53 protein-coding genes and 1 tRNA gene (2 of these 54 only partly in view) are annotated in these 55,580 nt (G+C 65.9%); 34 read left to right on the top strand and 20 right to left on the bottom strand.

Features of this window, described 5'->3' with window-relative positions; translation table 11 throughout:
• The 3 genes from ACH2CY_RS15430 to ACH2CY_RS15440 all read right to left on the bottom strand — a co-directional run.
• Nucleotides 1–298: the beginning of a D-alanyl-D-alanine carboxypeptidase family protein gene (locus ACH2CY_RS15430; RefSeq protein WP_395020184.1), read on the bottom strand. Its footprint begins 905 nt before the window's first position; the window shows 298 of its 1,203 coding nt (coding positions 1–298); it begins with the start codon at nucleotides 296–298; the stop codon falls past the left edge of the window.
• A 118-nt stretch (nucleotides 299–416) separates the two neighbouring features.
• Nucleotides 417–1,391 carry a septal ring lytic transglycosylase RlpA family protein gene (locus ACH2CY_RS15435; RefSeq protein WP_395020185.1) on the bottom strand — a complete coding sequence of 325 codons (975 nt, stop codon included), beginning with the start codon at nucleotides 1,389–1,391 and terminating at the stop codon, nucleotides 417–419.
• Nucleotides 1,392–1,547: 156 nt separating this feature from the next.
• Complete coding sequence (locus tag ACH2CY_RS15440; protein WP_395020186.1) at nucleotides 1,548–1,805, bottom strand: YMGG-like glycine zipper-containing protein; 258 nt, start codon at nucleotides 1,803–1,805, stop codon at nucleotides 1,548–1,550.
• Nucleotides 1,806–1,995: 190 nt separating this feature from the next.
• Between ACH2CY_RS15440 and ACH2CY_RS15445 the strand changes: the two genes are divergently transcribed.
• The 17 genes from ACH2CY_RS15445 to ACH2CY_RS15525 all read left to right on the top strand — a co-directional run bounded on the left by ACH2CY_RS15445 (nucleotide 1,996) and on the right by ACH2CY_RS15525 (nucleotide 14,499).
• Nucleotides 1,996–2,085, top strand: a tRNA-Ser gene (locus ACH2CY_RS15445).
• A 210-nt stretch (nucleotides 2,086–2,295) separates the two neighbouring features.
• A complete protein-coding gene (locus ACH2CY_RS15450; protein ID WP_395020270.1) occupies nucleotides 2,296–3,525 on the top strand; it encodes a tyrosine-type recombinase/integrase in 1,230 nt (409 codons plus the stop codon).
• Between the two features lie 433 nt (nucleotides 3,526–3,958).
• Entirely contained in the window at nucleotides 3,959–4,168 is a 210-nt protein-coding gene (locus ACH2CY_RS15455; protein WP_395020188.1) for a hypothetical protein, read from the top strand.
• A 7-nt stretch (nucleotides 4,169–4,175) separates the two neighbouring features.
• On the top strand, nucleotides 4,176–4,592 hold the full coding sequence (locus ACH2CY_RS15460; RefSeq protein WP_395020189.1) for a hypothetical protein: 417 nt from the start codon (nucleotides 4,176–4,178) through the stop codon (nucleotides 4,590–4,592).
• Nucleotides 4,589–4,786 carry a hypothetical protein gene (locus ACH2CY_RS15465; protein WP_395020190.1) on the top strand — a complete coding sequence of 66 codons (198 nt, stop codon included), beginning with the start codon at nucleotides 4,589–4,591 and terminating at the stop codon, nucleotides 4,784–4,786. The genes ACH2CY_RS15460 and ACH2CY_RS15465 overlap by 4 nt, the downstream gene beginning before the upstream one ends.
• A 434-nt stretch (nucleotides 4,787–5,220) precedes the next feature.
• A complete protein-coding gene (locus ACH2CY_RS15470) occupies nucleotides 5,221–5,664 on the top strand; it encodes a toprim domain-containing protein (protein WP_395020191.1) in 444 nt (147 codons plus the stop codon).
• Nucleotides 5,661–6,782, top strand: coding sequence for an AAA family ATPase (locus ACH2CY_RS15475; protein ID WP_395020192.1), 1,122 nt, complete (start codon nucleotides 5,661–5,663; stop codon nucleotides 6,780–6,782). Before ACH2CY_RS15470 ends, ACH2CY_RS15475 begins: the two co-directional genes overlap by 4 nt.
• A gap of 468 nt (nucleotides 6,783–7,250) precedes the next feature.
• Nucleotides 7,251–7,583, top strand: a complete 333-nt coding sequence (locus tag ACH2CY_RS15480; RefSeq protein WP_395020193.1) for a hypothetical protein — start codon at nucleotides 7,251–7,253, stop codon at nucleotides 7,581–7,583.
• Entirely contained in the window at nucleotides 7,580–8,104 is a 525-nt protein-coding gene (locus ACH2CY_RS15485; RefSeq protein WP_395020194.1) for a hypothetical protein, read from the top strand. Before ACH2CY_RS15480 ends, ACH2CY_RS15485 begins: the two co-directional genes overlap by 4 nt.
• Nucleotides 8,046–8,555 (top strand): hypothetical protein, encoded by a 510-nt coding sequence (locus ACH2CY_RS15490; RefSeq protein ID WP_395020195.1) that lies wholly within the window; start codon nucleotides 8,046–8,048, stop codon nucleotides 8,553–8,555. Before ACH2CY_RS15485 ends, ACH2CY_RS15490 begins: the two co-directional genes overlap by 59 nt.
• A 4-nt stretch (nucleotides 8,556–8,559) precedes the next feature.
• Nucleotides 8,560–8,910: a hypothetical protein gene (locus ACH2CY_RS15495; protein WP_395020196.1), complete on the top strand. Its 351-nt coding sequence runs from the start codon at nucleotides 8,560–8,562 to the stop codon at nucleotides 8,908–8,910.
• Entirely contained in the window at nucleotides 8,911–9,657 is a 747-nt protein-coding gene (locus ACH2CY_RS15500) for an ATP-dependent Clp protease proteolytic subunit (RefSeq protein ID WP_395020198.1), read from the top strand.
• Nucleotides 9,657–9,893 (top strand): hypothetical protein, encoded by a 237-nt coding sequence (locus ACH2CY_RS15505; protein ID WP_395020199.1) that lies wholly within the window; start codon nucleotides 9,657–9,659, stop codon nucleotides 9,891–9,893. The genes ACH2CY_RS15500 and ACH2CY_RS15505 overlap by 1 nt, the downstream gene beginning before the upstream one ends.
• Nucleotides 9,894–9,896: 3 nt before the next feature.
• Nucleotides 9,897–12,101 carry a phage tail tape measure protein gene (locus tag ACH2CY_RS15510; RefSeq protein ID WP_395020201.1) on the top strand — a complete coding sequence of 735 codons (2,205 nt, stop codon included), beginning with the start codon at nucleotides 9,897–9,899 and terminating at the stop codon, nucleotides 12,099–12,101.
• Nucleotides 12,098–12,550 carry a hypothetical protein gene (locus ACH2CY_RS15515; protein WP_395020202.1) on the top strand — a complete coding sequence of 151 codons (453 nt, stop codon included), beginning with the start codon at nucleotides 12,098–12,100 and terminating at the stop codon, nucleotides 12,548–12,550. The genes ACH2CY_RS15510 and ACH2CY_RS15515 overlap by 4 nt, the downstream gene beginning before the upstream one ends.
• Nucleotides 12,547–13,272: a hypothetical protein gene (locus tag ACH2CY_RS15520; protein WP_395020204.1), complete on the top strand. Its 726-nt coding sequence runs from the start codon at nucleotides 12,547–12,549 to the stop codon at nucleotides 13,270–13,272. The genes ACH2CY_RS15515 and ACH2CY_RS15520 overlap by 4 nt, the downstream gene beginning before the upstream one ends.
• 156 nt (nucleotides 13,273–13,428) lie before the next feature.
• A complete protein-coding gene (locus ACH2CY_RS15525) occupies nucleotides 13,429–14,499 on the top strand; it encodes an SGNH/GDSL hydrolase family protein (RefSeq protein WP_395020205.1) in 1,071 nt (356 codons plus the stop codon).
• Between the two features lie 21 nt (nucleotides 14,500–14,520).
• Here the strand turns inward: ACH2CY_RS15525 and ACH2CY_RS15530 are convergent, their stop codons facing one another.
• Entirely contained in the window at nucleotides 14,521–14,778 is a 258-nt protein-coding gene (locus tag ACH2CY_RS15530) for a hypothetical protein (RefSeq protein ID WP_395020206.1), read from the bottom strand.
• A 213-nt stretch (nucleotides 14,779–14,991) separates the two neighbouring features.
• Between ACH2CY_RS15530 and ACH2CY_RS15535 the strand changes: the two genes are divergently transcribed.
• On the top strand, nucleotides 14,992–15,297 hold the full coding sequence (locus ACH2CY_RS15535; protein WP_395020208.1) for a hypothetical protein: 306 nt from the start codon (nucleotides 14,992–14,994) through the stop codon (nucleotides 15,295–15,297).
• Nucleotides 15,298–15,656: 359 nt separating this feature from the next.
• On the opposite strand, the gene ACH2CY_RS15540 is transcribed toward ACH2CY_RS15535, so the two are convergent.
• A complete protein-coding gene (locus tag ACH2CY_RS15540; protein ID WP_395020210.1) occupies nucleotides 15,657–15,881 on the bottom strand; it encodes a hypothetical protein in 225 nt (74 codons plus the stop codon).
• A 406-nt stretch (nucleotides 15,882–16,287) separates the two neighbouring features.
• On the opposite strand from ACH2CY_RS15540, the gene ACH2CY_RS15545 reads away from it, so the two are divergent.
• Nucleotides 16,288–16,575, top strand: coding sequence for a hypothetical protein (locus ACH2CY_RS15545; protein WP_395020211.1), 288 nt, complete (start codon nucleotides 16,288–16,290; stop codon nucleotides 16,573–16,575).
• A 214-nt stretch (nucleotides 16,576–16,789) separates the two neighbouring features.
• Here the strand turns inward: ACH2CY_RS15545 and ACH2CY_RS15550 are convergent, their stop codons facing one another.
• Nucleotides 16,790–17,152, bottom strand: a complete 363-nt coding sequence (locus ACH2CY_RS15550) for a hypothetical protein (RefSeq protein ID WP_395020213.1) — start codon at nucleotides 17,150–17,152, stop codon at nucleotides 16,790–16,792.
• A 221-nt stretch (nucleotides 17,153–17,373) separates the two neighbouring features.
• Here ACH2CY_RS15550 and ACH2CY_RS15555 point away from each other — a divergent pair, with 221 nt between their 5' ends.
• The gene (locus ACH2CY_RS15555) at nucleotides 17,374–17,562 is read left to right on the top strand and encodes a hypothetical protein (RefSeq protein WP_395020214.1); all 189 of its coding nucleotides are present in this window, start codon (nucleotides 17,374–17,376) and stop codon (nucleotides 17,560–17,562) included.
• Here the strand turns inward: ACH2CY_RS15555 and ACH2CY_RS15560 are convergent.
• Together ACH2CY_RS15560 and ACH2CY_RS15565 are read right to left on the bottom strand one after the other, a co-directional pair.
• Nucleotides 17,559–17,852: a DUF1902 domain-containing protein gene (locus ACH2CY_RS15560; RefSeq protein ID WP_395020216.1), complete on the bottom strand. Its 294-nt coding sequence runs from the start codon at nucleotides 17,850–17,852 to the stop codon at nucleotides 17,559–17,561. The two genes, ACH2CY_RS15555 and ACH2CY_RS15560, sit on opposite strands and share 4 nt — an antisense overlap.
• A gap of 374 nt (nucleotides 17,853–18,226) precedes the next feature.
• A complete protein-coding gene (locus ACH2CY_RS15565; protein WP_395020217.1) occupies nucleotides 18,227–18,535 on the bottom strand; it encodes a zinc ribbon domain-containing protein YjdM in 309 nt (102 codons plus the stop codon).
• 183 nt (nucleotides 18,536–18,718) lie between these two features.
• On the opposite strand from ACH2CY_RS15565, the gene ACH2CY_RS15570 reads away from it, so the two are divergent.
• The 5 genes from ACH2CY_RS15570 to ACH2CY_RS15590 all read left to right on the top strand — a co-directional run bounded on the left by ACH2CY_RS15570 (nucleotide 18,719) and on the right by ACH2CY_RS15590 (nucleotide 23,001).
• Nucleotides 18,719–19,048: a BON domain-containing protein gene (locus ACH2CY_RS15570; protein ID WP_395020218.1), complete on the top strand. Its 330-nt coding sequence runs from the start codon at nucleotides 18,719–18,721 to the stop codon at nucleotides 19,046–19,048.
• Nucleotides 19,049–19,145: 97 nt separating this feature from the next.
• Nucleotides 19,146–19,448 (top strand): hypothetical protein, encoded by a 303-nt coding sequence (locus tag ACH2CY_RS15575; RefSeq protein ID WP_395020219.1) that lies wholly within the window; start codon nucleotides 19,146–19,148, stop codon nucleotides 19,446–19,448.
• 4 nt (nucleotides 19,449–19,452) lie between these two features.
• Nucleotides 19,453–21,681, top strand: a complete 2,229-nt coding sequence (locus ACH2CY_RS15580) for a N,N-dimethylformamidase beta subunit family domain-containing protein (protein WP_395020220.1) — start codon at nucleotides 19,453–19,455, stop codon at nucleotides 21,679–21,681.
• A gap of 68 nt (nucleotides 21,682–21,749) precedes the next feature.
• The gene (locus ACH2CY_RS15585) at nucleotides 21,750–22,271 is read left to right on the top strand and encodes a PAS domain-containing protein (protein WP_395020221.1); all 522 of its coding nucleotides are present in this window, start codon (nucleotides 21,750–21,752) and stop codon (nucleotides 22,269–22,271) included.
• Nucleotides 22,272–22,356: 85 nt separating this feature from the next.
• Nucleotides 22,357–23,001 carry a DsbA family oxidoreductase gene (locus ACH2CY_RS15590; protein WP_395020222.1) on the top strand — a complete coding sequence of 215 codons (645 nt, stop codon included), beginning with the start codon at nucleotides 22,357–22,359 and terminating at the stop codon, nucleotides 22,999–23,001.
• Here ACH2CY_RS15590 and mfd read toward each other — a convergent pair.
• Complete coding sequence (gene mfd / locus ACH2CY_RS15595) at nucleotides 22,998–26,480, bottom strand: transcription-repair coupling factor (RefSeq protein WP_395020223.1); 3,483 nt, start codon at nucleotides 26,478–26,480, stop codon at nucleotides 22,998–23,000. The two genes, ACH2CY_RS15590 and mfd, sit on opposite strands and share 4 nt — an antisense overlap.
• Nucleotides 26,461–26,751, bottom strand: coding sequence for a succinate dehydrogenase assembly factor 2 (locus tag ACH2CY_RS15600; protein ID WP_395020224.1), 291 nt, complete (start codon nucleotides 26,749–26,751; stop codon nucleotides 26,461–26,463). The genes mfd and ACH2CY_RS15600 overlap by 20 nt, the downstream gene beginning before the upstream one ends.
• A gap of 46 nt (nucleotides 26,752–26,797) precedes the next feature.
• Here ACH2CY_RS15600 and recG point away from each other — a divergent pair, with 46 nt between their 5' ends.
• The gene (recG, locus tag ACH2CY_RS15605) at nucleotides 26,798–28,888 is read left to right on the top strand and encodes an ATP-dependent DNA helicase RecG (RefSeq protein WP_395020225.1); all 2,091 of its coding nucleotides are present in this window, start codon (nucleotides 26,798–26,800) and stop codon (nucleotides 28,886–28,888) included.
• Here the strand turns inward: recG and ACH2CY_RS15610 are convergent.
• Entirely contained in the window at nucleotides 28,840–29,562 is a 723-nt protein-coding gene (locus tag ACH2CY_RS15610) for a DUF502 domain-containing protein (protein ID WP_395020226.1), read from the bottom strand. The genes recG and ACH2CY_RS15610 overlap by 49 nt on opposite strands.
• Nucleotides 29,563–29,698: 136 nt before the next feature.
• Here ACH2CY_RS15610 and ACH2CY_RS15615 point away from each other — a divergent pair, with 136 nt between their 5' ends.
• Nucleotides 29,699–30,220 carry a PAS domain-containing protein gene (locus tag ACH2CY_RS15615; protein ID WP_395020227.1) on the top strand — a complete coding sequence of 174 codons (522 nt, stop codon included), beginning with the start codon at nucleotides 29,699–29,701 and terminating at the stop codon, nucleotides 30,218–30,220.
• 18 nt (nucleotides 30,221–30,238) lie between these two features.
• On the top strand, nucleotides 30,239–31,129 hold the full coding sequence (locus ACH2CY_RS15620; protein WP_395020228.1) for a tetratricopeptide repeat protein: 891 nt from the start codon (nucleotides 30,239–30,241) through the stop codon (nucleotides 31,127–31,129).
• Between the two features lie 6 nt (nucleotides 31,130–31,135).
• Here the strand turns inward: ACH2CY_RS15620 and ACH2CY_RS15625 are convergent, their stop codons facing one another.
• Entirely contained in the window at nucleotides 31,136–31,744 is a 609-nt protein-coding gene (locus ACH2CY_RS15625) for a CC0125/CC1285 family lipoprotein (protein ID WP_395020229.1), read from the bottom strand.
• A gap of 72 nt (nucleotides 31,745–31,816) precedes the next feature.
• On the bottom strand, nucleotides 31,817–33,043 hold the full coding sequence (locus tag ACH2CY_RS15630; protein WP_395020230.1) for a D-alanyl-D-alanine carboxypeptidase family protein: 1,227 nt from the start codon (nucleotides 33,041–33,043) through the stop codon (nucleotides 31,817–31,819).
• Between the two features lie 78 nt (nucleotides 33,044–33,121).
• On the opposite strand from ACH2CY_RS15630, the gene ACH2CY_RS15635 reads away from it, so the two are divergent.
• The 3 genes from ACH2CY_RS15635 to ACH2CY_RS15645 all read left to right on the top strand — a co-directional run bounded on the left by ACH2CY_RS15635 (nucleotide 33,122) and on the right by ACH2CY_RS15645 (nucleotide 38,191).
• Nucleotides 33,122–36,082, top strand: a complete 2,961-nt coding sequence (locus tag ACH2CY_RS15635; protein ID WP_395020231.1) for a hypothetical protein — start codon at nucleotides 33,122–33,124, stop codon at nucleotides 36,080–36,082.
• Nucleotides 36,083–36,182: 100 nt separating this feature from the next.
• On the top strand, nucleotides 36,183–37,589 hold the full coding sequence (locus tag ACH2CY_RS15640; RefSeq protein WP_395020232.1) for an aminotransferase: 1,407 nt from the start codon (nucleotides 36,183–36,185) through the stop codon (nucleotides 37,587–37,589).
• Nucleotides 37,590–37,615: 26 nt separating this feature from the next.
• Nucleotides 37,616–38,191 (top strand): biotin transporter BioY, encoded by a 576-nt coding sequence (locus ACH2CY_RS15645; protein WP_395020233.1) that lies wholly within the window; start codon nucleotides 37,616–37,618, stop codon nucleotides 38,189–38,191.
• A gap of 54 nt (nucleotides 38,192–38,245) precedes the next feature.
• Here ACH2CY_RS15645 and pbpC read toward each other — a convergent pair whose 3' ends face one another.
• Complete coding sequence (pbpC, locus tag ACH2CY_RS15650; RefSeq protein ID WP_395020234.1) at nucleotides 38,246–40,321, bottom strand: penicillin-binding protein 1C; 2,076 nt, start codon at nucleotides 40,319–40,321, stop codon at nucleotides 38,246–38,248.
• Nucleotides 40,318–45,546 (bottom strand): MG2 domain-containing protein, encoded by a 5,229-nt coding sequence (locus ACH2CY_RS15655; RefSeq protein ID WP_395020235.1) that lies wholly within the window; start codon nucleotides 45,544–45,546, stop codon nucleotides 40,318–40,320. Before ACH2CY_RS15655 ends, pbpC begins: the two co-directional genes overlap by 4 nt.
• Nucleotides 45,547–45,804: 258 nt before the next feature.
• On the opposite strand from ACH2CY_RS15655, the gene ACH2CY_RS15660 reads away from it, so the two are divergent.
• Both ACH2CY_RS15660 and ACH2CY_RS15665 read left to right on the top strand, forming a co-directional pair.
• Nucleotides 45,805–47,019, top strand: coding sequence for a mitochondrial fission ELM1 family protein (locus tag ACH2CY_RS15660; RefSeq protein WP_395020236.1), 1,215 nt, complete (start codon nucleotides 45,805–45,807; stop codon nucleotides 47,017–47,019).
• A gap of 3 nt (nucleotides 47,020–47,022) precedes the next feature.
• Entirely contained in the window at nucleotides 47,023–48,318 is a 1,296-nt protein-coding gene (locus ACH2CY_RS15665; protein ID WP_395020237.1) for a CDP-alcohol phosphatidyltransferase family protein, read from the top strand.
• Nucleotides 48,319–48,371: 53 nt separating this feature from the next.
• On the opposite strand, the gene ACH2CY_RS15670 is transcribed toward ACH2CY_RS15665, so the two are convergent.
• The 4 genes from ACH2CY_RS15670 to ACH2CY_RS15685 all read right to left on the bottom strand — a co-directional run bounded on the left by ACH2CY_RS15670 (nucleotide 48,372) and on the right by ACH2CY_RS15685 (nucleotide 51,946).
• Nucleotides 48,372–48,788 (bottom strand): SMI1/KNR4 family protein, encoded by a 417-nt coding sequence (locus tag ACH2CY_RS15670; protein WP_395020238.1) that lies wholly within the window; start codon nucleotides 48,786–48,788, stop codon nucleotides 48,372–48,374.
• Between the two features lie 246 nt (nucleotides 48,789–49,034).
• On the bottom strand, nucleotides 49,035–49,691 hold the full coding sequence (locus tag ACH2CY_RS15675; RefSeq protein WP_395020239.1) for a transposase: 657 nt from the start codon (nucleotides 49,689–49,691) through the stop codon (nucleotides 49,035–49,037).
• Nucleotides 49,692–50,067: 376 nt separating this feature from the next.
• A complete protein-coding gene (locus ACH2CY_RS15680) occupies nucleotides 50,068–50,946 on the bottom strand; it encodes a hypothetical protein (RefSeq protein WP_395020240.1) in 879 nt (292 codons plus the stop codon).
• A 106-nt stretch (nucleotides 50,947–51,052) separates the two neighbouring features.
• Entirely contained in the window at nucleotides 51,053–51,946 is an 894-nt protein-coding gene (locus tag ACH2CY_RS15685; protein ID WP_395020241.1) for a hypothetical protein, read from the bottom strand.
• 252 nt (nucleotides 51,947–52,198) lie between these two features.
• Here ACH2CY_RS15685 and ACH2CY_RS15690 point away from each other — a divergent pair, with 252 nt between their 5' ends.
• Entirely contained in the window at nucleotides 52,199–53,962 is a 1,764-nt protein-coding gene (locus tag ACH2CY_RS15690; protein ID WP_395020242.1) for an ABC transporter ATP-binding protein, read from the top strand.
• Here ACH2CY_RS15690 and ACH2CY_RS15695 read toward each other — a convergent pair.
• Nucleotides 53,931–55,580 carry the 3' portion of an ABC transporter ATP-binding protein gene (locus ACH2CY_RS15695; RefSeq protein WP_395020243.1) on the bottom strand. 72 nt of this gene lie beyond the right edge of the window, so the window shows 1,650 of its 1,722 coding nt (coding positions 73–1,722); the start codon falls outside the window, past its right edge — the gene reads right to left on this strand; it ends in the stop codon at nucleotides 53,931–53,933. The two genes, ACH2CY_RS15690 and ACH2CY_RS15695, sit on opposite strands and share 32 nt — an antisense overlap.

Raw genomic sequence — 55,580 nt, forward strand, 5'->3', positions numbered from 1 at the left:
GCACGAACATCTTCGAGCCCTGGGTCGACCAGGCCTTCTTGCTGACATGGAAGTTGTCGGTCAGCTTGACGTCGCCGCGCTTCAGGGCATCGAACAGCATGTAGAGCGTCATCAGCTTGCTCATCGACGCCGGATGCAGCTTCTCGGTGCCGGCCTTGTCGTAGAGGACCGAGCCGGTGTTGTAATCGACGATATAAACGTGCAGCGCCTGGACGTTCGGCGGCTCTACGGCCCCGGCGGCGGATGCCGCCAGACTGAACGCCAGAACCAGGCCTGAAGCCAGCCATCGCCGCGACATGAACGTCCCTCGCCGCCAATTCCTGTGAGTCATAAAGGACCATTGCGGCAAAGCAGCGAAGCCGTCAAGCGTCCAGCAATGAATGGAACCCGGCCCCGAAAAGCCGCGCAATCCCGGCCTATTCCACCACGATCCGGGCGTCGGGCTGGCCGGTGCCGATCACCTGCTGCAGCAACGTATCGGCATCCTCGATCTTCGAGATCGGCCCGAGTCGCACGCGATAGAAGGTCTGCGTGCCGACCCGCGCCTGGGTGACCCGGGTCTGGCCGAGCGAGGCGAGCTGCTGGGTCAGCTTCAGCGCATTGCTCTGCTGCAGGAAGGCGCCGGCCTGGATGAAGATATGGGTCGGCTTCACCGGCTGGTACGAGACTGAGCCGTTGAGCGAGGGAATGGTGGCCGCCGCCTGCTGCGCCGACGGCTTCGGCAGGCCGACCACCGAGCTTGAGGCCTGCGGCTGCACGGTCGAGGCCGAGGTCTGCGCCGGGGCCGGGGCCGGGGCCGATTGTCCCGGCGGCAGCTTCTGCGTCACCACGGTCCCGGCCGGTGCGGCCTGCGGCTTCGGCCCGCCCGCCAGCGGCTCCGGCTCGCCGGCATAGGCGAGCTGCGCGCCGCCCACCTTGTTGGCCAGCAGGATGCTGTCCTCTTTCATCACCTGCACCTTGACCCGCGCGGTGCCCTGGCCCTCGAAGCCGAGCAGCTGCGCGCCGCGGCGCGTAAGGTCGATGACCCGGTTGTTCTTGAACGGCCCGCGATCGTTGATCCGGACCTCGATCGAGCGGCCGTTTTCGAGATTGGTGACCCGCACAATGGTCGGCATCGGCAGCGTCTTATGCGCGGCGGTCAGCGCATTCTGGTCGAAGATCTCGCCGTTGGCCGTGCTCTTGCCATGGAAGTCCGGTCCATACCACGAGGCGATGCCGGTCTCGCTGTAGTCGTAGTCGACCTTCGGGTAGTACCAGGCGCCCTCGATCTGATACGGCTTGCCGAGCTTGTAGGGTGGGATGGTGTTCGAGTCTTCGGTCGCGAGCTTCGAGCCGTTGGTGACGAGGGTCGTCTCGGCGCAGCCGGCAAGGCACAGCGCGACGAGTATCATCCGACCCAAATCCAGCGATGCCCTCAGCGCACGCGTCATCCTGATGCTACTCAAATCCCCGAATCTCAAGGCCGTCGCAGGCTAACCAATAGGGTTCGCGGCATCAAACGATTCTGCCGGGCCTGTCCCTAGGACCAAGAGCCGAAGTCGAGGCGGCTACGGCTGCTTCTTCAAGGCATCGACCGCCAGGCCGGTGACGGCACCCGCGCCCGCGCCGATGATGGCGCCCGCCGGGATGCTCAAGCCGCCGGTTACTGCACCCAGACCCGCGCCGGCACCGGCACCGATTGCGGCACCGGTCAGGACGCGCTGCTCGGTGTCACCCATGCCGGCACAGCCCGTCAGCAGCAGCCCGGAAAGCGCCAGGGTGGCCAGACCGAAACGGGCCGAACCCGTGGCAACGCGCAGTGTCATCTTAATCTCCATTAACAGTCGACTCGGGTGAACAACGACTTGGTGTGCAACATAAAGGTCGTGGTTCAAGAAATTCAAGAATCCGATTGATTCAGTTGGATTCACTATGTCGTGAATCACAGGCGCCGCCCTGGGCCAAAACCGGGGTTGGCGCGGCGTGTCCGCTCCTTTAAGGAGTGCGGCGTCCTGGGGATGGGTGGCCGAGTGGTTTAAGGCACCGGTCTTGAAAACCGGCGTGGGTGCAAGCTCACCGTGAGTTCGAATCTCACCCCATCCGCCAAAACCCTATTCGCGGTCAGCCGCGGGGGTTCGCAAAGGCGGCGAGAATGGTCGATTTTCGCGGAAAATGCCATCGTGTGTGTTCGCACTTGTTCGCTACAAACCGCTGTGCGATGATGGGTACATTGTTGGGCAGCTTCTCGGACCCATCATCCGGCAGCTCCCCAAGCGTTCCCGTACCCATCAAACCAGGGCCAGGGGTGCTAATCCGGTGCCAAAGCGCGCAGCAGGGCTGACCGCCCGCAAGGTCGAGACGATCCGCAAAGCAGGCATGTTTGCCGACGGCAACGGTCTCTACCTGCAGGTTACGGCGACCGGCGCGAAGAGCTGGATCTTCCGTTATGCCCTCGCCGGCCGGCGCCGCGACATGGGCCTTGGTGCCGTCGCCGTCCTCCCGCTCGCAGAAGCGCGAGAGAAAGCGATCGAGGCGAAGAAGCAGGTCAGCGCCGGCATCGACCCGATCGATGCCAGGCGCGACGCTGCGGCAGATGCGGAGATCGCCGCGGCGAAGGCGACGACGTTTAAGCAGGCCGCGGAAGCCTATCAGGATGCGAAGCGCCCTGGCTGGAAGAACGCTAAGCACTCCGATCAGTGGTCGAGCACCCTCGAGTCGCACGTTTACCCGACCATCGGCGCGCTGCCGGTAGGCAAGATCGACACCGCGCTGGTGCTGAAGGTGCTTGAGCCGATCTGGGGCACGGTGCCGGAAACCGCGTCGAGAATCCGCGGGCGCATCGAAGCCGTGCTCGACTATGCCAAGGTCCGCGGCGCGCGCTCAGGCGAGAACCCCGCCCGCTGGCGCGGCCATCTGGCAAACGTGCTGCCGGCGCGCGGTGACGTCGCCAAGACTAAGCACCATGCCGCCCTGCCCTATCAGGCTATGCCGGCCTTCTGGCCGCGCCTACAGCTGCACGACGGCATGGCGGCCCGCGCGCTCGAGCTCGCCATCCTCACTGCTACACGCACCGTCGAGGTGATCGGCGCGACATGGTCGGAGATCAATCTAGACCGCGCGCTCTGGACGATCCCGGCAGAGCGCATGAAGGCCGGCGTCGAGCACAAGATCCCACTGAGCGATCCCGCCGTCGCCCTGCTGCGCAAGCTCAATGCGATCAAGACCGGGGACGCCGTGCTAGCTGGCGGCTCGACCGGCGGGCACTTGAGCAACCAGGCTATGCTGATGGTCACGCGGCGCATGAAAATCGATGCGGTACCGCATGGATTCCGCTCGACGTTCCGAACTTGGGCCGCCGAGCAGACCGCTTTTGCCGAAGCGGTCGCCGAGGCCTGTCTCGCTCATGCCGTGAGCGATGCGGTGATCGAGGCCTATCGGCGCAGCGATTTCTTCGAGAAGCGGCGGAAGCTCATTGCGGCCTGGGCCGGGTTCCTCGAAAGCGGCACGGCCGGCGGCAAAGTGGTGACCATGCGGCACGCCTTATAGTCGTCACTTTCTGTCATTGTTCACAAATGGTCGTCATAGGGCTTGACTGTGACTGTCAGTCGGCAGTATCAGCGACACGAAGCTGAAGTACTGCGCCCCGGGTCGAGTCGACGCGGATGCCGTTGTCATCACGCGCAGCCACCCAAGTTCTGTGATATGCCCCCCCGCTTGGCGGAACACGGCCATATCCCTTAAAGCACAATAGCCATCTAGCAAGAACAGATGCGCACTTTGCGGGCATCTGTTTCGCCGCGCCCGCACCAGAAAAAATCGACATTCGACCGTCCCCCCTCCCAACCCCAGAATCCATGCCCGAATCGGCACGATTTTGAAGTGTGGGCGGCATGGGGCGCACGTTCGTGGGCGGCTTCGCGGCTGATCCCCGCCAGCACCGAAAGAGACCCTGCAACAAAACTCTAATGGAGCCGACGCCATGCCGAAGCTGTCCCCCCGTTCGCGGCCAATAGACCCCTGCGCCTGGTCGATAAATGACTGGTGCACCTTGACTGGCCTCGGACGGACCAAGGTGTATCAACTCATCAACATGCGCTCTATTGAAAGCGTGCAGGTGGGTAAAAAGCGGCTGATTGTAACTCCACCGGCCGCGTTCCTGGCGTCGCTGAAGCCGCAGCAAGCCGCGTGAATCTGCCATGGCCGAAATAGAACACCCGCCGCGGCTAGTGCCGGCGGCGGGCGCTGACGGTGATCTATCGTGCCTGGCAGGGCTCACGAAAGATAAGCCGGTCACGGCGACCGATCAAGGGACGGATCGGTTGCTGCAGATTTGCAGCGGCCTGGCGAAGCGGAAGCGTGTTGCGGCCCTGGCAATCCACTTCAAGGTGTCGGAGCGCCTGATCTGGTCATCACTGGAGTTGCAGCGCAGCGGCCGTGAGGACCTGATACGGGCCGTCGAGCGCGGCCAGATGACTGTGCACCAGGCGCTGAAACAGGCGCGCAGCCCACGAAATGCTCGGCCGAGCAAGCCCGCTTTGCCGGCGCTCCGATCAGCTTGGGGCCGGGCCTCTGAGGCCGAGCGCGCGGCGTTCCTTCAGGAGGTTGCGCCGTGACCGGCGATGCCACCAGCCCCCGGCGCGGTGCCGGCGATGGCTCCCCAGCCACCCGGCTCCGTCGGCTGGCGGGACGGGTGCGGCGTCTTGGCGACATCTTCCGAGGCGATCCCGAGCGGCCGCGGCGAGAGCGCGAAGCCATCGAGGGCGAGCTGCTGCGCCTTGCCGCTGAGATTGATGGCGGCGGAGCATGAGCGCGGCTGAGATCGCCGAGGGCCTGAAACTGCGCCGGTCTGGTCGCCAATGGCGGGGCCCCTGTCCGCTGCACGGCGGAACCAAGGCGGCGTTCGCACTCGCTGACGGCGCTGACGGCGGGGTTGTGGTTCATTGCCATGCAGGCTGCGCCGGGCGCGAGATCCTGGTAGAGCTGCGCCGGCGTGGACTCTTGCCACAGCTTGGGGAGGCCGGGGCTGCCCGACCTGGTGACCGTTCCGACCGCGACCGTGTGGCCACAAAGCCACCGGCGCAGCCCCTGGATTGGTCATCGCGGGCGGAACATCTGTGGTGCCAAGGCGAACCGATCGCGGGGACGCCGGTAGAGACTTATCTCCGGGCCCGCTGCTGCGCGCTGCCGCGGTCTGATGAGATTCGATTTCTGCCACCAGGGCCATTCGGCCCGCATCCCTGCATGATGGCGCGCGTTACCGATGCCCTCACTGCGGCACCGATATCCCTGCACTTCACGCGGTTGCGTGGCGATGGCTCCGGCAAAGCTGAGGTCGAGAAGGCGAAACTGCTGTTGACTGGACATCGCAAGGCCGGTGGTTGCATTCGGCTCTGTGCCGATGAGCAGGTGCAGGCCGGCCTCGGTCTTGCGGAGGGCATCGAGACGGCGCTGCGCGTCATGGCGGACGGTTGGCATCCGGTATGGGCCGCGATCGATGCCGGCAACATGGCCACCTGGCCAGTTCTCCTAGGCGTGGAAAGTCTCACTCTCTTTGCAGACCACGACAAAGCCGGATTGCGGTCAGCCGATACCTGTCGCACGCGATGGCGCGATGCGGGCCGCGAATGCCGGATCGTCAGTCCGCGCGAGATAGGCGCCGATTGGGCGGACGTGGTGACGTCATGACCGAAAACGCGCTCGACGCGGCGGATGGGCGATGGTCCGACGAACCGGGCGGCCGGCACCATCGTCGCTTTCAGCTGGTGCGGCTGCGGGACCTGCCGCTGCTGACCGAACCCAGCTATCTCATCAAGGGGATATTCCCGCGCGAGGGACTGGCTGTGGTTTGGGGTAGGCCCAAGTGCGGCAAGTCGTTCTGGCTTTATGATGCATGTCTGCACATCGCCATGGGCTGGCCCTATCGGGGCCGCCGTGTGACACAGGCGCCGGTCATTTACATCGCATGTGAGGGAGCCCGCGGGCTCGGTGCGCGCAATGAGGCGTTCCGTCACCATCACGGTCTTGGAGCTACCGAAGATCCGCCGTTCTACCTACTGACGACGCGCCTTGATCTTGCTACCGACGCGGGCCTGCTGATTGCCGACATTCGCGCGCAGCTTCCGCTCGATCTCGCTCCTGGCGCAATCGCTATCGACACGCTCAACCGATCAATTGCCGGCAGCGAGAGCAGCGACGAGGATATGGGCGCCTACATCAAAGCCTGCGACGCGATCAGAGAGGCGTTCGGCTGCTCCGTCATTCTCGTCCATCATAGCGGAATCGATGGCAGTCGGCCGCGCGGGCATACCAGCCTCACGGGGGCGGCTGATGCGCAGGTTGCGGTGAAGCGCGAGGCGGGCGGGCTGATCACGGCCACAGTCGAGTGGCTGAAGGACGGCGCCGAAGGTGACGTGATCGGCAGTCGGCTGGTGGTGATGGAAGTCGGGACCGACGACGACGGCGACCCGATCACCAGCTGCGCCATTGTTCCCGCGGATGACGAAAGTCCGGAAGCGAAGTTTGCCGGGCCGAAGCTTTCGCCGGCTTGCCGGATCGCCCTCGAGGCGCTGGTACAGGCGATCGGTGAGGCAGGTGAAGTTCCGCCTTCTAGCGTTCACATCCCCGGCAACGTGAAGACGGTGAACGTCGAGCTCTGGCGCAAGATCACTTACGCGCGAGACATCAGCGGCGGACAGCAAAACGCTAAGCGCATGGCCTTCGACAGGGCGTCGAAGCAGCTGCAGGCGCGAGGTCTGGTAGGTGCCTGGAACGACCACGTCTGGCCGGTCGGAGGTGCGTCGTGACGCGCACAAGCCGCATCCTCTCTCCACAAAGGTAATGTGCGGGTCTCGCGTCCGGTTTGCACAACATGTGATGGCGCGCTGTGCGGGTGTGCTTATCGGATTATTGGCGTTCGTTCAGAGAGTTGCCGCTACCCCGCACAACTCGCACAGCCCCGCACAATCGTTAAACCTGTGCGCGGCACCCACCCCCGCACAACCTGCACACACTCTCTTAGAGAGTGTGCAGTTGTGCGGGTGCCTGTGCGCCTGGGGGGGGGTCGAAAATCTACCGCCTTCGGTCGATCCCGACCGCGCCCTAGTCATGCGCGAGATTTTTTTTCGCGCCAGAGAGATTGAATTACGCGTGTTTACGCACGCATAGGATGCGTAATCAAATGGAGTGACGCGATGGAGTCGGAAGGTCGGAAGAGATCGGCGCGAGGCGGCGCGCGGCCAGGCGCCGGGCGCAAGCCTGGCCCGCGGCACCCAATGCACCGCATCGGAAATTTTGTCGCGGTGATCACCGAAGCGGAGATCGACGGCGTCGGGCTTATCACCGCCTGCCGAAATCCGGCCGAGCGTCTAGCGACCTTCCAGGCCGCCACATGGCGGCTGCTGGTCGTCGCGCGCGCGTTCGAGTGTCCAGGAGCTGAGCAAGCCGTCGCGCTCGATCGACATCTCAGGACGACGCTCGCAGGTATCCATGTCCGAAGCGCATGGTTTCGCGCTTCGCCTGACCGCATCGCGATCGAGGCTGCAGCGTTTGCCAATCGGCACGGCTTCGCAATTTCCGAAGTCCGCACCGAAGGAGGCCTGCTGTGAGCATCCCAGCGATGCCTGACCGCTTTGCCTTTGCGCATGGCACTGTGTTCGCCTGCGTCCGGCGCGACTGGCTGCTCGAGCGTTGGCGAAAGCACCGGGATGAGGCGGCGCTCGAGCGCTTGCTGGCGTACGGCGCGCGCGATCTGACGCCGTCCCAGGTCCGGGCCGAGCGCGACGCCGAAATCCGCCGGCTTGCCGCCTGGCTGCGGGAGACGCTGGTTGGAAGCGCGCCATCGACCCGCCTTATTGCTCGGCTGCTTGGCGAGGATCCACGAGCCGTCGAGCTCTTGGACACCGCCGAGCGGCGGCAGCTCCGCCGTGAGATCGCCGCGGTTTCTGCCTGGTCGATGTGGCCGAACCTGCGACAGATCATCACCATCATCGGCGAAGAGCGTGCGCAACTTTCGCCCGTTGAGATTGCACACGGTTTGGCTCCAACGTCCGTTGCAACGGAGGAGCCAAATGACGATCATGATGAAAGCCGACCTGCCCCAGCGCGACGACGTCGCACCGTTGCTTGAGCAGCTGCAGGCACCAAAGAAGCCCGGCGCGCTCGTGCTCGCAGAGGCGGCTTGCGCAGCGGCCCGCAAGGAACGCGCGGCGATCGCAGGCGAACACCAGGTGGCCATCACCGTGGCGCATAACGCCGGCGCCACCAAGGCCAGCGACGACATGATCCGCCTTGGCGGCGATCTCGAGCTCGCCGACCAGCGTCTCGGCGCAGCGCGCGCCAAGGTGATCGAGCACCGCCCGGCTCTGCAGGAGAAGCTCGCGGCGGTCATGACGGCATCCGCCGACGACCTGGCCGAAGCCGTTTCGACCCGTCTCGAAGGCCTCGACCGTATCGCTGCCGCGCTGAAAGAACTGAAAGACTTCGCCGTCGCGAACGGCATCAGCGGCCCGAAGCAGATCAGCCAGGCCGATCGGATCCGGGCGACGCTGCGGGACCTTCGGTCAGCGTTTGGGGTCTAAGCCAATGAGCAAAATCGTGTCCCTGACGCCTAACCGTGACCGTGTTGCCGCCGCACTGGCGCAGCCGAATACGGTCGATCGCCGCACCGCCGTGAATATCAACGCGGCCGCCGGCAGCAACGTGCAACTGCACTTCCATCAGCACGGAGACACACCGACGTCGAACTTCAACGAGGACTGCGACACACGCTTCGATCTCGATGACGAGGCAGAGGGCATCGCCGATCGCATCGACCTTTTGCTCGGAGGAGACGCAACCGCGCAGCCGCTGGACCCGCTGGCTGACTTCGGCGCGCGGTATCCGAGGGCGGCCGGGAAACTGCACCCGGCCGCCCGCACTTCCAGGTTCAAGTAGATGCCGCGCGGCCCCAAATACGAGGCGCTCGTCGCCGAAGGCCTGCTCAGCGCGGCGCCGCGCAAAGATCGCGTGCTGCGCCTGATCCGTCGGTCACAGGAAGACCAGGCGCGTGTCTATGCGGAGCGCGGAGAGCACCCTCCAGCTGTCATCGCGCTGAAGGGCCAACTTACGGAGGGATACGAGCCCATCATCAGACGCAAGATCGCTGAGGCATGGAAGGCGCCGAAAGTTGTTCTGTATGTCGATTCCCCGGGCGGTTTCGCGAAGGTCGGCGAGGCAATCAGAAAGGATCTCGAAGATCTCGATCGACCGATCGAAGCGCATGGCCTCGCCTGTGTCGCCAGCGCGGCCGTGGGGATATTCGCTGCGGCGCAAGTCCGACGGGCCCGGCCCACCACTCAGTTCACGATGCATCAGGGCGCCGCGCCTGGCGATGGCCTCGATCGCTGGACCCCGAAGGCGTTGGAGACTCTCGCAAAGCGGATGCGCGACCGAGAGGCGGCAAACCTGGCGTGGTTCAAGCAGCATGGGATCAAGCTCACGGACGCCATGCTCAAGGATTTCAATAACGGGAAAGACGTGACGCTTTGCGGCCGCGTCGCAATGATGTGTGGCCTCATCCAGGATTTCGACCGTGACCCGACCTACGAGCGAGAGCTTGAGCGCCAGAAGCAGGAATGGCTTCGCTACTTCGCTCGTCGCGGCGAGGAACCAAATATTCCGCCTCCAGGATCGATCTGGTGATGGCTGATCGCAACCTGCTCGACCTCCCCTTCCTCGGCCCTGCGATGGCCAAGGTCGCTCTGTTCGGCACCGAGACCGAACGCACCTATGCGCTTCTCGCCGTCGCGATCGACACAATGCGTCGCGCCCGCGAGCAGATCCGGGCCGGCGACAGCAAGGCCGCCGATGCGGCCCTCAGCGAGATCCTGAACGCGCACGACCTGGTGCTCGCACCGAAGAACGGCAAGGAGCACTGACGGATGGCAAAACTCGGCTCATTGTTCGTTTCCTTGATCGCCGACACGGCGCAATTCAGCTCTGGGCTGGCGAAGGCGCAGCGCGATGTGAATTCGACAGGCGCTGCGATCAACCGCGGGCTCGCGACAATCGACAAATCGTTCGCCAGTCTCGGGCGGTCGATCAACAGCTTCGGCGCCGGCCTGTTCTCGCTGAAAGGTGCGGCCGCCGCGCTAATTGGGGTCGGCGCCGGCGGCGGGCTCGTCGCCATGGCCAAGCAGGCTCTGGAAACGGTCGGCGGCCTCGGGGAGCTTGCCTCACAAATTGGCGTGACCACAGGCCTCCTGCAGACCATGACTTATGCCGGGTCGCAGTTCGGTCTCTCCGCGGAAGAAGCGCAGGGGTCGCTCGCAAAGCTTACAGCGACGATCGGTCAGGCGGCAGAGGGCGGCAAGGCCCAGATCGAGCTCTTCGATCGGCTCGGGATCAAGATCCTGGACACCGCTGGCAAGGTCCGGTCGACGGACGAGGTCTTCCGCGACTTGGTTGAGGCTCTTTCGCGCATCGAGGACCCGGCGACCCGCGCCGCTCTGGCCAAGGAAGCAATGGGCCGGGCCGCACAGCGCATGATGCCGCTGATAGAAGGCGGCACGGCGGCGCTGGACGCGATGACGAAGCAGGCGCGCGAGATGGGCCTGGTGTTTGATCAGGAAACGATCGCCCGCGCCGACGAAGCGGCCGACAAGCTGGCGACGCTGTCGCAAGTCTTGGGAACCCAGTTCAATGCCGCGCTGGTCGAGCTGGCACCCGCTCTAACCGCGGTGGCGAACGGGATACTTGATATCAGCAAGGGCATCCGGGGAACGCTCGACAATTTCAAGAGCATCGACGCGATCGGCCTCGACCGGCTGACCGAGAAACTGGAGGCGCTGCAGAAGAAGCGGGACGAATTGATCCAGTCCGGCGCAACCCCCGGCTTGAAGCCCAAGGTTAGCGGCAGTTGGGGTGCGGACTCGCTCTGGGAGTGGCTCACCAAGAGCTCGAATGACACGACGCGAATCGGCACGCCCGATCAGCAGCTCGCCGACGTCAACGCCGAGATCGCCCAAATCATGGCGATCATCCGCCGCCGCCGCGATGCGATGGACGCCTTGGGAGCCAGTGGTGGCGGCGGCGCTACCAACCCGGCCGGCGGCGACGGTACGAAAGCCAAGACCGCCGCCGTCAGAGAGCAGACCAGCGCGCTCGACGAGCTGCTCGCCAATATGGCGCGAGAACTCGAACTGTCGAAGGAGACCGACCGCCAGCGGGCGATCTCCGAGGCGCTGATTCGGGCCAGCGCCGCCGCGCAGCGGGACTATGACGCCGGACTGCGGGATAGTCCGCTGGTCGATCCCGCAACAGTCGAGCGCATCAAGGCGACCACGGGCGCGCTGTTCGACCAGTCCGAGGCGCAGCGCAAAGTCGGTGCCGCCGCGCAGACCTCAACCCGGGCGGTCAAGGACGCAACCGAGAGCGCTCGACGCTATGAGTCCGCGATGGCGCAGCTCGGCGGGACGTTCGGCAGCGCCTTCGAAGACGCTGCTATAGCCATGAACACGGCGGATAACGCGGCGGCAGCCCTGGGCGACACTCTCAAGGGTTTGTTGCAGGACATCGAGAGGGTCATTCTCAGGCTTACGGTCACCGACCCGATCGTTGAAGGACTGACAGGCATCCTCAAGGATATCGACTGGAGCCGCCTTTTCGGCCCCGGCAAGTATGGTGTCTCGTCGGGCAAGATGCAGAGCTCCGGTGGCGGGGGCGGCTGGTTCTCCGATTTCTTCTCCTGGCTCGGCTTCCACGGTGGCGGCATCGCAGGCGGGCGGCCGACCTTTACGCGCCGGATGCCGGCGTCTGCCTTCGCCGGCGCGCCCCGCCTGCACGGCGGCGGGTTCATCGGCCCCGGCGAAGTGCCGGCAATCCTGAAGCGCGGCGAGGGCGTGTTTACCGCCGAGCAGATGGCGAACCTGGCTCCGGCGGGTGGTGATGCGCAGCCGGTCATCATCAACGTCGTGACGCCTCCTGGTGGCTCGGCCGAGACGCGCGAATCTACCGGCCCGAACGGGCAGAAGCAGATCGACATCATGATCAAAGACAGCTGGGAACGCACTGCCGGCCGGGGCGGATTCGATAAGTCGCTTGGCGCGAACTTCGGCATGAAGCGACGGCCGGGGAAGAGCTCATGAGCAACCGGCTCGTCGCACAATCCCGCCCGTTCAGCAACGCTCGCATCGAGCGCACCTTCGAGCAGGGCCTCACCATCATGGAAATGATGGAGCAGTCCGACATCGATATGAAGCTCGCCTATCGCATCGGTCGCGTCTGGATATCCGATCCGGTCAGCGGCGCCATGGCCGAAATCCATAGCGACACATGGCACGTCGTGCGGCCGAAGGCCGGGATGGGCCTCACGCTCTCGCTCGAGCCCGGCAAAAAGAAACGCGGCGGCGGAAAGAGCATTTTTGGCCTGGTGCTCTCTATCGCCGTCATGGCGGCCGCGGCGTGGGCGGGGCCTTATCTCGCCGGCCCCGGACTGCTGGGCCTCAGCGGGTTCGGCGGCTCGCTTGTCGGCGGCGTCATCACCGGGGTGATCGGGCGGCCGGGGAAACTTTACATCGGAGGATCGATAGCATGACCATGCTTGCCGCCACGATCAGCGCGACCGGCGCGGTGCTTTCGCAGGATTCGTGGATAGTCCAGGCATCGGCCGAGTACCAGCGCCACGCCGAACAAGCTGGAGGCGTCACCCGCGACCCGGCGGACACTGGCGGCGCCTATGGCCATGCGACCGACCCGAACGCGGTCAACATCGTGGGGCACGGCCTCAAGATCATCCCCGTCCCCCGCTTCGGCCTCGCCATCGCCACAACCGGCCCACTGCGCCTCGCGCTCTTCTGGGGCTTGGAACTGATGAACCCGGCGGTGACCAGCCTCGAGCAGCTGCGGCGCGATGGCGCTCGACGGTTCGCCGAGATCCGTGATCAGCAGGCACCAGGCGAAGAGGCTGCGATCGTGCATGCGGGCTTTGATCCGGCGCGCGGTACCGGCTTCGGGTTTGTGAGCAGCACCGACGGCACATGCCAGGACATCGCGGTCGGCGAGACGATCGGCCTCGCACCCGACCTGGAAGACCCCGGGCACGGCAGGATTGCGCAGCTCTGGAGCGCGGCCGCAAGAGGCTGGCAGATCGAAGAGCTGCACCGCGCGCTGTTCGAGCAGCAGCGCCGCGCCTTCCTCGCCGGCAAGCTCGGGCCAGGCGTCGCGATCGGCGGGCAACTGCATCACGTCGAGGTGACGCGCGCCGGCATCATGATCGCGACGGCGCCGCGTGTGGCAATGGAACAGGAGGCTGCGTAGCTATGGCACTAATGGGAGCAAGGCGTGCGTTGCTGTCGAGGGGAAGTCCGCAGGCCTACCTCGGCCAGGTAGCAACACGTTCGCGCATCAGCAACTTCACGCTGACCACGCAGCGCCAGGCCAACTCACGCAGCATCCACATCGCACGCGAGCAAATTGTGGAGATCCAGCTCGGCTTCGGCCGGTGGAACGTCCCTACGGGCGGGCTCGGGAGGGCCCGAATCCACAGGCGCGGCATACGTCAATTTTACCGCCTCGATCGAGTACCCGCTCGGCAGCACGCCGCAGCAGATCACCTGGGCCGGCGGCACCGTTGACGGTGCGACAGCTTACAATGCCGCGAACCTCCTGATCTCGGATCCGCTCAAACTCTCGACACCAATTCCCAAGGGCGAGCCATTCGCGGTCAAGACCTGGCGCACGGTCGCGGCCAATAGCCGCCTGCTCGTGACCACGGACGGCAGCACCGTGATTCAAGGCGGCGTGTCGTCTCCAATCACCGCGGTGGATCAGGTCGTCGCAGCTGCGAGCGGACTCAGTGACGACACGCTCAATGCGGGATCGCCAGGGTCGCACAACGCCGGGGCATCCAATTTCTTCTATCCGCAGCTGATTCTCGGCCCGACCCGGCTTCCGTCAGTGATCATGCTGGGCACCAGCCGTGTCTATGGCGTAGGCGATACCGGCGTAAACGTCGATAGTCCAGACAGGGGAAGCATCGCCCGCTCGATCGGCCCCCACTTTGCGTACTGCAACGCCGGGGTGACGGCCTCGACCATCCAGGCCTTTGCCGGAAGCTATAGCCGGCGCGCCGCGCTGATGCCGTATTTCTCGCACGCGATCTTGGAACACGGCACCAACGACGAGATCGCCGGCCGGACGCTGTCCGACATGCAGTCCGACTTTGCCACGGTGATCGCTGCACTCAAGTCCGCGAACCCAAAACTGAGGATCTTCCTGACCACCCCGGAGCCTCGCACGGACGCGAGCAACACGACGCCCAACGCCTCGGAAAGCGTTCGCGTCTCGCGCGCCGACTGGATCAGATCTCGCGGCATTGCCAATGTGGACGGTTATTTCGAGGTCGGAGATGCTGTCGCCGACGGGCACAACGGATCACTTTGGGGCAGCGGCACCTACACGGGGGACGGCATCCATGAAACTCTCGCAGGCTACCAGCAGATCGTGGCCGCCGCCGCCATCCCGCACTCGAGCATCAAGCGATGACGGGAGACGAAGCCAACGTGCTTAGATTTGGCTATCCCACCATTCCTGATCGCGCTCTTCCTCGGTCATCGAGCGTTCCCGACGAATGATATCGCGCACGAGGGACGGAAGCACAGCGATCAGGACGATCACGGCAGCCCCGCCGACAATCCAATGCCAAGTCTCCATGCCCGGCAGAGTAGCAGCCCGGACGCGACACGGGATAGGGGGGTCGGCGCGCAGGGCTAGGGCGCGGTCCCAGGCCGCCGCAGGCCAGAGGCCCCGCGCGGTGACGACCATCTTCGGTAAACTCCTTCAGGGCTGCTGAGACTGTTGAGTACCCGATGGGTTCACGGTCCGCGTTCTGCTGAACCCGGAAGACGCCAAGGGGCAACCGGTGCCGGTCGAAGCTGAGGGACGGTTCAGAGCATGGGGCGCGGACGCCTCGGTCCCGGCTGGCGAGTTTCATCTCGCGATCAGCAGGGTGCAGTGAAAAGCACAAGGGGGAAGCAGATGGCAAAGGCAGGAGAGCAGATCGAGACGCGTGAAGCGGCTCACGGTCAAAAGATGATCGAGGTCCGGTTACGGTTCTGGACAGACGACATTGCCGAAAAGGGGAAGGTGCAGCCGAAACATGCTTGGAGCAGCGGCATCGCGCGCATCGCAGCAAACTCCTCTCACGGCATAAAATCCGGTGAGGCAGTTCCCTTCAATTCAGCCCTCGAAATAGGCGCCGCGGTGGCTGAGGTTCTGATCGCCCACGGCATCACGCTCCACACCAGCAGGAAAGATCGGAAGTTTATCAAGGATCCGGCATAGTGGAGGCGCCGCAACCGGGCGCGCAGCGAACGAGGGAGAGACGTTCATGAATAAATCCACTCTCATTTCGATCGTCGCGGCCGTGATCGCGGCGGTAAGCGCATGGAGTTCGTGGCGAAGTGCTGCATTCAAGCGAGCGCGCATATGCCCTTCAGCATTCCTCGGCAATATCGCAAATCGTAATTCAGGTTTCGCCTCTGGAGTCAGATAAAGCACGGGCGACGGTGCGCCGGCTCTGCAAGGGTTCGCCCGGCGAGGTGGCGGACGCCGCTGCACAGGCCATTTTTGAGAAGAGTTGCGCGGACCTTTGACAGGTCAAACCGGCTTGAACGCGGCACAGGTGACCGAGCCGCCGGTCCTTAACCGCGGCGCGCGAGGTCCTCGGCTTCCAGCTTGGCGAAGTACTCGTCTAGTCCCGACTTGCGAGCGGTCAGTCCAACACCCGGCGTGTTGAAGATCGGCGCATGGCCCTTCTGGCGCAGCCGGAACACCTGGCGGGCGTCGCGGAGACGCAGGTAGGCGCGGATCTCCTCGGCGCCATAGAGGATGTCGTCTTTCAGTGCGGGTCGATCGGGCTTCGGCATGAGGCGGGGCGGCAGTAGTCGCTGTGGCATCGGCTGAGGCTTGCACGCTGTGCCAGTCCACGTCCAGCCGCGCCGAACCCCGCCGCATTGCTGCGGCGGTGTGTTTCGGTTAATATGGGAAGCGGAGCCTAGAAACTCCCGCGAACAGCCTTGCCGGGCTGTGAGCACCAGAGCGTTGGCGGGGCGATCCTTGCCGGGATCAATCAGGCCAACGAGAGAGCGACCGTGCTGGCAGCCGCCAGCGCGACCGGCAAATTATGCCGGGAAGGCGGCGGCTATACAACACCCTTCGGGGAAAGGCCGTTCGCGCATCGTCTCTGGCGATGTTTCTAGCTTCCCGGCGCCAGCGCTGCACGCTGGCACCCGGCCCCCTAGAAACGCCGGTCAATCCAGAGAGCCAACCCCGATGAACTTCGTAGCGACACCCCTGCCGACCAGGCGGGAACCTTGGACCAAGCGCGCCGAGCTCGAGCGCGCGATCGAAGCTGCCATCGCATATCTCGACCAGCTCGACGGCAGCTCGGATATCGAAGACGACGACCCCGCCGAAGACAACGCCGACCGCGAGCTCGACACAGCCGATAGCGAAGATGATGGCGACGGCGGCGGGTGCGACATTCCCGGCGGCGACGCCCATAGCCCGCGGCCGCTGACCCCGATCGCCATCCTGCTGGAGCGGAGGGCCGGGCGATGACGGTGCACCCGATGCTGAAGCAGAACGAGAACTGGGACGCGATCGAGCGGCACATCCTGGACATACAGCGCGCCGCGCGGCACTGCTCGAGTACGTCACGACGGCCGCGGTGAGCGGGGCCGATCGAGTGCGCGCTCAAGGCCGCTGTGGCTGGCGATCAGGCGGGCGGCGATGTCGCTGCTCGAGAATGGGCGCCGGAAGACGTCGGTAACGCCTAGAATTCGATTAGACCGCTGTCCGTCTGGTTGCTTCCTTCGGCGCCGGAACGATGGTGCGGCCGGATCAGTGCCTCGCACCGCACCTGTCGGCCTGGCCGGCTGCACCCTTGGCAGACGTGCCGCCGGGCCAAGTCTCTGAGCCGCGTCCCGGCCGGGTGGCGCTGCTGCATCGCATAGCCGAGACAGAAGAGCGTGCGGCCGCAGCCGGGGCAGCGGATCTCGAGGTCGTCGGGGTCGAGCTCGGCGACGGTGGCGTCGAGGGGTGCTGGATAGGGGTCGCGCATATCGCCGAGCGTAAACCGCGCGACGCGCGGGCCGCCATCCAGTTCCGGCACCGCGACTCGGCGCGGCTTGAACAACTCGAAAAATCGAGAACAACTACGACAAGTCGGCGCAACTGAGAAATTCTCGTCGCCCGACGAAAATGCGATTGCGGATCCGTGAATAGTGGGGATTCGTAAGGGTGTTGTGCGGCGGGTGGGAGACGCCGGCCTAGCCGGTCAAAGCGGCCCGCACGATGCGATCAAGAAACACGACGAGGGAGGGAACGCATGAGGTATGGACGCCGAAGGATTGGCACATGCAAAGAGATGGCTACTACGCGGTGGTCAAGTCATACGGCCTGACGCCGACCAAGGTCGCGACGGTCTTTCGCGATCGAAACGGTGATTGCATTCACGTCCCCATCCCCAAGGATGAGTGGACGGAGGACCAGACGCGCGAGACACTCGACCGTCTGCGCCGAATTCTAGGTATTCCCGACAGCTAAGCGGTCTTGCGGTGGCCGATCGCTTCCAGCTCCCGGCGCGCTACCGCTGCGGGAACGGCAACCCACGACCGCGTCTGATCGCCGTCGGCGACCGGCGTAACGATCACGTCCTGGTCGCAGGCTTGGTACAGGTCGGCGATCGCGGCCGGGATTGCCCGGTCGAGCGCTTCCAGGGTCGCTTCAGCAACCAGGAGGCCTTTCAGGTCCGGGCTGGTGGCGTAGAACAGGCCGGCATCGCCCTGCTCCCTATCAACCCGAACGATCTTCGCCTTCAGCTTGGCGTCCGCCATGGTCCGATCTCCAGCCCCTTCCCTGGGGTCCCGCTGATCATTGTCCTGATCAGTCATTACGATTCCCTCAATGTGTGCATAATGCGCACGCGCGCGGCCGATATCAACGGCCTGCGGCGCCGCACCCTTCCACCGGGTTGGGAACGGCGTTCGCCGGTCTCCGGTTCCAACCTTTCCATTGGTTGATGGGTTTTATGATGGGTATGGACCGTAGAACCACTCAAAACTAGCGTAAATAGCGGCCTTTCGGCGGACACCCCATCCGCCACCCTGCGCCCTGCGGGCTTCGGGTGGCGCAGCCACCTGGAGACCGAAGGGCGCAGGGTGTCTCCCGAAGCCTTGGCGTAGGGAGACTGGCGCCGGGTCCTCCCGGCCTATTTCCGCTTGCGGACGAACTCGGTGCGCAACACGAGCCCTTTGATCGTCTCGTGGCGGCAGTCGATCTCCTCGACATTGTCGGTGAGACGGATCGACTTGATGACCGTGCCCTGCTTCAGGGTCTGGTTGGCGCCCTTCACCTTCAGATCCTTGATGAGCGTGACGGAATCGCCATCGGCAAGGGCGTTCCCGGCCGCATCGCGCACCACGGCTTGCTCGCTCTTGGCGGCGGCTCCCATTTCCGCGGCCGGGCGCCATTCGCCGGTCGCTTCGTCGTATACATATGCGTCGTTCTCGTGGGCCATGTCGCGCCTCGATAGCAGAGCCGTTTCTCTCTTCACGGGTCGCTTAAACCACCCGCTGCCCGCGCGCCATACCGGCGGGCGGTGACAAGGCGTCGCACGCACGCCCGAGGTCTCGGAACCAAGCCCCCGTTCCGCTGTTCTTCCAGCAGTGCCGAGAAAATCGGATCTTCTGAGGAGGGAATCGTGTTGCGCAATCGGACCAATTTCTGGCGGATCGCCAGCGCGGCGCTGGTCGCCGGCGCCCTGTCGGCTTGCTCCGTCGTCGAAGGCAAGCAGAGCGGCGAAGAGTATATGGATGACGCGAGCATCACCACGCGGGTGAAGACACAGCTCGCCTCGGATGTCGGCTTGACGCCGGCCAACCAGATCAGCGTCGAGACCTCGAACCGCATCGTGCAATTGAGCGGCTTCGTGGACTCCGCCGCGCACAAGGCGCAGGCCGAAAGCGTCGCCCGCGGCGTGAAGGGCGTCGAAGGCGTCGAGAACGACATCATCATCCAGCCTTCGAACTAGAGCCGCGGCAACGCGGCATCGCGAGAACCCCGCCGCATTCCGGCGGGGTTTTTGTTTGGACGGTTCTTTGCTAGCCTCGGTCCCGGGGAGCGTCCAAATGTACGAAATCGATCCGACCCGGCTGGATCTGGCCGAGGAGTTTCGCAAGCAGCCCTACGGCCGCCACAGCGCCGAGCTGCAGCGCGTCCTCAATCGCATGCGCACCGAGCCTTTCGAGGGCCATTACGTGCTGCTGCGCGACGGACGCTTCGGTCCCTGGCGCTTGGGGACATTCGGCGCGACCCCGGCCGACCCGATCACGCCGACCGGCCATGTCTTCAAGTCGGTGCGCGAGGCCGAATGGGTGGTCTTCAAGCTGCGCTGGAAACGCCTGACCGGCCAGGACCTGCCGCTGGATTGACCGCATGCTGAAGATCGTCGGCTACACCGACCGCCCCTCGGTCCGTCCTGGAGAGAGCGTCGCCTTCAAGGTCAGCTGCGAAGGCGGCGCGTTGGAATATGACGCGGAGATCGTGCGTCTGATCTGCGGCGACGACAGCCCGCATGGACCCGGCTTCAAGGCGGAGTCGGTCACGGCCTCGGTCAACGGCCGCTATCCGGGGCGGCAGCAGCGCATCAACATCGGCTCCTTCGGCTATGTCGAACGCGGGTTCGTCACGCATGATCATTACGGCGGGTTCACCCTCGCCGTACTCATTCAGCCGACCTGGCTGACGAAGAAAGACGATCAAACACTGCTGGCTTGTCGCGCGATCGATGTGACGGGTCGTCCCGGCTGGTCCTTGCTGCTTGATTCTGCGGCACGTCCGGTTTTCGAGCTTTCAAACGAGCCACATGAATTTTCGATCATCTTGGATCGCGCGGTTCCTGAGAAACGCTGGTCGCTCATCATCGTCGCCGTGGCCGGATCCAGCGTGACGATTTCTCATCGCCTGCTCAAACCGTTGCCAAACGAAGAGGCTGTTTCGTCCAAGGCGGCCCCTTTTCCATTCGCGATCCCGCAAACTCGCGGATTGCCGGTCACGATTGCAGCAGAACTTGCTTCGGTGCAAGGAGAGCGACTCTTCACCACCCGGCATTACGACGGGAAGATCGAAAGCCCGCTGATCCGTCCCTGGATCAACGACCCTCAATCGGTTGGCACGATCGACTCCCTGTTTGCTGGTTGCTATGCGCGATGGGATTTCTCTCAGAGCATTGGCAACCAAGACATCGTCGATGCTTCCGGCCACGGCCGTCACGGACGGCTGGTCAATCTCCCAACCCGCGCCGTCACCGGCCACAACTGGAAGAGCCAGGCTTTGCGGTGGTCGGACCGTCCCGATCTCTACGGTGCCATCCATTTCCACTGTGACGATCTCCACGACATGCAGTGGGAGACCGACTTCAGCTGGACCATCCCGGCCGATCTAAAGAGCGGTGTCTATGCCGCGCGCGTGAGCTGTGCCGATGGTGGCGAGGACTACCTCCCCTTTTTCGTCCTTCCTGCGAAGTCGGGCGTGAAGGCCCCGGTTGCCTTCCTCGCTTCCACCTTCACTTTCCTGGCCTATGCCAATAGCCATCACGGCTACGAGGACGCGCTGTCCGAGGTCTGCTACGGCGCGCTGCTGGAACTCGGGCCGACCGAGCAGTTCCTGAAGGAGCGCCGCGACTTCGGCATCTCGCTCTATGACCGGCATCGCGACGGCAGCGGCGGGGTCTATTCCTCCTGGCACCGGCCGATCCTCAACACGCGTCCGAAACGCGCGCTCTGGAACTTCAACGCCGATCTTCATGTCGTCGATTGGCTGACCGCGATCGGCCAGAAATTCGACATCATCACCGATGATGCGCTTCACGCGGAGGGCGAGGCGCTGCTCCGCGACTACGCCTGCGTCATCGCCGGCAGCCACCCGGAATATCACACCGCGCGGATGCTGGACGCCTTCGAGGATTATCTGCAGAAGCGCGGCCGCCTGATGTATCTCGGCGGCAACGGCTTCTACTGGCGGGTGGCCACCCATACCGATCTGCCCGGCGTCATCGAAGTGCGGCGCGGCGAGGCCGGCACGCGCTGCTTCGAGCTCCCGCCCGGAGAGCGCTTCCACAGCTTCGACGGCGCCTTCGGCGGGCTCTGGCGCTCCAACGGCCGCGCGCCGCAAGCGCTGGTCGGCGTCGGCTTCGTCGCCGAAGGCTTCGACGAGAACTCGCACTTCGTGCGCACCGAGCAGAGCTTCGATCCCCGCGCCGCCTTCATCTTCGAAGGCGTCGGCCGCGACGAGAAGATCGGCGACTTCGGCGTGCTCGGCGGCGCCGCCGGATACGAGCTGGATGCCGCCGACCCCGAGCTCGGCTCGCCGGAACATGCTCTGGTGCTGGCGCGCTCGGTCGGGCATTCGAATGTGTTCCTGCTGACGCCGGAGGAGATGCTGGCGGGCTTTCCCGGCGCGGATGCGATCGAGCACCCCAAAGTGCGGGCCGAGATGGTCTATTTCGAGACCGGCGCCGACGGCGCCGTCTTCTCAACCGGTTCGATCACCTGGGCCGCGTCGCTCTCCCATAACGGCTATGACAACAATGTCGCCCGCATAACCGGCAATGTCCTGCGCCGCTTCATCAACCCGCGCCCGCTTTTGACCAGCACATCCCGATAGGCCGCCGCCGTCTCGTTGTGTTACCGTCGGCGCGGGGGAGACGCTGATTCGGCAGCGGGGAGAAGTGCATGTCCGACAGCTTCGAGACCTTCGACCCTGCGTCCGGCCTGCCGCCGATGCGTTCCGGCCGTTGCGCCGCCTTCATGGCATACTGGAATGGGCTGCGCGGCGCGCGGCCTTTTCCCAGCCGCGACGAGATCGATCCGGGTGCCATCAAGAAACTCCTGCCGCATGTCATGCTGACCGCGATCGAATACGACCCGTTCCGCGTCTTCTATCGCCTGGTCGGGACCGAGATCGTGCGCTTCGCCAAGTTCGACTTCACCAACTGCTATGCGGATTCGCTGCAGTTCCAGGACACCGAAGGGGCCGACTGGGCGCAGTTCTATCGCACCGTGGTCGAGGCGCGCCGGCCCGGCCTCGGCCTCTCGCATTGGACCGTCGCCGGCGACCTGCAGCGCTGGATCGAGTTTGTCATCTGCCCGCTCTCGAGCGACGGCAGGGTGATCGACCGCTGTATCGCCGTGGAGGATTACGAACACTTGAACATCGTCGAGATCGATACCCTGCCGCCGGTCTCGACCCAATAGGCCGATTTCCATCTTGCCGAGCCCCGATTTCCGCCTTGCGGAGCATTGGGGGCCCGGCGCAGAATCCCGACCAGGAACCCACGGCATGCATCTGGAAATCTTCTCCGACACGATCTGCCCCTGGTGCTACATCGGCAAGCGCCGGCTGGAACGCGCCCTGAAGGCGCGGCCGATGCCCGGGCTCTCGGTGCGCTGGCGGGCCTTCCAGCTCAACCCCGGCATGCCGAACGGCGGGATGGACCGCCAGCAATACCTCGCCGCGAAATTCGGCAGCGCCGAGCGCGCCAGCCGGCTCTATGACACGGTGACCAGGGTCGGCGCCGAGGAAGGCATCCGCTTTCGCTTCGAGCGCATCAGCCGCACGCCCAACACAATGCGCTCGCACCGCCTGCTGGCGCTGGGCGGCCAGCACGGCATCCAGAGCGCCCTGCTCGACCGGTTGTTCGCCGCCTATTTCACCGAAGGCCGCGACACCGGCTCGGCCGAGACCCTGCTCGAGATCGGCCTCGCCGCCGGCCTGCCCAAGCCCGAGATCGAAGCCGCCCTCGCTGAAGACAGCCCGATCGGCACCACCTTGGCGGAGGATTTCCTCGCCAGGCGTCAGGGCATCAACGGCGTCCCCTACTTCGTCTTCAACGGCCGCTTCGGCTTGTCGGGCGCCCAGGAGCCGGAGGCGCTCTACCACATGTTCGACCTGGCGCGCGAAGACGACGCGCTGGTCCGGGTCTAAGCCGCCAGCGCCGCCAGGTTCTTCACCAGCTTCTCGACACCGTTGACCCGGGCCTTGGGTTCCGGCCAGTCCTGCTTGCAGACCAGGCGCTGGTCCGGGCGGATGCTGAACAACCGCGCGTGCTTGGTGATGAAGCCGACCAGCTTCTCAGGCTGCGCGAAGCGGTTCTGCCGGAACTGCAGCACGGCGCCCTTCGGTCCCGCTTCCACCTTCTCGACGCCCGCGCGCCGGCAGAGCCGCTTGATCGCCACGATGCCGAGCAGGTTCTCGACCTCGACCGGCAAGGGGCCGAAGCGATCGATGAGCTCGGCCGCGAAGGCTTCCGCCTCCTCGTCGCTCTCCAGCACCGCGATGCGGCGATAGAGTCCCAGCCGCACCGAGAGATCGGTGACGTAATTCTCCGGGATCAGCACCGAGGTGCCGATGTTGATCTGCGGCTGCCAGTCGCGCTGTGCCGCCTGGCGATCGCCGCGGGCCTCGCGCACCGCCTCTTCCAGCAGTTGCTGATAGAGCTCGACGCCGACCTCGCGCACGTGTCCCGACTGCTCGTCGCCCAGCAGGTTGCCGGCGCCGCGGATGTCGAGATCGTGGCTGGCCAGGCTGAAACCCGCGCCCAGCTGGTCGAGCGTCTGCATCACTTCCAAGCGCCGGTCGGCATCGGCGGTCAGCGCCTTGCCCGGCGGCGTGGTGAGATAGCAGTAGCCGCGCAGCTTGGCGCGGCCGATCCGGCCCCGAAGCTGGTAGAGCTGCGCCAGGCCGAACATGTCGGCGCGGTGCATGATCATGGTGTTGGCGTTCGGAATGTCGAGGCCGCTCTCGATGATGTTGGTCGAGAGCAGCATGTCGTATTGCCGATCGTAGAAAGCGGTCATCGCCGTCTCGAGCTGGGTCGGCGACATTCTGCCGTGGGCGATGACCAGCTTGATCTCCGGCACCAGCTTGCGGATCCGCTCGGCCAGGGCGTCCAGGTCCTCGACCCGCGGGCAGACATAGAAGACCTGGCCGCCGCGGAACTGCTCGCGCAGGATCGCCTCGCGCACGATCACCGGATCGTAGGGCAGCACGAAGGTGCGGATCGCCAGCCGGTCGACCGGCGCCGTGGTGATCAGGCTCATCTCGCGGATGCCGGTCAAGGCGAGTTGGAGCGTGCGCGGGATCGGGGTCGCGGTCAGGGTCAGCACATGGATGTCGCCGCGCATTTCCTTGAGACGCTCTTTCTGCGTCACGCCGAAATGCTGCTCCTCGTCGACGATCACCAGGCCGAGATCCGAGAACTCGATCGATTTCGCCAGCACCGCATGGGTACCGATCACGATATCGACCTTGCCCTCTTTCAGCGCCGCCTTGGTCTCGTTCGCGTCCTTGGTGCTGACCAGGCGGGAGAGCTGCCGGACCTGGACCGGGAAGCCCTTGAAGCGCTCGGTGAAGTTCCGGAAATGCTGGCGGCAGAGCAATGTGGTCGGCGTCACGATCGCGACCTGACGCCCGCCCATCGCCACGGTGAAGGCGGCGCGCAAGGCGACCTCGGTCTTGCCGAAGCCGACGTCGCCGCAGACCAGCCGGTCCATCGGCTTGCCCGAGGCGAGATCCATCAAGACCTCGTCGATCGCTTTCAGCTGGTCCTCGGTCTCGGCATAGGGGAAGCGGGCACAGAACTCATCGTAGAGTCCTTCCGGCCGCTGCATCGGCTCGGTCTCGCGGATCGCGCGCTGGGCGGCGATCTTCATCAGCTGCTGCGCGATGTCCTTGATCCGCTGCTTGACCCGCGCCTTGCGGTTCTGCCAGGCGGCCGAGCCCAGCTTGTCGAGCGCGACGATCGCATCCTCGCCGCCGTAGCGGGAGATGACTTCGATATTCTCGACCGGCACGAACAGCTTGTCGTTGCCTTCGTAGATCAGGCGCAGGCAGTCATGCGGCGCGCCGCCGACATCCAGGGTCTCCAGCCCCTCGTAGCGCCCGACGCCATGGTCGTTGTGCACGACGTAGTCGCCGGCATGGAAGTTGGAGAGCTCGGCCAGGAAGGTCTCGCTCTTCTTCTTTCGGCTGATGGCCCGCGTCATGCGGTCGCCGAGGATGTCCTGCTCGGTCACGACCAGCAGGTCATCGGTCGAGAAGCCGGTCGGCTGGTTCAGCACCGCGCGGGCGACGACACTGGGTTCGAGCTTGGCCAGATCATCCGCATGCTCGACCGGCTGCGGGCTGGGCAGGCCGTGATCCTTGAGCAGCCCGGAGAGTCGCTCGATGGCGCCGTTGCTGCTGGCGGTCAGCAGCACGCGCCGCCCGCCGGCGAGCTCCGGCCGCAGCTTCTGCGCCACCGCGTCGTAGAGATTGATGTCCGGATTGGTCCGCGCCTCGGCGAAGCTGAGGCCCGCCCGGCCGCCGGCATCGACCCAACCGGCGCTTTCCGGATGGCGATGATGGTTGAAGCCCAGCACCGGCCGGCCCTTCTGCATCTGGTGCCAGCCGTTTTCCGCGAGGTAGAGCCGCGCCGGTTCCAGCGGCCGATAGGGCGCCGCCCCGCTCTCCTTCTCCGCGCGCTGCAGATCGGTGCGGGCCTGGTAGAAGTCGGCGATCATCTCCAGCCGCGCGGTCTTGGCCTCCTCGAACTGGTGGTCGAGGGTGAGCACGGCATCCGGCAGATAGGCGGTCAGCGGCACCAGCTCGGCGAGGAACAGCGGCAGCCAGTGCTCCATGCCGGGATATTGCCGGCCGGCGCTGATCGCCTCGTAGAGCGGGTCGTCGCTGACATTGCCGAAGGTGTTGCGGTAGTTGGTGCGGAAGCGCTCGATCGCCGCCGGGTTGAGCGTCACCTCGTTGACCGGCTTCAGCACGAAGCGCTCGAGCTTCTCCTGGCTGCGCTGGGAAAGCGCATCGAACAGCCGGAGCTCCTCGATCTCGTCGCCGAAGAAGTCCACCCGCAGCGGGCTGGGCGCTCCCGGCGGATAGAGGTCGACGATGCCGCCGCGGACCGCGAACTCGCCCGGCTCGCCGACCGTGCCGGAGCGGAGATAGCCGTTGCCCAGCAGGTATTCGATCAGCTGCTGCTGGCTCAAGGTCTGGCCGCGCCGCAATTCCTGCGCCGCCGCGGCGAAGGTGCCCGGCGCCGGCACCCGCTGCAGGATCGCCGCGACCGTCGTCACCACGATCGGTTTGCGGGAGTCTTCCGGCAGATGCGCGAGGTCGGTCAGCGCATCGACCCGGCGGGCCAGGATGTCGCGGTGGGGTGAAACCCGGTCATAGGGCAGGCAATCCCAGGCCGGAAACGCCACCACGCGCTGCTTGGGGGCGAAGAATTCCAGGGCGTCGGCCAGGCGCTGCAGCCGCACATCGTCGACGGCGACATGCAGCACGCCGCCGGGATGCGCCTCGGCCAAGGCGGCGATCAGCTGGGCGTCGCGGCCTTCCGGAACGCCCCCCACCTTCAAAGGAGTGGCGTTGAGGCGGCCGGAATCCGGCAATTCAAAGGGCAGTTTTTTCACGGTTGGTGAAGTCGAGGAGAAGTCCAGTGACAGGGTTTTGCAGCCGGGCCGGCAGGGGCACGCGCCCGACGAGCCAGTCGTATATATCGGGGTCCGGCTCCCCCAGCAACACGGCGAATTGCTGCAGCGCCGCCATGTGGAATTGGCTGAGATGGGCCTCGGCAAACCGCCCCAGGATCAGGTCGAGTTCCTTCACCCCGCGGTGCTTGCTCTGGAACAGCAGCCGCCGGCGCAGGCCTGCCTCATCCGCTGAAATCTGGTCTCCGGTCATGGTTTCGTTATACCTTGCCCACCCTTGGAAGCCACCGGAGAAGCCCTTGCGGCCGCAGATTCTGTTTCCCCTGTTCGCCGCGGTGACCAGTCTCCCGGGAATCGGCCCGCGATTCGGGAAACTGCTGGAGAAGCTCTGCGGCCCTCATGTGGTCTCGCTGCTCTGGCACCTGCCGACCAGCCTGGTGGACCGCAGCGCCGAGCCGGACCTCGAGCACGCGGTCGAGGGCAGCATCATCACCGCCGTGGTGAAGCCGCTGGCGCACATCCCGCCCAACAACCCACGCCAGCCCTACCGCGTCTCCTGCGTCAACGACACTGGCGATCTCGACCTGGTCTTCTTCAAGGCCCAGGCCGACTACCTGAAGAAGATCCTTCCCGTCGGCGAACTGCGTGTGGTCAGCGGCCGGATCGACCGCTACGGACGCACGCCCAACATGGTGCATCCGGACTACATCCTCCCGGTCAGCCGCCGCGACGAGATTCCGCGCTTCGAGCCGGTCTATCCGATGACCGCCGGCCTGCCCGGCAAGGTCTTGGTGAAGGCCGTGCGCGCGGCCTTGGAGGACTTGCCCGATCCGGCCGAATGGGCCGACGCGCATCTGGTCAAGCGCCATGGCTGGCCGGACTGGGACGACGCCGTGCGCGCCGTCCACAACCCCAAGACCCACGGCGACCTCGATCCCGCGACCCCGGCCCGCGCCCGCCTCGCCTATGACGAGTTGCTGGCGAACCAGCTCGCCCTTGCGCTGACCCGCCAGCACAACCGCCGCCTCCCCGGCCGTCCCAGCACCGGCAACGGCAAGCTGCGCGACAAGGTGCTGAAGGCCCTGCCCTATCGCCTGACCGGATCGCAGACCATGGCGGTGGCGGAGATCGAAGGCGACATGGCGGGCTCCCATAGGATGCTCCGCTTGCTGCAGGGCGATGTCGGCAGCGGCAAGACCGTGGTCGCGCTCATGGCGATGCTGGTCGCGGTCGAGGCCGGCGGCCAGGCGGCACTGCTCGCCCCGACCGATATTCTCGCGCGGCAGCATCTCGCCACCTTGCGCCCGCTCTGCGCTGCCGCGGGCATCAACGTCGTGCTCCTGACCGGCCGCGAGAAGGGCAAGAGCCGCGACGCCATCCTGAAAGACCTCGCCGACGGCGCGCTGAAGCTGATCGTCGGGACCCATGCGCTGGTGCAGTCCGACATCGCCTTCGCCGATCTGCGCCTCGCGGTGATCGACGAGCAGCATCGCTTCGGGGTGCAGCAGCGCATCGCGCTCGCGGAAAAGGGCAAGGGCGTCGATCTCCTGGTCATGACCGCGACGCCGATCCCCCGCACCTTGATGCTGACCGCTTACGGCGACATCGATGTCTCGCGCCTGACCGAAAAGCCGATCGGCCGCCAGCCGATCGACACCCGCGTGCTGCCCGTCGAGCGCCAGGAGGAGATCATCCCCGCCTTGAAACGCGCCATCGCCGGCGGTGCGCGCGTCTACTGGATCTGCCCGCTGGTCGAGGAATCCGAAGACATCGAGAAATCCGATCTCGCCGCGGCCACGGCCCGCCATCGCGCGCTCTCGGAGATCTTCGGCAAGCGCGTCGGCCTCGCCCACGGCAAGCAGAAGGCCCAGGACCGCGACCAGGCGATGGCCGATTTCGCCGCCGGCCGAATCGACATCCTGGTCGCAACCATCGTGGTCGAAGTCGGCGTCGACGTGCCGGAAGCGACGGTCATGGTGATCGAGCATGCCGAACGCTTCGGCCTCGCGCAGCTGCATCAGCTGCGCGGCCGGGTCGGCCGCGGCGAGGGCAAGTCGAGTTGCCTCTTGCTCTATCAGGGCCCGCTCACCGAGACCGCGAAGTCGCGGCTGCAGATCATGCGCGATACCGATGACGGCTTCCGCATAGCTGAGGAGGACCTGAAGCTGCGCGGCGGCGGCGAGGTGCTCGGCACCCGCCAGAGCGGCCTGCCGGACTTCCGGCTGGTCGATCTCGCCGCGCATGGCGACTTGATCCCGGTCGCCCGCGACGACGCCAAGCTCGCGCTCGAGCAGGACCCCGAGCTGGTCGGCGATCGCGGCCGCGCGCTCCGCGTCCTGCTCTACTTGTTTGAGCGGGATTCCGTGGTGAGGACGTTGCGCTCCGGCTGATCCGCTTCCACCTGCGGCACCGGCGGCAGGACCAGCCCCAGCGAGATCACCAGCTTGATCCCGTCTTCTACCGACATGTTGAGGATATGCACCTCATGCCGCGGGATGAACATGAGAAAGCCCGAGGTCGGGTTCGGCGTGGTCGGCACGAAGACGTTGACCATCTCCTCGCCGGTCAGCGCCTCGAACTCCTTCGCCGTGGTGCCGGTGATGAAGCCGACCGTCCAGCTGCCCTTGCGCGGGTACTCGACCAGGGCGCATTCGCGAAAGGCCTGAGCCCGGTTGGCGAGCGCGGTCTCGGTCACCTGCTTGATCAGGTTGTAGATGGTGCGCACGATCGGCAGGCGGTTGACCACCGCCTCCAGCAGCTGCCGCATCAACCGCCCGAGCAGTCCGGCGGTGATCGCCCCGATCAGCGTGATCCCGACCAGCGCGATGATGAGACCGATGCCCGGTATGCTGAACGGCAGGTAGGTCTCCGGGTTGTATTCCGGGGGCAGCAGCGAGAACACGCCTTCATCGACCCAGGTGATGAAGCGCCAGGCGATATAGAGCGTCAGGCAGACCGGCGCGGTCGCCAGGATGCCGGCCAGGAAGTAGTTGCGCAGCCGAGCGCCGAAGCCCATCCGCGGACCGCCGGGCCGACGTGGATCATGCGCGAAGACCTTGCCCATTCCATCTCCTGAACCCGGCCCGACTCCGGCGCGCGAATCCGAGCCACACAGCGGCCCGGTCATGAAACATCACTGGTCATTCCGGCGCAACTTAGCCAATAATTCCTGTCTAAGCTTCGCGGCAGGCGCGTCGGGGATGGCAGAGCACGAGTGGATGGAAGGCGTGGTCTGCTTCGTGGACCGCGCCGAGATCAAGTCCGGCATGATCGCCGCGGTCCAGGCCAAGTGGAACGCGGTGCGCGGGACGCGCGAGTTTCTGACCCGCCGCGACATCGATCCGATCGAGTTCCAGGCCTGGCTCCCCTATCTCTCCCTGGTGGAGATCCACGCCGGCGAGGCCGGCGCGGCGCCCCGCATCCGCTACCGTCTGGTCGGCACCGAGGTGGCGCGCTTCGCGAGCCATGACTTCAGCAACACCTGGCTGGACGAGACCGGGTGGGATCCAAAGATCATCGCGGTCAATCTGGCGCTCTACCGGCGGGTCTGGGAGACGCGGCAGCCGGTGTTCGGCCTCTCCCTGGTCGATTGGGACAAGCGCCAAAAATACAGTTTCGAATGGGGGTTGTTTCCGCTATCTGAGGACGGTCATGACATCAACGGTTGCCTCAGCGTGGACGACTTCACCGGCATTGCCGGGCGGACCCACATGCTGCGCTGAGCGCGCGAAAGGATAAGTATGCGTCTGATTCTCGCGGCCTTCTCCGCCGCGGCTCTGCTGCTCGGTGCGCAGGCGGTCTACGCCCAGGACGACGACAGCGATCCCGGCACCGACGCCTTCAACCAGGGCGATTACGGCGCGGCGTTCCAGGCCTGGGAGGCCAAGGCTAACCAGGGCGATCCCGATGCCATGACCAAGATCGCCCAGCTCTACGAGATCGGCTATGGCACCAAGCGCGACTTCGCCAAGGCGGCCGAATGGTACGAAAAGGCGGCCCAGCTCGGCTTCGTCGTCGCCCAGCACAATCTCGCCAACCTCTACTATGACGGCCGGGGCGTCTCGCGCGACAAGAAGCAGGCGGCGCGCTGGTACACCGCCGCCGCCCAGGGCGGCCATGCCAAGTCGCAATACTATCTCGCGCAGATGTATTTCGACGGCGACGGCATCGACGCGAACAAGGAGAACGGCTTCGCCTGGCTGCAGAAGGCCTCGGATCAAGGCATGCCGGAAGCGCAGTACGAACTTGGCCGCCGGCTGGTTTTCGGCGACGACATTGCGGCCGATCCGACCAAAGGCGCCGAGCTGGTCCTGAAGTCCGCCGAGCAGCGCTACGTCAAGGCGCAGATCCTGATCGCCGACTTCTACTGGAAAGGCCGCGGCGTCGCCAAGAACCAGATCGAGGCCTATGTCTGGGCGGCGCAAGCGAAGGACGCCGCCAAGGGCCGCGACGTGAAGCGCGCCAACGATCTCTACGAGGACGTCAAGTCCGGCATGAACGGCGACCAGATCAAGGCCGCCGAGATCGAGCTCATGGCGGTCAGCCCGAAGAAGAAAAAGAAGAACGGCAGCGACGACGAAGATGGCGGCAGCAGCGGCAACGACGAAACCGATACCGGCACGACCGACTGATCCGGTCTAGTACACCGCGCCGGCCCGGGTCGCCTGCAGCTTCGCCAGCGTGTCCGCGGTCGACAACACGTCCTCAGCCTTCGGATCGTACTCGGGGTAGAACGTCACCGTCAGCGTGATCTCGGCGCGGGCGGTGGCGCTGCGCACCTGCTGCTGGGTGTAGGGAAACGGACCGCCGTAGCCGCCGTACAGGAACGCTCGGTGTCGACGGCCGGGCCAGAATGGATCGTCGTAGGGATCCCAGAACGGGTCGTAGAACGGGCTGGGGCGATAGTAGGTGCGCCGCTGCACCTCGATGTCGCTGTTGCGCCGCTCGTTGTCGATCTTGAAGGCCGCCTGCCCGCGCTCCTGCGCGATCTGCGCCGCGCGCCACAGCGCGAGGTCGTGGGCCTTGTCGAGCTCCATCTTGGTGCGGACATCCTCACGCGGATTTGACACGTCAACCAGCACCGCGTCGCCACGATAGGTCACTTCCACCCGATCGGGCCCGAGATCCTTCGAGGAATATCCGAAATCGCCGCTGGTCCCCAGTGCGACCATGGCGGGCCGCGGCGGCGCCGGCGCGGCGCAAGCAGCCAGGGAAATCAGCAGGACTGCGGTCAGAACGCGCAGCATGGTTCAGGTCCCGATGCTCACCACTGGATAGTTAGGCATTCGGCTGGCCCGGCGCCAGTGTGACCTTCGGCCCTATCGCCAGAGCGCCTTGGGGTCGTTGAGCACCACCGGGTTGAGGGCGAGGCAATACTGGCCGCGATGCCAGACCATGCGGCAGGTCTTCCCCGCATCATCCCCGCTCAACCCCACCAGCAAGGCCGCATACTTCTTCGACCCTTCGACTTGGCGCAGCACGATGGTAGGCCGGCCTTTGAGGTCGCCCTTCATCCTCTGCTTCATGTCGGCGATGGTCTGCTGGGCCTTTTTCTGGTCCGGGAAGGCGCCGAAAATGATGCCCCAGCCCGGGAGCCGGCTCGGCGTCGCATTGCCGTCGCTGTCGACCGAATCCGTCGCGGCGCATTCCGAGCCGTTGAGCACGACCGGCGGCGTGCCGGTATCCAGCGCCGCCGGGATCATCGCGATATTGGAGAAGGTGGACGGCACCGTTTCGCCGCCGGCGAAGCCGCTGTCGAGCAGCTTCTTGATCTTCGCGGCGCGGTCATTGCGATCATGGGCGCCGAGCAGCACCGCCACCAGCCGGCGATCGTCGCGCAGCGCCGAGCCGATCACGTTGTAGCCGGAGCCGCAGGTGAAGCCGGTCTTCATGCCGTCCGCACCTGGATAGCCGGTGAGCAGCGCGTTGACCGTCGGCAAGGTGCGGCTCCCGACCGTCGCCTGGCGATCGCCGAACAGAGCATAGCGGTCGGGGAAATCATGGATCACATGCAGCGCCAGCACCGCCATGTCGCGCGCGGTGGTGATCTGTCCGTCATTGGGCAGGCCGGTCGCGTTCTGGTAGCGGGTGCCGATCATGCCGAGCTTCTGCGCGGCGGCATTCATGCGGCCGACGAAGCCGGACTCGCTGCCGCCGACCTGCTCGGCCAGGGCCACCGCCGCGTCATTCGCCGAGGTGACCAGCATCGCCGAAAGCGCCTGCTTCACGGTCAGTTTCTGGCCCTTTTTCAGCCCGAACTTGGTGGGCGGCTGGCCGGCGGCTTCGGCGGACACGGTGATTTGCGTATCCATCGACAGCCGGCCCGCCTTGACCTCGTCGAACACGACGAAGGCGGTCATCAATTTCGTTAAGGAAGCCGGATACCAGGCCGCGTTGGCCCGGTTGGCGACCAGAATCTGGCCGGTCTCGGCATCGACCACCAGGCCGGCCGGCTTGGTCCCGTCAGCTTGTGCACAGGTGACCGGCGTTCCTAGCCCCGCCGTCCCGCAAACTGCGAGAACAAATGCAAGAATCGCTTTGCGCATAGGCCCTTCGGTGGTCAAATCCCCGCCAGGAATACTAAGAGTTCGTCGCAGGGAAGTCTTATGGGTTCGGGGAGAAACTTGCGCAAGCTGGTGTGCGCGTCGGCATTATTGCTGACCGCCATGGTCGGGGCAATCCGACTCGGCATTGCGCCTGCTGAGGCCGACTACCAACAGGGTGTGGACGCCTATCAGGCGGGCGACTACCGCGGTGCCTACGAGGCCTGGCAACCCCTGGCCCAGGAAGGCGACGCCACCGCCCAGAACGCATTGGGCGCCCTTTACGACCACGGACTCGGCGTTCCCCAGGACGATGTGAAGGCGGCCTATTGGTACGAAAAGGCCGCCAAGCAGGATTTCCCGCTGGCGATGCGCAATCTCGGCACGCTCTATGCCAACGGCAACGGCGTGCCGCGCGACGACGACCAGGCCCGCTTCTGGCTGCAGAAGGCCGCCGATGCCGGCGACGCGCAGGCGGCCAAGCGTCTCGAAGCCCTCACCCGCGCGGTACCTCCGGCGCCGGCCGCTTCCGGATCCGCCACGAGTTTTCCCTCAGAGACGCCGGCGCAATCCGCGGTCCAGCCGCAACAGCCGGAAACGCCGCAACCGAGTGCGACCGCCGATGCGGGTGCAGCATCGACCGAGGCCGGCGCACCGCCGCCCTCCGGCGTGTTCGAGGCGGCGCCTGAAGTTCCGCCCGCGGTCACAACCGCACCGACGACCGACAGCGCGCCGGTTTCAGCCGAAGCGACGACCACTGAAACGCCGCTCGCGGAGCCATCGGCTTCGACCGCAGAGCCGACGCCGACGCCGACGCCGGAGGTTGCCGCTGTGGCGCCGGCCCCGACACCGGTGGTCGCGACCAATGAAAGCGGCCTGCCGAAATCGACCGCGGCGCAGCCGGAATCCAACAAGAGCAAGAAGGCGACGCCGACGCCGGCTCCCGCCGAGATGACGGCGACAGCGACGCCTGCGCCGGCCATAGCGAGTTCAGATCCGATGACGCCGGCCTCGTCGACCACCGAGGCGATGACGACCAAGACCGAGCCGCTGCAACTCGCACCCGCCCCGGAGCCATCGGCAGAGCCCAGCACCGCGGCGACCACGCCACCAGCGGCCGAAGCAATGGTCGCGGAATCCGCGCCGCCCGCAATGGAGACGACACCGCCGGCAGCTGAAGCGACGACGCTGCCCGCGACCACGACGCCCGCCTCGACCACACCGGCGGCGAGCACCGAAGTCGCCGCGACCGAGCCACAGCCGGAAGCCGAGACCTTGCCGGCGACGACCGAGCCCGCTGCGGCGACCGAAGCCACGCCGGCGCCGACAACCGAGCCCGCGAGCACCGAGGCGACGGCCACAGCCGAACCCATGGCGCCCGCGACACTGCCGGTGCAGACGGCTGCCGTCGTCGCGCCCCCGCCGCCCCCGCTGCCGAACTGGCTGCTGGGCGAGTGGCAGGGCCCGACCCAGGGCTGTCCGCCGGGCGGCGGCGTCAGCTTCGAAGAGGCCAAGGCGGTGGTCTATTCCCAGGGCAAGGTCGAGTCGACCTTCCCGGTCGCCTACCGCGTCGAACCCGGCAGCGTGACGGTGTCGACGGTCGGTCCCGATGGCATCACCCAGGACTTCGTCTATCAGAAGACCGGCGCGAACAGCATGATCATCGTCCAGATTCCGCCGACCACGTCGCGCGCGGTTCTGGGCGTCGCGCACCGCCGCTGCGGCGTGGCGAAGGCCCAAGAGGCGCAGATGATGGCGCCCGCCGCCGTCTATCCTGGATTGACGCCGGATGTCAGCGACAACCAGCCGACGCCCAAGCAGTCGGCGGAGAGCTATGCCGAAGCCGCGGCGATCGCCGGCGCGCCGTCCGCTGCGGTCACCGAACTGCCGAAGACCACCAAGCCCGCTGCGGTGCCAGAGGTTGAGCCTGCGGTTGAGCCAGAGGTCGCCCCTGCGGTCGAGCCGACACCGGAGCCTGAAGCGGCGGCGCCTGCGACCACCGAGCCGATCATTCCCGAACTGAAGCCCGAAGAATCCGCTCCCGCGCAAACCGCCGAGGCTACGGCCCCGGAAGCAACCCCGGCACCGGAACCCGCGCCGACGCCTGAAACCGCCACCGCCGAAGCGCCGGCGGCCGATGCTTCGGAGACACTGTCTGACGTTCCGCCGGAAGTAACCACGCCGGAAGCGACCACGGCGGAAGCACCCACCGAGCCGGCGCTGCCCAAGTCAACCACACCGGCCAGCGTCGAAGACAAAGCGAAGAAGGCTGAAGAAGAGAAAGCCGCCGCCGAAGCTGCTGCCGCTGCGGCGACGCCCGAGCCCGTCCCGACGCCGGAACCCGAAGCTGCACCGGAGCCCGAGAGCACGCCCGAACCGGCACCCGCGACCACGACCGCCGAACCTGCGGTTCCAGAGCCCGCGCCCACCGAAACCGCAACCGCCGAACCGACGACCCCGGAGCCCGCGACCGCCGAGGCGACCACGGAACCGACCGTCACCGAGCCGACTGCGACCGAGCCGACGACACCGGCGCCGACCCAGGAAGCCGCGGTCACACCGCCCTCCCCGGCGCTCGCGGCGACGCAGCAGGAACTCGCCGAAGAAGCCTTGGCATCCGGCGATGTCGAGAAGGCGCTCTCGATCTGGGAGCCGCTGGCGAAATCCGGTGACACCGGTGTCGCGGTCAACGTCGCCGGCATGTACGAGTTCGGCAGCAAGCCGATGCAGCAGGACTACGGCAAGGCCGCCGAGTGGTACGCGATGGCGGCCGAGCAAGGCGATCCTTATGCGCAGTACAAGCTGGGCCGCGCTTATACCCGCGGCACCGGTGTCACCCGCGATGTCGTGCAGGCTTACAAGTGGCTCACCATCGCCATGCAGTCGCTTTCAAACGCCAAGGAAGGCAAGACCGGCAAGGCCAGCCGCCTGGAGATCGAAACCGGCCTCAACGACATCGTAGGCGCGATGTCCCAGGAGGAAGTCACCAAGGCCTCGCAGATGGTGAAGCAGTACAACGAGCAGCACCACATCACGGAGTGAGGCTCGACAGCGTGATGGGGCGGCTGCTAGCTTCGCTCTGAAGCAGCGCGCGCGGACGCAGCCGCGCCCCTTCCAATCGCATCCACGCCGCAGGCCGATCATGGACACGCACAACTTCGGTTTCGATTTCAACGCGCTCGCCGAGAAAGACCGCGATCACATGATCCATCCCTGGGTCGATCTCGGTCTCACCAAGACGCGCGAGCCGCTGATCGTGGTCGAGGGCGAAGGCGCCACGGTGACCGACGCCAAGGGCCATCGCATGATCGACGGCATCGGCGGCATGTGGTGCGTGAACGTAGGCTACGGCCGCAACGAGATCGCCGAGGCGATCGCCGAGCAGGCGCGCCGGCTCTGCTATTTCTCGCCCTTCGGCATCATCGCGACACCGCCTTCGATCGAGTTCGCGGCGCGCCTCGCGGAATACGCACCCGGCGACCTGAAGCATGTCTTCTTCACCACCGGCGGCTCGACGGCCGTCGATTCCGCGTTGCGCTTCGTCTCCTTCCGCAACAACTTCCTGGGCAAGCCAAAGAAGAAGCACATCATCACCCGCGAGTTCGCCTATCACGGCAGCTCGCTGCTCTCGGCCTCGGTCTCCGGCAAGCCGGCCGACCGCGGCAACATGGACCTGATCACCGACATCATCCACCACCTGCCGGTGCCCAATCCCTATCGTCGCCCGGAAGGCATGACGCTCGAGCAGTTCTGCGACGAGAAGGTCGCCGATCTCGAGAAGAAGATCCTCGAGCTCGGGCCGGAGAATGTCGCCTGCTTCATCGCCGAGCCGCTGCTCGCATCCGGCGGCGTGATCGTGCCGCCGCCCGGCTACCAGAAGCGGACCTGGGAGATCTGCCGCAAGTATGACGTGCTCTACATCTCCGATGAAGTCGTCACCGGCTTCGGCCGCCTCGGCCATGTCTTCGCCTCCAAGCCGGTCTTCGACATCGAGCCCGACATCATCACCTGCGCCAAGGGTCTCACTTCCGGCTACGTGCCGCTGGGCGCGATGCTGGTTTCCGATCGGCTGTTTGCGGAACTGACCGAGACCGCGGGCAAGGGCCAGTTCTTCGCCAACGGCTATACCTATTCGGCGCATCCGGTGGCCTGTGCCGCGGGGCTCGCCAATCTCGACATCATCGAGCGCGAGGACATCTGCGGCCGGGTGCGCGAGAACGGCCCCTATTTCCAGAAGCGGATGGCGGAACTCCTCGAGCTCGACATCGTCGGCGATGTGCGCGGCAGCCATTTCATGGTCTGCGTCGAAACCACCGCCGACAAGCAGCAGAAGCTGGCGCCGCCGGTGCAATGGGACGTCGCCTGGCGCATCTTCGAGAAGTGCCGCCCGAAGGGCCTGATGGTGCGCCCGTTGAGCCACCTGATCATTCTTTCGCCGCCCCTGGTGATCACCCGGGCCCAGATCGACGAGACCGTCGAGGTCCTGAAACAGGGCATCAAGGAAGTCTTCGACGACTTGACTCGCGAAGGATTACGGACAAAGGCTTGAGCCATCTTTCTTATGGAGAAGAACCTATGAGCATCGAGAACCCCGTCGCCCCCGGCCAGGCCTATGTGCCGCTGCGTCTCGCCGGCCGTCCGCTGGCCCTGAAGGCCCTCGTGCTCGCGCTCGGCATCGCCTTCCTGACCGCATCCTCCTGGGTGCAGGTCCCGATGTGGCCGGTGCCGATGACCATGCAGACCTTCGCCGTCCTGATGGTCGGCGCGCTCTGCGGCTGGCGCCTCGGCGTCGCGACGGTGGTCGCCTGGCTGGCCCTCGCCGTGCAGTTCCCGCTGCTCTCGGAGTTCAAGACCCTGCCGATGGTCGCGACGACTTCCGGCTATCTCGCCGCCTTCGTGATCATGGCCGGCTTCGTTGGATACATGGCTGAACGCGGCTACACCGCCCGGCCGGTCCCGGCCTTCCTGGTGCTGCTGGTCGCCGAGGTGATCTGCTTTGCCCTCGGTGTCGGCTATCTCGGCGCGGTGATCGGCTATGACAAGGCCGTGCAATACGGCCTGATGCCGTTCCTGTTCGGCGACTTCGTGAAGCTGCTGCTCGCGGTGGCCCTGCTCACCGGTCTGCGCCGGATGCTGCCGCAGCAGATCTGACGGTACGCGTCGGCTGAGACAAAGCCCCGCCGGATCTCGGATCCGGCGGGGTTTCTATTTCAGCCAGACCTCGGCGCTGGCGCTGCGGCCCAATCCATCGATCACCGTAACCCGGGCCGCGCCCTTGCCATCCGGATCCCATTCCGCCTGCCGCCGGAACGGCGGTGACTCGATCGGCTTGCCGTTGACCAGCCAGCGCAGCGGCAAGGCCCCGCCCCGTGCCGTCAGCACCAGGCTGCTGCTGGAGAGATCCAGGGTCGCGCCATCGACCGGGCTCTGGATCGCCGGGCCGGCCAGAGTCTGCGGCGATGCCCCGCTCTCCGCGCCCGGCTGCGGATCGAAGCGGCGCAGATTGACCGGCAGGTCGTTGGTGCTGCCGATGAGGGCGCCCGCCGGCGGCACCGAGGCCGCACTCTCGCCATGCGGCAGCTGGTCGAAGACCTGGAACAGGATCGGCGCCGCCGCCTCGCGGCCCATGCGCCCGGCCGAGAAGGCACCGTCCGGCCGCCCGACCCAGACGCCGACCGTATAGCGCGCGTTGACCCCGACCGCCCAGGCATCGCGGAAGCCGTAGGAGGTGCCGGTCTTGTAGGCGACCGTGCTGGCGTTGCGGCGGTTGGTGGCGGCGAGCCAGCGCTCGGGCGGCGGTGTCTCGTCCAGGATCCGGGTCACATACCAGGCGGCGAGCGGCGACATCAGTTGATGCCCCTCGCCGATCTTCTCATCGGCGCGATAGAGCAGCGGCCGTGCGATCCCGCCCTCGGCCAAGGCGGCGTAGAGCGTCACCATCCGCTCCAGGCTGGTGCCGACGCCGCCGAGCGCGATCGGCAGACCCGGCTGCGCATGCTTGTCGGGCAGGATCAGCGCAGCGCCGGCATCGCGCAGCCGCTGCGCGAAGCGCGCCGGCCCGACCCGGTCCAGCAAGGCGACTGCCGGCAGGTTGAGCGACAGCTGCAAGGCTTCCCGCGCCGTCACCTCGCCGCGATAGAGATGGTCGAAGTTCGACGGCGCGTAGTCGCCGAAGCGCATCGGCACATCCTTCACCACGGTCTCGGGATGCACGATCAGATCCTCGAAGGCCATGCCGTAGATGAAGGGCTTCAGCGCCGAGCCCGGTGAGCGGATCGCATCGACCATGTCGTTCTGCCCGAAGCGCCGGTCGTCGAAGAAATCCGCCGAGCCGAGATAGGCGACCACCCGCCGCTCGGCATTGTCGACCACCAGCGCGGCGACACCCGCACCCGGCTCCAGGGTCGCCTGCACCCGCGCCGTCATCACCTCGATCCGGCGCTGCAGGTCGGCATCGATGTTGGTCTTGATCATGAGATCGCCGGGCGACTGCAGCCGCAGCCGCAAGGCGAGATGCGGCGCCTCGTTCAGCGCCGGCAATCGCCTGCTCGGCGCGGGCTCGGCAAGGGCGCTGCTATAGATCGCCTCGTCGAGCACGCCGGCGGCCAGCATCCGCGCCAGCACCTTGTCCCGCGCCGCCTTGGCGGCTGCCGGGAAGCGATCGGGCCGCAAGGTCTCCGGCGACTGCGGCAAGGCGACCAGCAGCGCGGCCTGCGCCTCGGTCAGATGCGCCGGCTCCTTGCCGAAATAGGCCAGGCTCGCCGCCCGCACGCCTTCGAGATTGCCGCCATAGGGCGCCAAGGTCAGATAGATGCCCAGAATCTCCGGCTTGCCGAGCCGCGCCTCGAGCTGCACCGCGCGGCCCATCTCGATCAGCTTCGAGGCGAGGACCCGCGGCCGCGGCTCCAGCAGGCGCGCGGTCTGCATGCTGAGCGTGGAAGCGCCGGAGACGATCTCGCCCGCCGCGATCGCCTGCACCGCCGCGCGCGCCACGGCCAGGGGATCGACGCCGGGATGGAGATAGAAGCGCTGGTCCTCATAGGCGACCAGGAAGCGCAGGAACTTCGGATCGACCTCCTCGGGCTTGGCGGGGAAGCGCCAGGCCCCGCCTGCCGCGGAGAAGGCGCGCAGGATCTGCCCGTCCTGCGCCAGCACCATCACCGAGTGCGAACCCAGCCGCGCGAGATCGGGCGGATAGACCCGATCGAGCGCGAAGCCGCCGCAAAGCGCCGCGACCAGCAGCGCCGCCGCCGCGAGCGCGATGCGGCGGAGCCGTCTCATTGATACGCCGCCACGCTGGCCGTGCCCATCGGGCCGCGGGCGCGGAGTTCGGGTTTGTACATGTCCTCGAGCTCGACCGCCGGGGCCTTGTATTGGCCCGGCGTCACCGCCCGCAGCATATAGGCGAAGGTGAAGCCCTGCTGGTCCGGGCGGGTGTCGAAGGCGGCGATGAAGCGGTCGTCGCGGTACTCGACATAGCTGCTCTCGCCGAAAGTGCCGCCGGACAGCTCCGGCAGCCAGGCGAGATCGCCGGTGCGGCGGTTGTTGTTGAGCCGCTCGTTCTCGATCTCCAGGCCCGCCGGCAGCAGGTCGATCACCATCGCCCGGTGATTGGCCTGGTCGTTGAACTGGCCGGTGATTACCGCCACCACGATGTCGTTCTGCTTGAGCTTGGTGATATCGACCGGCTTGCCGTCGAGGGTGAAGAACTGCCGGTCGACCTCGGCGCCGTGCGACACCGCGGGCTGCGATTCAACGGGAACGCCGCTCGCCGTCGCGCGGAGATAGACCACCTGGTCGCCCTCGTTCTTGATCGCGACGTCCTGGTCGAGATCGCCGAGCCCCGCCTTCCAGAGATAGGGCGTGTCGCGATCGGCGCCCTGGCCGTTGCTCAACGCGACTTTCAGATGCGCCTGGTCCTTGGAAGTCGCATAAGCGGCGCGCAGGATCCAGGCCTGCTCCTGGGTGCTCAAGTAGCTCCGCGTGCTCATCTCGCTTGCGAGGCGGTCGAGCAGCGATGCGAGATCGGCGCCGGGCGCTTTCACCTCGACCATCAGGGCGATGATCGCGGCGCTGTCGCGCAGCCCCGAGCCATACCATTCGGAGCTGTAGTCCCAATAGCCGCGGAGCGCGCGCTCGGCATCGGTCTTGGCTTTTGCAAAGGCCTTGCCGGCGCGTTCCATGTCGCCGGTCATCGCCAAGGCGGCACCGATCTGCGCCGCCGCGATTGGGGTCGGCAGGCGATTGAGATAGGTGTCGTTGAAGTAGCGCAGATCGCTCAGGTTGGTCGCCTTGGCCTTGGCCAGCACGTAGAGCGCATAAGCGCGGGCGTTCAGGGTCTCCGGATCCTCCTGGTAATAACCGCCCATGATAAGCTGCAGGCCCTTGATGCCGTTGCGATAGCCGAGCTCCGAGACCTGATAGCCCTTCGCCTTGGCCTCGGTCAGGAAGTCCATCGCATAGGCCGAGAGCCAGCGGTCGGGCGTATCGGACGCGCTCCACAGGCCGAACTGGCCGTTGCTGCCCTCATGCTCCAGCGCGCGGTTGACCGCGTCCTGGATCCGCTCCTTGTCGCCGGCGACGCTCGCATCATCGACACCCCAGGTCGCCGCCAGCTCCTTCACATAAAGCAGCGGGAAGGCGATGCTGGTGGTTTGCTCCAGGCAGCCATAGGGGTAGTGCGAGAGATCCGAGAGCACGCGCGGCACGTCGAGATTGGGCCGCGCGCTCATGCTGGCCTGCAGCGCCGCCGTCTCCGGAAGGAACCGGGTCAGCGCGGACTTCGACAGGGTGAAGCTCTCGCCCGGCTGCAGCACCCGCGACAGGGTCTGCGACATCGGCGTCTGCGCCGGCCGTACCGGCACGGTGATGTCATGGCTCAGGTTGAAGCCGCCGGGGCCGGTGACGGTCATCGTGACCTTGCCGGTGCCGAGCGACTTGCCCAGCAGCGGGATCGCCTTCCGGACGGTATCGCCGAGCTTGAGCTCGGCGTCGAACACCGCGCCGTCGCCGAGCTGCACCGCATCGGTGGCCTCCAGCACGACGTGATAGCTGCCGGCGGCCGCATCCAGGTTCTGGATCGAGACCGAGAAGGCGCTCTGGTCGCCCGGGGCCAGGAAGCGCGGCGTCGAGCTCAGCACCACGACAGGATCGCGCACCACCAGCCCGGCCTCGGCGGAGCCGACATTGGCGCCGTCCCAGGCCACCGCCATCAGACGCAGGCGGCCGTTATAGTCGGGAATGTCGAACTTGATCGCCGCCTTGCCGGCATCGTCGAGCTTCACCAGGCCGGAGAACAGCGCGACCAGCTTCAGCTCCGGCGGCGCGCCGCGGTTGCCCAGGCCGTCCTCGTCGCCGCCTTCGCGAATCTCCCCGCGCTTGCCTTCCTTGCCGTCGATCAGCTGGCCGTAGAGATCGCGTATCTCGAGCCCGAGCCGCCGCTTGCCGAAGTAGTGATCGACCGGGTCCGGCGTCTCGAAATCGGTGAGCTGCAGAATGCCCTCATCGACCGCGGCGACGGTGAGATAGGCGGCGCCGCCCGAGAGGTTGGCGACACTGACCGGAATGCTGACGCTCTGCCGCGGCAGCACCTTGTCCGGCACGGTCATCGCGACCTCGAGCTGGCGCGGCTTCGGATCGATCGCCAGCCAGGCCGTGCCAATGGCGCGGCCCGGGCCATGTTGGTCGGCTTCACCGGGCCGGAACGCGCTGACCAGCACGTAAGCGCCGGCGCCCCAGGCGGCATCGACCTTCACCTTGATGCTGCTGCCGCCGGCCGGCACATCGACCAACCGGCTCTCCAGCACGCGGTCGGTCGCGATCGTCACCAGCGCCTGGCCGACGAAGGGCGCCTCCAGGCGTATCTCCGCCTGGTCGCCGACCTGGTAGAGCGGCTTGTCGGCGACGACCTGCATCCGATCGGGCGTGGTCGCGGTGCCGGGCTTTGCCCACCAGCCGGCATAGAAGCGTACCGAGCTCGCGGTGCCGCTGGCCGCGTCATAGACCTCGAGCCGGTAATGGCCCCAGTCGACATTGAGCGAGAGTTTGGCCGGCGCCGCGCCGGTGGCGTTCAGGTTGCCGTTGGCGACACTCTTGTCGCGCACCACCACGTCATAGTCCCAGGCGTTGTTGGCGTAGAACCACTGGTAGTCCCACTCCTCCTGGACGAAGCGATAGGCCAGCCCCGCGCGGTCGATCGGCTTGCCTTCGGCATCGACGGCGATCACCTCGAAATCGACCGAAGCACCCGAGGGCGCCTCATCACCCTCGAACACCGGCTTGATGCCGATGCTGTAGGGCCGGTTGCGGATCGCAATCTTCTGCGACTTGATCACCGGCCGGCCGCCGAACTCATAGACCTCGACCCGGAGGGTCGCGGCCAGGGGCTGCGCGGTATCCGGGAGATCGCCGAGCGACAGCGGCAGGGTCGCGGCGCCCTGAGCGTCGGTCTTGCTGTCGTCCAGCGGGTTGCGCGTCGGCTCCACGTCCTCGTCGGCGAGGCCGAAGCGATAGCCCTTCAGATCTGGGAAGGGATCGGCATCCCGGGCGATGGTGAGATCGGCCTTGACCGGCAGGTCGGCCGCCGGCGCGCCGTAGAGGAACTTCGCCTTCACGTCGACCGTGGCTTCGGTGTCCGGCGCAAGCGCGGTCACCGACGACTTCACCTCGGTCTCGATCCGGGCCGGCACCACGTCCTCGACCAGGAAGCTCATGTCGGCGATCGGCTCGCCTTCGGGATCGACATAGGCCTCGACGGTCCAGCTGCCGGTGCGGGCGGTCGCCGCGATCGGCAGATCGACCTGATAGCCGCCGCCTTCATCGCGCAGGTTGTCGAAACGCGTGCTCTCGACCCCGTCGGGGCGCAGCAGCTTCAGGGTGATCTTCTCGCCGGTGATCGCCTTGGCGCCCTGGTCGCGCAACAGGCCGGTGAGATGCACGGTTTCGCCCGGGCGGTAGACACCGCGGTCGCTGTAGAAGAAGAGATCGAAGTAGCCCGGCATCGATCGCCCGCCGACGCCGCGGTCGGAGAGATCGAAGCCGCCGCGGGTCAGATCGAGGAAGCTGAAATCGCCGTCCTTGCGGAAGGCCATGACCGCCGTCGCGGTCCGGCCGCCGGCGCCGCGCAGCAGGCCGGGATCGAACTTGGCGAGACCGGAGCGGTCGCTCATCGCGGTCGCCAACACCTCGTTGTTGCGGGCGATGAGGCGCAGCTCGACGCGGTTGAGCGGCGTGCCGTTCTCCAGCGAGTGCACGGAAACCGTCAGGCCGTCGCTGCCGGAGAAGGTGGTGAGGCCGAGATCCGACACGACCAGCCACTGGGTCGCGGAAGCCTGCCAGCGGAATTCCTCCTCCGCGCCGGGCGTGTAGGGCTGGGCCATCAGCACATAGACGCCGGGCTTGGTCTCCTTCACCACGTCCTGGATCGGGAAGGCGGTGACCACGCGCTTGTTGCGCTGGTTCTCGACCGTCATCGAGCCCTTCCAGATCAGCTCGCCGTCGCGCTCGGCCACATCCTCGGCGTCATAGCCCGAGAGCTCGATCAGGAAGTGCTGGTTGACGATCTGGTCGGTGAGCTTGCGGTCGTTGATGCGCATCAGGCGCAGCGCGACCTCCGTGGTGTTCACGGTGATCACCGGCACGCCGGTGCTGCCGACCTTCGGCAGGACATAGGCGCTCTCGCGGAAGCCGATGCTGGGCTCGCGGTCGCCGACGGTGAAGCTGAGCTCCTCGCCCTGGGCCAGGGCCTCGCCTTCGGCCGAGGGCAGGCCCGGCAGCAGCTTCACCCGGTAGTCGGTGCCATAGGCGAGGCCGGCCACGCAGAGTGTCACGCCGCCATCGGACAGTGCGAAGCTGGCATCGACCTGCGGCTCGAGCTTCACGTAGTCCTGGTAGTGGATCCGCTCCGGCTCCTGCAGCATCCCCTGGAATTCGATGCAGGCGCGCGGTGTCTCGCCGGCCATTTCCAGCCGGCTGTTCACCGGATGGAAAGCCAGTGAATTGCGGAGCTGATCCAGGCGCCCGCTGGCATCGGAATCCCAGGTGTCGCGCAGGCCCTGGGTATAGGCGACGATCGCCAGATCCACCCGGTTGGCCTTGTCCAGCAGCTGCCCGACCCGGAGCAGCGCCTTGCCGCGCTGCTCGCCATAGGCCGACTGCGCACCGAGAAAGGCGGCGCTGGCGGCATCGTCCAGGGCGCCCGCCTTCTCCTCCAGCTCCGAGAGCTTCCACCACAGGGCGCCACTCTCGCGACCCAGGCCGATCGCCTGCTTCAGCTTGGCGGCGGCCTCGCCGAAGCGCCCGGCTTGCTCCGCTTCGGCGGACTGGGCGGTGCTGGTGTCGATCAGCTGGGGATCGAGGCCGGCGGCGGACTGGATGATCCCGTCGCGATAGGCCTGGGCGCTCTTTTCAATCTCGGCGAGATCGGCGGCGGAAGCGCCCAGGCCAAAAGCCATCGCGCCGGACATCAGGACGATGGCGGCGAGCAGGACGCGCTGGAGGCATTTCATGGAAGTCGAACCCCGGGTGCTTATATGCGGTGACTGCAATCGGTCGAGTCATTGTCGCGGCAGTCGGTCTTCAGGTTCGCCGATGACCGCGGCAAATCTAGGGCGGTGAGTATAAAGCCGTTGGCCGGGGCCGCGGTCCCGAAATCCGCCGGCTTGTGAACGGGCGCACAGCGGCCGGATATCGGACCTTGAGGTCACTTGGCGCTGGATGAGGCCTCTGATAGGTTCCCGCGCTATTCACACAAGAGTCATTAAGAAATGAGCGAGTCGCCCAGACGCCATCTGCGGGTGGTTAACACCGCCGAGGAACCGGCCCCGGACGCCCCGCGGGTCTGGCTGCTGCTGGGCGAGCGGGCGGGCGACAACGCCCAGGTCTTGGCGCTCGGCCGGGCCCTGACCCTGGATCTCGGCTGGGCCTGCACGGTCAAGCAGATCCGCTTCGACCCGACCTGCGAGGTCCCCTTCAACAAGCGCGGCGCGACCCTGATCGGCGTCGATGTCGGCTTGAGCGATTCCCTGAGCGGCCCCTGGCCCGACGTCATCGTCGCGGTCGGCCGCCGCCTCGCCCCGGTCTCGCGTTGGCTCAAGGAGCAGGCCGGCGAGCAGGTGCTGGTCGTCCATCTCGGGCGACCGCGCGTCGCCTATCACCATTTCGACCTGATCGTGACCACGCCGCAATACGGCCTGCCCCCGGCGCCGAACGTGACCACGCTGACCCTGCCCATCATCATGCATGACGATGCGGCGCTGGATAAGGTCGCCAAGGAATGGGAGCCGCAGCTCCGCCACCTGCCGCGGCCCTGGACCGCGGTCTTCGTCGGCGGCCCGACCTCGCAGCTGCGTTTCGACCGCGAGATCGGCGGCGACCTGCTGGCCCGGGCCAAGGCGCATGTCGCCGCCGCCAAAGGATCGCTGCTGGTGACCACCAGCCCGCGCACCACCATGGATGTCGCCGACCTGTTCGAGAACGAGATCGGGCAGGCGCATTTCCTGCACCGCTGGTCGCGGCATGCGCCCAACCCCTACCAGGCCTTCCTGCGCCTGGCCGACGACTTCATCGTCACCAATGACAGCATCTCGATGATCGCCGAGGCGGTGGACATGATGAAGCCGCTCTATGTCTTCCAGGTGCCCCGCCGCGAGAAGCGCCGCAACATGGGGCTGGCGCAGACCATCCGCTTCTATTTCCGAAGCCGCCGCAACGACCGCCGCATCGCCGGACTGAAGGCCGATTTCACCGATCGCATCTACGACGCGATGACCCGGTTCGGACTCTCGAGGCCGCGCCGCAGCGTCGATGCCTTCGAGCGCCGCCTCTACCAGGCCGGCCTCGCCCGCCCCCTCGGCCGGGTCGAGGACATGGTGCGCGAGCGCAGCTGGAACGCGCGCCGCCTGCCGAAGGAAGAGCGCGACATGGTGGTCGCCAAGATCCGCGACGCCCTCGCCGCCAAGCGCGCCGACAACCAGGCTTGAGCGATGATTGTCTGGGTTGACGCGGTCGCCGCGGATTCCGCCCCGCTTATCTTTGGCCTGTCGCTGCTTGAACGCCACCTGCATGGCCTGCGCCTCATGAAGCCGGCGCCGGCGCGTGTCGTCATTGACCTACCCGCAGGCGCGGCGGAGCCGAAGCTCGGCGACAAGCGACTTTACCGCCTGCCCCTGGAATGGCGCCGCAGCGGCGAAGCCTATGCCGCGCGCCTCGGCCAGATGCTGGCGGCCGCCGGCAAGGAACCCCTGCTCGTGCTCGACGCGGCGACGCTGGCGGATTCCCGCCTGCCGGCCTCTCTTGCGCCCCGCACGTCATCAACGGTGGTGCTGAGCCGAGAGGCGCAGGACCCTGCGGCCGTGCTGTTCATCGCCGGCGATCAAGCCCCAGTCGCGACCGCGCTTGCCGCCAATCCGGCCGACACGGCCGCGCTCGGCCGCCAACTGGTGGATGCCGGCAGCGTGCCGGCTTTCAAGGACGAGGAATTCAACGGCTTCGTGCGCCGGCTGCGCCGCACCCTGCCCTACTATCTCTTCACCGTGGACAATGCCGCGCGCGCCGCGAAGCTGGAGCGCTTCCTGTTCTGGTCGAACTACAAGGGCTCGACCGACCTCTTCACCCGCTATGTCTATCCGCCGCTGGTCTGGCTCATGGTCGGTCCGCTGGCGCGCTGGCGCATCCATCCCAACTGGGTGACCGCGGTCGGCATCGTCCTGGCCCTCGGCGCTATCCCGCTATGGGCCGACGGCTGGTTCATCACCGGCTTCGTCATGGCCTACGGCATGAGCGTGCTGGATTCGGTCGACGGCAAGCTCGCGCGCCTGACCTTCACCGACAGCGTCAGCGGCAACTACCTGGACCACGGCCTCGACATGGTCCACCCGCCGCTCTGGTATCTCTCCTGGGCTTATGGGCTCGGTATCGCCACCGAAGGCTGGGGCTCACCGCTCGGCCAGGGCGCGATCGCGATCTTCGTGCTCTATGTGATCGACCGGCTGGTGCTGAAGATCTATCCACAGATCTTCAAGCGCGCCTTCCACACCCATTCCCGCATGGACGGCCTGGTGCGCAGCTTCATCGCCCGGCGCAACATCAGCCTGCCGCTGTTCACGGTCGGCTACCTGATCGGTCTCGGCCGCGAGGCCTTCTTCCTGATCGTCGCCTGGCAGGCGGCGACGACGCTCTACCACGCCGCCCGCACCTTCTGGATCCTCTGCATCGAGAAGGCGCACCGCAAGGCCCACGCCCCGGTCGAGGTCGCGGCGAAGCGGGTCAAGCTGGACTGAGATCTGTCCCCATTATCCGTGTCTCAGTATTGGGGGCCACTCCACTCGTCCCCTTAGAAACTTGATGGAAGGTCCAGCGCCCCCGAAACGAGTCGCTCGAGGAATTGATCCACGTTTTCTGCAACCTTTATTTGCTCAAAGAGGAGAAAGACTGGCGTACCTTCAAACTCCAGATTTGCCATGATCAAGTCAGAATCCATCAAGAAATCACCAATCGCGATGTAGCGGCGATTATCGGAGCAAATGAAAGTGCGGCTCGTTTCTGCAATTTCCTTAAGCGACCACAAGTCGATAACGGAACTCGAGTTCTGGAACTTGAATCCATTAAATGATCCGTATATGGCTCGAAACCGAGCAGTCATTGAAAACCCGAACTGAGACTCGAACACGGAAATTTCTTCTGCACTAGCTGGCTTGCCCAATAGAGCGCCGGCAGCTTGAAGATGTGCTCCAAGTTCTTTAGGGCTCATGGATAGTCGGCCGCACGCTATTGTCCTAACATTCGCCTAATAGCTTCGAGACGCAGGGCTTGCGCACCAATCTTGTCTTTCCCTGCAGAGATTACGCTCTCCGCCACACGTGCATACTCTCTCAATGTTGATTCCGTTACGCCCGGAGGTAGCTTGACGCTTCCCTGGGCCAGTTTATCCAGCAGAGCCTTTGCTCCCGCAGGACCCTTCCCGAACAGTTCTCGCAGGATTCCGGGGACACTATACTTATCTCCGCACCACTTCCTCGGCCTTCGGCTTGGGGCCGGGCTTGGCGCGGGCGAGCGGCCGGCCCAAGCGCTTCTCCAGCCTGGCGATGAAACGCGGCGCGCCGAGCGGTCGCCCGGTGCGTTCGCTGGCCTGGATCGCCGCGTGATCCGCGGCGCTCAGTCCTTCGGCGAGGTGTGCCGGCCAATCCGGCGCGAGATCGAGCAGCGGCTGCGCCGCGACCAGGCCGTCGTCATGGCCGTTGAGATGCGCCCGGGCGCTCGACCAACGCCAATCACGGGCGCGACGCGCGAGCTTCGCGCGGACCGGGTTGAGCTCGATATAACGGGCGCAGGCGAGCAGATAGGGCTCATCCATCGGAAACGAGGCGAACCGCCCCTGCCACAGATAGCCGCGCCAGCCCTCGCGGAAATTGACGTGGCGCGTGTAACGCCGATGCGTTTCGCCCAGGGCGGCGCGCAACCCATCGGCGTCGCGCGGCACCAGGATCAAGTGGACATGGTTGGGCATCAGGCAGTAGGCCCAAATCGCGACACCCGCCTCCCGGCAACCATCCGCCAGCAGCGCGCGGTAAGTTTCGTAGTCGTCGTCGCCGAAGAACACCGGCTGCCGCCGATTGCCCCGCTGCGTCACATGATGCGGCAACCCAGCCGCCACTACTCTCGCCAAGCGCGCCATGTCGAGAATGTAAACTCGCCTGGACGGATGCTCAATTATGTATTATGTCCCCTTAATTTATTATTATGTCCCCTTAATTTAGAGCGGCGGCAGTGCTGCACTGCATCGCAGACCGGACGCAGACAGAAACGCGTTTCCGATCTGTGAAGACGGACGGCACAACCCGGACCCGACCCGGACAGAATACGTGTTTCCGATCTACGCAGACGGACGGCGCAACCCGGACAGGACCCGGACGGAATCGCTAATCGCTTTCGACCGCCTTCAGGCGTTTGACGTTTTGCGGCAATGGGTTAGCGAGCCAAAGGCGCCGCCTTGGACCTGAGCCGTCCGTTGTCGGGAATTGCGGTCCGGGCTAGTACCGCTCGTCCTGGGCCGCCGCCTTGACGTCGTTGGCGTACCAGAGCCGCTGCCAGGCGTTGAGCTGCTTCGGCTCGAAGGCCTTCATCGGCAGTTCGGCGATGAAGTTGATGTAGCGCCGGGGCACGTTGGTGATGCCGCGCGGGCTGACGCCGTGCACCGCCTGCTCCGAATTGAGGAAGCAGGCATAGGTGTTCGCCTCGTACTGGACGATCTTCACCATCTCGACGTCGCGGTTGAGGCTGCGATGCTTGACGAAGCGCGGGCTGCGGCGCCAGCGGTAGACCTCGAAGTCGCCGCCCGGCGTGCTGTCGCCGGCTTCGCGGAAATAGAACAGCGCGCTGAAGATCTTGTCGCAGAGATCGACATGCGCGGTCTTCACGCTGCTGACCTCGGTCACCGGCGTGTTCATCACGAACTGGCAATCGAGATGGAGGTCGGCCTCGCCGGCGAAGCCGCGCGGCACCACCCGCCAATCCTCGTAGCGCCGGCCGATCCGCTCCTCGAGGCCCGGGAAGGCGCGGCGGAAGCGATCGCCGAACAGGCGCACCACGTCGCGCCAATAGTCCCCCGAGGTGTGATACTCGAAGAACTCGCGCCAGAGCGGCGAGATGCGGCGGTCGTTCAGGACCTGCTTCACCGTCATCCGGACGGCCTGGTTGCTGGCCGCCGGGCGGCCGCCGAGGATCGTGTCGAGGGTGGGAAACTCCGCTTCGAGCGCGGCATAGACATCCGCAGGCACCACGTTGCGCCGGGTGTAATGCGCGTAGGGGTCGTCGAACACGTCCTCGACCCGCACATCCGAGAGCAGATGCGGCACGCCCATCACCGGGGCCGTCTCCTGTGCTGCGCTCGCCGCCATCGCTGCCGACATCTTTCTCTCCACCCTGCGCGTTTCACACGATGCCGAACGCTAGGCCCGGCGTTCGTGCTGCCGCCAGATCATTCCCGGTCGCAGCGTCAATCCGCCGCCGCAAGAATCAAGCCGCGCGCCTCTGGACCAGTTCCAGCGCATCGTGCCGCACATGATTCGCCGCCATCTCCCGCTTCACCAGGTCGAGGTCGATGATGCCCTTCTCCAGGCATTCGCGGACCAGGCCGAAGAACAGCGCCTCCTGGGCCGGATCCGGATGCGGCTGGTAGGTATCCGGCTTCTTTTCCTTCACCAGGCTCTTCACCGCCTTCACGATGTTGGCCGGAAAGGACTTCGGCTTGTCCGGCTTCATCCGCACCGTGAAGCTGACCGGCAGGCCGGTCTTCCAGGGCTGGGTGCGGCGATAGGTGTTGTGCAGGATCTTGGTCGCCGGGGTCAGCTTGTCGAAGTCGTTCCATTCCGGCTCGAGCAGGCCGACGGTCTCGTCCGGCTCGTATTCCAGCTTGATCCACTTCATGTAATCCTTCTTGAACTCGAAGAGCTCGTTGAAGGTCTGCTCGGCGTCCCAATGGGTCAGCTTGGCATTGTCCAGCAACATCACACTCGAAGCGCGATAACCCTCGAGGTCCTTGAAGGCGGGGCGCCAGCGGCACATCAGCGCCTTGCCCTGCATGTCGCGGGTGAGCAATTCCCAGACGTCGCCGATCGCGAAGCAGTCCGGGTCGATCACCACGGCGCGGCCCTGGTAGCCCATCGCCTTGGGCGGCGTGAAACGGGTCGGCGTGAAGGATTGCAGGTCCTCGTATTTCCAGATCCGGCGCTCGGCGCCGCGCAGGAAGGGCTGCCCCGCCTTGGCCTTCAGCCAGGGGTAGTCCTTGTAATGCATGATCTCGACCGAGAACTTGTCGGCGTGCTTGCTGTTGCGCTTCAGCGCATAGGCCGCGACCAGGGCACCCAGATACTGCTCGTCGTTCGTCTGAATGAAGACTTTATAGTCCACCCCGAACCATCCCTTCCCCGATTGGGGGCCGCCCGGCGTTCCGGTCCAGCCTGTTGGGGCGCATGATAGGTTCGCCCCGGGCGAAGCGCAATCCAACCCACGGAAAATGCGCGGTTTTGCCGCAAAAAAGCCGTTGAAATCATAGGCTCGTGTGTGCGGGCGGGCGCGGTTGACAAGCAGGCGGCCGGTGTTAAGTAACCCTGCCCGTTCAGCGGCATGCCCCGAAAGGTTCCGGCGTCGATTCGCCGTCCAATGACAGAAGACGAAGCCCTCAGCTCCTCGGCCCTCGCCAACGCCTTCCGGGTGCTCAGGAAGCATGGTCTGTGGCGGCAGATCCCTTTGAGCCTCGCGCTGGTGGTGTCCGGCTTCATCGAGGGCCTCGGCATCACCATCCTGCTGCCGATCCTGCAGGTGATCGACAAGCCCCAGCCCGGACCGCTCAAGCTCCCGGAGCGGATCGTCTTCGGGGTGCTGGATTTCCTGCACCTGCCGCATAGCCTCGGCGCCCTGGTCCTGGTGTTCGCCGTCTGCATGCTGCTCCGCGCGGCGATCTCGCAGCAGACCTCGCGCTTCATCGGCCGCATGGTGGCGGAGATTGCCAGCGAGCTCCGGAACGAGGTGCTGGACCGGCTGCTGCAGGCGCGCTGGTCCTATTTCACCGTCAACCCGATCGGCCGCTTCACCTCCGCGGTTTCGGTCGAGGCGATCTGGGGCGCCTATGTCTATCGCACCTCGCTGACGGTGCTCGCGGCGCTGATCCGCGCGGTGATCTATTGCGTGGTCGGCCTGATGATCGACTGGCGCGCGGCGATCGTCGCCATCGTGCTGGGCGTCGGCCTCGGCCTGATCAACCGCTACTTCACCCGCGCCGGGCGCCGGGCGGGCCGCAACCAACAGCTCGCCATGCGCGGCCTGCTGAGCGATTTCGGCGACGTGATCACCGGCTTCAAGCCGTTGAAGGCGATGTCACGGCACGAAACGCTGATCAAGGGGCTCACCAAGGAGACCCGGATCATCCGCCGCAGCATGTACGACCTGGTGTTCTACCAGCAGCTCGCCAATGCGCTGCCGGACCTCTTGATCAACCTGTTCATGGTGGTTGCGGCCTGGATCTGCTACCGCATCCTCGGCCTCGATTTGAGCGCCATGCTGGTCTCCGGCATCATCGTGATCCGGCTGATGGTCAACGTCTCGACCGTGCAGCGGGCGATCCAGGAGACCGCGTCCTCGGAGAGCTTCTACTGGTCGCTGCAATCCACCATCAACGAGGCGCGAGAGGCCGCCGAGACCTTCTCCGGAACCAAGGTCCCGACCCTCAAGGACGCCTGCCGCTTCGACCGGGTCACTTTCTCCTATGGCGTGAAGCCGGTGCTGAAGGATGTCTCGCTGGAGATCCCGGCCGGGCAGATCACCACGCTGATCGGCGAATCCGGCTCCGGCAAGACCACCATCGCCGACCTGCTGCTCGGCCTGTTCCTGGTGGATTCCGGACGGGTGACGCTCGACGGCGTGCCGCTCGACGAGATCGACCTGCAGCGCTGGCGCAGCATGGTCGGTTATGTGCCGCAGGAAGTGCTGCTGTTCAACGGCACGATCTACGACAACATCGCGCTGGGCGATCCGGCGATCACCGAAGCGGAGGTCCGGTCCGCGCTGGAGGATGCCGGCTGCATGGGGTTCATCGGCGAGTTGCCCGAAGGCATCCACGCGCCGGTCGGCGAGCGCGGCGCGATGCTGTCCGGCGGCCAGCGCCAGCGCATCGCGCTGGCCCGGGCGCTGGTGCACCGCCCCGCTTTGCTCATCCTCGACGAGGCGACCAGCGCGCTCGATCCGGAAACCGAGGCGGAAATCTGCCAGACGGTGCGCGACCAGGCCGGGAAGCTCACGGTGCTGGCGATCACCCACCAGCCGGCCTGGGTGACCATCGCCGACCGGGTCTATCGCGTGGTCGAGGGCGCGGTCGAGACCAGCGACGGCGGAGAGTTCACGCCGACTTTGGCTTTCGCGAAACCGTAGGTTCCGCGGCCTTCACGACGCCGGCGCGCATTTCGTAGACGCGGTCCGCGGCATCGACCCAGATCGGCTGGTGAGTGATGGCGAGGATGGTCTTCTCGCCGATCAGCTTGCGGATGCCGTTGGCGATCTCGACCGCGGTCTCGCGGTCGAGCGCGCTGGTCGCTTCGTCGAGGATCAGGAATTGCGGATCGTTGCAGAGCGCCCGGGCAATCGACAGGCGCTGGCGCTGGCCGCCGGACAGCAGGCTGCCGCGCACGCCGATCACGTAGTCGATGCCGCCCGGCAGCGCTTGGACGAAATCCCAGGCATCGGCGGCCTTCAAGGCCGCAATCACGCTCTCCTGGCTGATCGTCTCGTCGCCCAAGGTCACGTTGTTGGCGATGCTGTCGTTGAACAGCACGGTCTCCTGCGGGATGTAGCCGAGCTGGCGCCGCCAGGCGATGGTGTCGATCTCCTCGAGGTCGGTGTCGCCGACCATCACCTTGCCCTTGTCGGGCCGGTTCAAGCCGACCAGGACATCGGCGATGGTGGTCTTGCCGGCGCCCGACGATCCGATCACCGTGGTGACGGCATGCGGGGGAACTTCGACGGCGACGTCGTTCAGGATCGCCTTGTCGCCGTAGCCGAAGGTGACCGCGTCGATCCGGATTCCCTGGTCCATGCGCGGTTGCTTGCCGCCATGCACGGGCTCCGCCTCGGCCTCGGTCTCTTCGATCAGCCCGGTCAGCGCCCAGAAGGCCGACGATTCGACCATCGTCCGCTGCATCGCGCTGCGCACGTCGCCGATCGCCCGCGACAGCAGGAACAGCACCATGATCGAGCCCAGGATCTGCTGGATCGACATGCCGAACAGGGTGTGCTGGGCGTAGATGCCGCCCATCAGGAACAGGATCAGGATCGGCTCCTGGATCGCGCGCACCATGGCCTCGCTGTAGGTCTCGGCTTCGAGTGCGTCGCGCAGCGCCTGCACGTTGCGTCGGAATGCCTGGGCGATGAAGCCATGCCGGTTCATCGCCTTCAGCGCCTTGATGTTGGTCAGCGCGTCGGTGATGCCTTTGTTGAGGGCGAGGGTCTGCTTGCTCTTGCCGCGGCCCGCCGTGCGCGCCTGCTTCATGAAGCGGCTGACCGCCAGCCAAAGCAGCGCCACGACCGCGATCCCGGCCAGGAAGAACTGCCAGGACACCCAGAAGGCCATGCCGAGATAGACCAGCGTCTTGGCGGAGAAGGCGATCACGTTGCCGGCGGAGCGATAGGCCTGCGCCGCCCGCGTGCCGTCGGAACCGATCGCGGTGGTAAAGCGGGCATTCGGCTGCGTGGTGAAGAACGACCAGCGGGCGCGCACCGCGGCATTGATCAGGCGCAGCCGCAGCCCGGTCGCGACCTGGGCCACCGACCGGCCGATGAAGTTGGTCGCGGTCACGGTCAAGGCAAAGCGCAGCAGCGAGATCACCGCGATCACGCCCAGCAGGACTTCCACCGATTGCGGCAGGCCGAGGTAATCCAGCGCGACGACGATGGTGTTGCCCATGGAATGGGAGGTTTCGGCGGTGCCGCCGGAAATCTGGCCGAGCAGCGGCCAAAGGCTGGCGATGCCGATGCCCTCGACCGCGCCGGTCAG

The sequence above is a fragment of the Dongia sp. genome, assembly GCF_041905885.1.
In the GTDB taxonomy this organism is placed as follows: Bacteria; Pseudomonadota; Alphaproteobacteria; order Dongiales; family Dongiaceae; genus Dongia.

What these genes read in the sequence shown, in the direction of transcription:
- ACH2CY_RS15600 (WP_395020224.1), bottom strand. Translation starts at nt 26,751, where the DNA reads ATGACCGGAGACCAGATTTCAGCGGATGAGGCAGGCCTGCGCCGGCGG.
- ACH2CY_RS15590 (WP_395020222.1), top strand. Translation starts at nt 22,357, where the DNA reads ATGCATCTGGAAATCTTCTCCGACACGATCTGCCCCTGGTGCTACATC.
- pbpC (WP_395020234.1), bottom strand. Translation starts at nt 40,321, where the DNA reads ATGAGACGGCTCCGCCGCATCGCGCTCGCGGCGGCGGCGCTGCTGGTC.
- ACH2CY_RS15490 (WP_395020195.1), top strand. Translation starts at nt 8,046, where the DNA reads ATGACGATCATGATGAAAGCCGACCTGCCCCAGCGCGACGACGTCGCA.
- ACH2CY_RS15540 (WP_395020210.1), bottom strand. Translation starts at nt 15,881, where the DNA reads ATGCCGAAGCCCGATCGACCCGCACTGAAAGACGACATCCTCTATGGC.
- ACH2CY_RS15615 (WP_395020227.1), top strand. Translation starts at nt 29,699, where the DNA reads ATGGCAGAGCACGAGTGGATGGAAGGCGTGGTCTGCTTCGTGGACCGC.
- ACH2CY_RS15580 (WP_395020220.1), top strand. Translation starts at nt 19,453, where the DNA reads ATGCTGAAGATCGTCGGCTACACCGACCGCCCCTCGGTCCGTCCTGGA.
- ACH2CY_RS15475 (WP_395020192.1), top strand. Translation starts at nt 5,661, where the DNA reads ATGACCGAAAACGCGCTCGACGCGGCGGATGGGCGATGGTCCGACGAA.
- ACH2CY_RS15645 (WP_395020233.1), top strand. Translation starts at nt 37,616, where the DNA reads ATGAGCATCGAGAACCCCGTCGCCCCCGGCCAGGCCTATGTGCCGCTG.
- ACH2CY_RS15455 (WP_395020188.1), top strand. Translation starts at nt 3,959, where the DNA reads ATGCCGAAGCTGTCCCCCCGTTCGCGGCCAATAGACCCCTGCGCCTGG.
- ACH2CY_RS15440 (WP_395020186.1), bottom strand. Translation starts at nt 1,805, where the DNA reads ATGACACTGCGCGTTGCCACGGGTTCGGCCCGTTTCGGTCTGGCCACC.
- ACH2CY_RS15545 (WP_395020211.1), top strand. Translation starts at nt 16,288, where the DNA reads ATGAACTTCGTAGCGACACCCCTGCCGACCAGGCGGGAACCTTGGACC.
- ACH2CY_RS15505 (WP_395020199.1), top strand. Translation starts at nt 9,657, where the DNA reads ATGGCTGATCGCAACCTGCTCGACCTCCCCTTCCTCGGCCCTGCGATG.
- ACH2CY_RS15530 (WP_395020206.1), bottom strand. Translation starts at nt 14,778, where the DNA reads ATGGTCGTCACCGCGCGGGGCCTCTGGCCTGCGGCGGCCTGGGACCGC.
- ACH2CY_RS15575 (WP_395020219.1), top strand. Translation starts at nt 19,146, where the DNA reads ATGTACGAAATCGATCCGACCCGGCTGGATCTGGCCGAGGAGTTTCGC.
- ACH2CY_RS15560 (WP_395020216.1), bottom strand. Translation starts at nt 17,852, where the DNA reads ATGGCGGACGCCAAGCTGAAGGCGAAGATCGTTCGGGTTGATAGGGAG.
- ACH2CY_RS15510 (WP_395020201.1), top strand. Translation starts at nt 9,897, where the DNA reads ATGGCAAAACTCGGCTCATTGTTCGTTTCCTTGATCGCCGACACGGCG.
- ACH2CY_RS15630 (WP_395020230.1), bottom strand. Translation starts at nt 33,043, where the DNA reads ATGCGCAAAGCGATTCTTGCATTTGTTCTCGCAGTTTGCGGGACGGCG.
- ACH2CY_RS15535 (WP_395020208.1), top strand. Translation starts at nt 14,992, where the DNA reads ATGGCAAAGGCAGGAGAGCAGATCGAGACGCGTGAAGCGGCTCACGGT.
- ACH2CY_RS15565 (WP_395020217.1), bottom strand. Translation starts at nt 18,535, where the DNA reads ATGGCCCACGAGAACGACGCATATGTATACGACGAAGCGACCGGCGAA.
- ACH2CY_RS15500 (WP_395020198.1), top strand. Translation starts at nt 8,911, where the DNA reads ATGCCGCGCGGCCCCAAATACGAGGCGCTCGTCGCCGAAGGCCTGCTC.
- ACH2CY_RS15555 (WP_395020214.1), top strand. Translation starts at nt 17,374, where the DNA reads ATGCAAAGAGATGGCTACTACGCGGTGGTCAAGTCATACGGCCTGACG.
- ACH2CY_RS15435 (WP_395020185.1), bottom strand. Translation starts at nt 1,391, where the DNA reads ATGATACTCGTCGCGCTGTGCCTTGCCGGCTGCGCCGAGACGACCCTC.
- ACH2CY_RS15680 (WP_395020240.1), bottom strand. Translation starts at nt 50,946, where the DNA reads ATGTCGGCAGCGATGGCGGCGAGCGCAGCACAGGAGACGGCCCCGGTG.
- ACH2CY_RS15665 (WP_395020237.1), top strand. Translation starts at nt 47,023, where the DNA reads ATGATTGTCTGGGTTGACGCGGTCGCCGCGGATTCCGCCCCGCTTATC.
- ACH2CY_RS15460 (WP_395020189.1), top strand. Translation starts at nt 4,176, where the DNA reads ATGGCCGAAATAGAACACCCGCCGCGGCTAGTGCCGGCGGCGGGCGCT.
- ACH2CY_RS15480 (WP_395020193.1), top strand. Translation starts at nt 7,251, where the DNA reads ATGCACCGCATCGGAAATTTTGTCGCGGTGATCACCGAAGCGGAGATC.
- ACH2CY_RS15495 (WP_395020196.1), top strand. Translation starts at nt 8,560, where the DNA reads ATGAGCAAAATCGTGTCCCTGACGCCTAACCGTGACCGTGTTGCCGCC.
- ACH2CY_RS15690 (WP_395020242.1), top strand. Translation starts at nt 52,199, where the DNA reads ATGACAGAAGACGAAGCCCTCAGCTCCTCGGCCCTCGCCAACGCCTTC.
- ACH2CY_RS15515 (WP_395020202.1), top strand. Translation starts at nt 12,098, where the DNA reads ATGAGCAACCGGCTCGTCGCACAATCCCGCCCGTTCAGCAACGCTCGC.
- ACH2CY_RS15670 (WP_395020238.1), bottom strand. Translation starts at nt 48,788, where the DNA reads ATGAGCCCTAAAGAACTTGGAGCACATCTTCAAGCTGCCGGCGCTCTA.
- ACH2CY_RS15660 (WP_395020236.1), top strand. Translation starts at nt 45,805, where the DNA reads ATGAGCGAGTCGCCCAGACGCCATCTGCGGGTGGTTAACACCGCCGAG.
- ACH2CY_RS15520 (WP_395020204.1), top strand. Translation starts at nt 12,547, where the DNA reads ATGACCATGCTTGCCGCCACGATCAGCGCGACCGGCGCGGTGCTTTCG.
- ACH2CY_RS15585 (WP_395020221.1), top strand. Translation starts at nt 21,750, where the DNA reads ATGTCCGACAGCTTCGAGACCTTCGACCCTGCGTCCGGCCTGCCGCCG.
- ACH2CY_RS15470 (WP_395020191.1), top strand. Translation starts at nt 5,221, where the DNA reads ATGATGGCGCGCGTTACCGATGCCCTCACTGCGGCACCGATATCCCTG.
- ACH2CY_RS15655 (WP_395020235.1), bottom strand. Translation starts at nt 45,546, where the DNA reads ATGAAATGCCTCCAGCGCGTCCTGCTCGCCGCCATCGTCCTGATGTCC.
- ACH2CY_RS15610 (WP_395020226.1), bottom strand. Translation starts at nt 29,562, where the DNA reads ATGGGCAAGGTCTTCGCGCATGATCCACGTCGGCCCGGCGGTCCGCGG.
- ACH2CY_RS15620 (WP_395020228.1), top strand. Translation starts at nt 30,239, where the DNA reads ATGCGTCTGATTCTCGCGGCCTTCTCCGCCGCGGCTCTGCTGCTCGGT.
- ACH2CY_RS15640 (WP_395020232.1), top strand. Translation starts at nt 36,183, where the DNA reads ATGGACACGCACAACTTCGGTTTCGATTTCAACGCGCTCGCCGAGAAA.
- ACH2CY_RS15625 (WP_395020229.1), bottom strand. Translation starts at nt 31,744, where the DNA reads ATGCTGCGCGTTCTGACCGCAGTCCTGCTGATTTCCCTGGCTGCTTGC.